The sequence below is a fragment of the Pseudonocardia sp. genome (genome assembly GCF_029263155.1).
GTDB lineage: Bacteria > Actinomycetota > Actinomycetes > Mycobacteriales > Pseudonocardiaceae > Pseudonocardia.
This window is the reverse complement of the sequence record NZ_JAJCYB010000119.1, coordinates 1-56,250: the sequence shown is the minus strand read 5'-3', so window position 1 is coordinate 56,250 and position 56,250 is coordinate 1. Positions and strand designations below refer to the sequence as shown.

The window sequence follows — 56,250 nt, the reverse complement described above, 5'->3', positions numbered from 1 at the left end:
CCGCTTCACCGGGGCCGTCGTGCTGGTGTCGCACGACCCGGGAGCGGTGGAGGCCCTGCACCCGGACAAGGTCATCGTGCTGCCCGACGGCACCGAGGACCTCTGGTCGGAGGACTACCTCGAGCTGGTGCAGTTGGCCTGATCGGGGTAGCTCCGGGGGGTTCCCGCCACCCGAACGGCCCGCGGCGGCGGTGTGACGCGCGTCTCCCCGTTCCTTGATCGTCCTTCGGGTGACGTGCGGGTGGCGACGGGGTGACATCCCGGGGCCGGATGAGCGCGGATGATCACCCGTGTGCGTGATCCGTTCGGACGAACCGCTCACCGATCACCGAGTGGATCTCCTGGTCCGGTGCCCCGTGCTGGACGATCATTGCCGCACCGGGGGGCCGGACGAGATCCTCCCGCGGTGGGTCCGCGGGTGGGAGACGAGGAGGCGTAACGGCATGGCGGACCTGAAGAAGGGTGCCCGTATCACCGGTGCCCAGCGCGACAAGCTCGCCGGCGACCTGAAGAAGAAGTACGAGAAGGGGGCGAGCATCCGCGCGCTCGCCGAGTCGACGGGCCGCTCGTACGGCTTCGTGCACCGCGTCCTCTCCGAGACCGGGGTCACGCTGCGCGGGCGCGGCGGGGCCACGCGCACCAAGAAGAAGTAGGGCCCGACCCCGGCGAGCCGGGGTCGGACGGGCCGACGGAGACGGCCCGGGGTGCGTCGGGACTAGCCTGCGGGCATGACCCTCGCGGAACCTGACCTGCTGCAGCGCGGCGGTCTCGCGCTCGACGTCGACGGCGACCGGGCCACGATCACGCTCTCGCGGCCCGACTCGCTGAACTCGCAGACGCCCGACACCTGGGCGGCGCTGACGGCGATCGGGGAGTCGCTGCCCGCCGAGGTGCGGGTGGTCGTCGTCCGCGGGGAGGGTCGCTCCTTCTCGGCGGGCCTGGACCGCAGCCTGTTCACCCCGCAGCCCGGCAACCCCGGGATCGCCGGCCTGGGCCGGCTGCCCGAGGCCGACGCCGACGCGACCATCGCCGGATACCAGGCCGGCTTCTCCTGGTTGCGCGATCCCGCCCGGGTCACCGTCGCCGCCGTGCAGGGCCACGCCATCGGTGGCGGCTTCCAGCTCGCGCTGGCCTGTGACATCCGCGTCGTCGCCGACGACGTGCAGTTCTGCATGGCCGAGACGACGCTGGGCATCGTGCCCGACCTGGGCGGCACCTACCCGCTCGTGCGCGCGGTCGGCTACGCCCGGGCCGTGGAGATCTGCCTGTCCGGGCGCCGGGTCGGGGCCGCCGAGGCGGTCGCCTGCGGCCTGGCCCTGCGCGCCGTCCCCGTCGCTGAGCTGGACGCGGCCGTCGACGAGCTCGTGACGGGTCTGGTCGCGGCGCCGCCGAAGGCGGCCGCGGAGACCCTCGCCCTGCTGGCCGGCGTGGCCGACGGCCTGGACCCCGCGTCGGCCCTGGCCGCGGAGCGGCAGGCCCAGATCCGCCGCCTGCGCTCCCTGGCGGCCGGCACCGGCTGATCCGCTCGTCGCACATCCTCCGGACGCTCGCACGGGCTGCACCCTGTGCGGCGGGCCGCGCGCTGTGCGAGGAGCGGGGCGCCGTGCGGGTCACGTATCACTGAGGTGTAGGGAGGTGGCGCCTGTGGAGCGGCCGATGGGGATGATGCGCCGGTTGGAGGCGGGCGTGGACGCGCCGCGGTCGGTCGCGCCGGGCACGGTGTCGCGGATCTGGCGGTTCGCGGCGGCCTACCGCGGCTGGTTGCTGGCGTTCCTGCTGCTCACGGTCGTGATGGCGACGATCGGCGTGGCCACGCCGGTGCTGGCGGGGCAGGTCGTCAACGCCATCGTCGCGGGCGGGGACGCCTCGGCGGCCGCGGCCACCGTGGTCGGGCTGGCGGGGGGAATCGCGGCGCTGGCGATCCTGGAGGCGGTCACCGGGCTGGTCTCGCGCTGGTTCTCCTCCCGCATCGGGGAGGGCCTGATCGTCGACCTGCGCAAGGCCGTGTTCACCCACGTGCAGCGGATGCCCGTGGCGTTCTTCACCCGCACCCGCACCGGCGCGCTGGTCAGCCGGCTCAACAACGACGTCATCGGTGCGCAGTCGGCGATCACCACGACGCTGGCCACCGTGCTGTCCAACTCCATCCAGCTGATCCTCGCGCTGGCCGTGATGATCACCCTGGCCTGGCAGGTGACGCTGCTGGCGCTGCTGCTGCTGCCGGTGTTCGTGCTCCCGGCACGCCGGATGGGCCGCACCATCGCGGCCCTGCGGCGCGAGTCGGCCGACCTGAACGCGGGCATGGGCACGCAGATGACCGAGCGGTTCTCCGCGCCCGGTGCCACGCTCGTGAAGCTGTTCGGCCGGCCCGAGGAGGAGGCCGTCGAGTTCGGTGAGCGCGCCGAGCGGGTCCGCGACATCGGGGTGCGGACCGCGATGGTGTCGCGGGTGTTCGTCACCGCCCTGTCGCTGGTGTCCGCGCTGGCCCAGGCGCTCGTCTACGGCCTGGGTGGCTATCTCGCCGTGACGGGGGCGATCGAGCCGGGCACGGTCGTCACCCTCGCCCTGCTGCTGACCCGCCTCTACACGCCGATGACGGCGCTGGCCAACGCCCGCGTCGACGTGATGACCGCGCTGGTGTCCTTCGAGCGCGTCTTCGAGGTCCTGGACCTGCATCCGATGATCACCGAGCGGGCGGACCCTACTCCGCTGCCCGCCGGGCCGGTCACCGTCGCGCTGCGGGACGTGCGGTTCGGGTACCCGGGGGCGGAGCGGGTCTCGCTCGCGTCGCTGGAGGACGTGGCGGTGCTCGACGCGCGGCCGAGCGAGGAGGTGCTGCACGGCGTCGACCTGGAGGTGGGCGGCGGGCAGCTGCTCGCGCTGGTCGGGTCGTCGGGTGCGGGCAAGTCGACGATCGCGTCGCTGATCCCGAGGCTCTACGACGTGGACTCCGGCCGCGTCGAGCTCTCCGGCGTCGACGTCCGCGACCTGAGTTTCGCCGACCTGCGCGGCACCGTCGGCGTCGTCACCCAGGACGGGCACCTGTTCCACGACACGATCGGCGCGAACCTGCGCTACGTGGCACCGGACGCCACCGACGACGAGATCGTCGACGCCCTGCGCCGGGCCCGGCTCGGCGAGCTCCTCGACGGCCTGCCCGACGGCCTGGGCACCGTGGTGGGGGAGCGCGGGTACCGGCTCTCCGGCGGCGAGCGCCAGCGGCTGACGATCGCGCGGCTGCTGCTCGCGAGGCCGCAGGTGGTGATCCTCGACGAGGCGACCGCGCACCTGGACTCCGAGTCCGAGGCCGCGGTGCAGGCGGCGCTGGTGGAGGCCCTGTCCGGGCGCACGGCGATCGTCATCGCCCACCGGCTCTCCACGGTCCGGGCCGCGGACGAGATCGCGGTCGTCGAGCGCGGGCGCATCGTCGAGCGCGGCACGCACGACGAGCTGCTGGCCGCGGGTGGCCGGTACGCCGAGCTCTACCGCACGCAGTTCGCGCAGGGCCCGGCCGGTGGGGCGGACGCCGTCGGGGCGGAGGCGGGCGCGGTGATGTGCGGCGTCGACGGCTGCACGGCGGGCGACCACCCGCGGGTCCCGCAGGCGAGCACGCCGTGAGGCCGGTCCGGGCCCGCAGCGAGCTGCCGCGTCGGGCCCGACCACCGATCGGGACGGGGAGGGATCGCGGGTGGCCCGCCCGCGGTCAGGGAGTGCGGACGGCGGTCTCCACGAGGTCGAGGACGCCGCACAGGTCGTCGGCGGGCAGGCCCATCGCCAGGTGCGACACCAGCCCCTCCAGCACCAGCTCCAGGTACTGGGCGAGCACGGCGACCGGCACGTCGTCGCGCACCGCGCCCGCGGCCGCCTGGCGGGTGAGCCGCTCGCGGGTGGCGACGGTGAGCGCGGCGGAGTGGGCGCGCCAGCGGAGCCGGAACTCCGGGTCGGTGCGCAGCCGCCGCGACACCTCCAGCCGCGTGCCCAGCCAGCTCAGGTCCGCGCCGTCGGCCACCTGCCCCGCGGCCAGCAGGTCCCGCATCACCTGCACGAGCCCCTGGGCGGCGACGACGTCGGCCATCCGCTCGGCGTCCTGCTCGGCCAGCGCCAGGAACAGGGCGTCCTTGTCGCGGAAGTAGTGGAAGATGGCGCCGCGGGACAGACCGGTGCTCTGCTCCAGGCGGCGCACCGTGGCGCCCTCGTAGCCGTGGCGGGCGAAGCAGGCGCGGGCCCCGTCGAGGATCTGCTGGCGCCGGGCCGCGAGCTGGTCGGTGCTGACGCGGGGCATGCGCCGAGCCTAGACCCGAGACGTACGTACGGCTTGAGAGACGTCACGATCTCGTTCGTCGACGACCCCTGCAATCCGCCCGAAGCGCGGGTAGCGTTTCCTCGCGTGGCTCCCGACGTGCAGGTCGCGCTGAACGCCGAGCCGGAGGCCCAGCCGGACCCCGGGCCCTCGGTCCTGCGGGACTGCGCCGATGCCGAGGCCTACGTCGCCTCGGTCTGCTTCAAGCACGGCCCACCGCGGCTCGTCGGCGTCGAGCTCGAATGGCTGCTGCACCGTCCAGCGGCCCCCGACGCCGCCGTCGACCTGGCCACGCTCGTCGCGGCCCTGGGGCCCCACGCCCCCACCACGCTCGATCCCGCCTCACCCGCGCGGCCGTTGCCCGCCGGCTCCACCGTCACCGTCGAACCCGGCGGCCAGGTCGAGCTCGCCAGCCCGCCGCTGCCGGATCTGGACCACCTGCTCTCCGCCGTCCGCGCCGACACCGCCGTGCTCCACGGCCGCCTCGCCGCCCGCGGCCTGCTGCCGCTCCCGCGCTCCGCCGATCCACACCGCCCCCCGCACCGGCTGCTCCAGGTGCAGCGCTACCGGGCGATGGAGCAGGCGTTCGACCGCGTCGGCCCGCACGGCCGCAGCGCGATGTGCTCCACCGCGGCCGTGCAGGTCTGTCTCGACGCGGGACAGGGAGCCGACGTCGCCCGTCGGTGGGCCGCCCTGCACGCGCTGGGGCCGGTGTTGCTGGCCGCGTTCGCCAACTCGCCCACGATGCACGGGCGGCGCACCGGCTGGAAGTCCTCGCGCTGGGCCACGTGGCTGGCCTGCGACCCGCCGCGCACCGCGCCGCCGCAGGCCGCCGACGCCGACCCGGACGTCGACCCGGCGCAGGGATGGGCGCGGCGGGTGCTGAACAGCAACCTGCTGTGCGTGCGCGGCGAGGACTCCTGGCAGGTGCCCCTGGGCGTGACCTTCGCCGACTGGGTGCGCGGCGCGTTCGCCACCCCGCCCACCACGGCCGACCTGGACTACCACGTCTCCACGCTGTTCCCGCCGGTGCGCCCGCACGGACACCTCGAGGTCCGCTACGTCGACGGGCAGCCCGGCGACGACTGGACGCTGCCCACCGCGGTGCTCGTCGCGCTGCTCGCCGAGCCGCGGACCGTGGACCGGGCGCTGGAGCTGTGCGAGCCCGCGCGGGGCCGCTGGGTGTCCGGTGCCCGGCACGGCCTGGCCGACCGGGTGCTCGCCCGCGCCGCGGCCGGCGTCTTCACCCTCGCCTGCGAGCGGCTCGGGGCCGGCCCGGTCCGGGACCGCCTCGCCGACCTCACCGAACACCGCGTGCGGCGCGGGCTGTGCCCCGCCGACCTGCCCGAACCCGACCCGGAGACCCCGGAAGGACGACCTGCATGACGGTCACCCACGACCACCCCCAGGACGGCGCCACCGACCCGGAGGCGCTGCGCACCCGTATCGCGGACCTGCTGGGCGCATCGCGCGCCCGCAGCACCGCGCTCACCGAGGCCGTCGACGAGGCCGACCTCGTGGCGCAGCACTCCCCGCTGATGTCCCCCCTGGTGTGGGACCTCGCGCACATCGGCAGCCAGGAGGAGCTCTGGCTGGTCCGCGACATCGGCGGTCGCGAGCCGCTGCGTCCCGAGATCGACGGCCTGTACGACGCGTTCCAGCACACCCGGGCGAGCCGCGTGGAGCTGCCGCTGCTGACCCCGCCCGAGACCCGCTCGTACGTGGCCCAGGTGCGCGACAAGGCCCTCGACGCCCTGGGGCGGAGCCCGCTGCGCGGGCGCAGGCTGGAGCACGCCGGCTTCGCGTTCGGCATGATCGTGCAGCACGAGCAGCAGCACGCCGAGACCATGCTCGCCACCCACCAGCTCCGCGCCGGCGCGCCCGTCCTGCACGCCGAGCCGCCCCCGGCGGGGTCGCCGCTGCCGGCCTCCGAGGTCCTCGTGCCCGCGGGCCCGTTCACGATGGGCACCTCCGCCGAGCCGTGGGCGCTGGACAACGAGCGCCCCGCCCACGTCGTCGACGTGCCGGCGTTCTGGATCGACACCGCGCCCGTGACCTGCGGGGCGTACGCCGAGTTCGTCGACGCGGGCGGCTACGACGACCCGCGATGGTGGAGCGCCGCGGGGTGGGCGCACCGCGTGGACGCCGGGCTGGTCGCCCCCCAGTTCTGGGAGCGCGACGGCTCCGGGCAGTGGTACCGGCGGCGCTTCGGCGTCGTCGCGCCGCTCGTCGCCGACGAGCCGGTGGTGCACGTCTGCTTCCACGAGGCGCAGGCCTACGCCCGCTGGGCCGGCAAACGCCTGCCCACCGAGGCCGAGTGGGAGAAGGCAGCCCGCCACGACCCGGACGCGGGCCGCTCCCGCCGCTACCCCTGGGGCGACGAGGACCCGACGGCCGAGCACGCCAACCTGGGTCAGCGCCACCTGCAGCCCGCGCCGGTCGGGGCGTACCCGCGCGGGGCGTCGCCGCTGGGGGTGCACCAGCTCGTCGGCGACGTCTGGGAGTGGCTGTCCTCGGGCTTCCACGCCTACCCGGGCTACGAGACCTTCCCGTACCCGGAGTACTCCGAGGTGTTCTTCGGCGGCGACTACCGGATGCTGCGCGGGGGCTCGTTCGGCACCGATCCGGCCGCGGTGCGCGGCACGTTCCGCAACTGGGACCACCCGATCCGGCGCCAGATCTTCGCCGGCTTCCGCTGTGCCCGCGACGCCGGGGCCCGCGATGCCGGGGCCCGCGACGCCGGGGCCCGTGACGCCGGTTCCGACGGGGTGGCGTAGCGCGGGTGTGCCGTCATCTGGCCTACGTCGGGCCGCCGGTGGTGCTCGCCGCGCCGGTGCTCGACGCGCCGCACTCGCTGCTGCACCAGGCCTACGCGCCCGCCGACATGCGGGGCGGGGGCACGGTCAACGCCGACGGCTTCGGAGCCGGCTGGTACCCGACCGCGGGCGGGGACGCCCTGCGCTACCGCGCCGCCACGCCGATCTGGTCGGATCCGTCCTTCGCCGCCCTGGCGCGCGCGACCACCACCACGGGGCTGCTCGGCGCGGTGCGCTCGGCCACCACCGGGATGCCGGTGACGACGGCGGCCAGCGCGCCCTTCGTCGACGGGCGGTGGCTGTTCAGCCACAACGGCCGGGTCGCCGGGTGGCCCGACACGGTGGCCGGGCTGGCCGCCGGGCTCCCGGTGACCGACCTGCTCACCCTCGACGCCCCCACCGACGCCGCCCTGCTGTGGGCGCTGGTGCGCAGGCGCCTGCGCGCGGGCGAGGACCCGGCGGCGGCGCTGGGGGCGGTCGTCACCGCGGTGGCCGCGGCGGCCCCGGGTTCGCGGCTGAACCTGCTGCTGACCGACGGCACCGCGATCTGGGCGACCGCGTGGGACCACGCGCTGTCACTGCGCGTCGACGACGGCCGCGCGCTCGTCGCCTCCGAACCGCTCGACCACGACCCCCACTGGACCGAGGTGCCCGACCGGCACCTGGTGGAGGCCCGCCCGGGCCACCGCTGTGTTCGCCCCCTGGCTGGCCCCAGCTTCTGACGACAACGGGAGTCCGATGAACGCCGTGCTCGACATCCATCTCACCGACGGCGATGCCGACCGCGCCCTGCGCGCCGACGCGCGGGAGGGCCTCACGAGCCGTCCCAAGCAGCTGCCGCCGAAGTGGTTCTACGACGCGCGGGGGAGCGCGCTGTTCGAGAAGATCACCGAGCTGCCCGAGTACTACCCGACGCGCACCGAGGCGGCGCTGCTGGAGCGCAGCGTCGACGAGATCGCGGTGGCGTCGGGCGCCGACACCCTCGTCGAGCTGGGATCGGGGTCGTCGTCGAAGACCCGGCTGCTGCTCGACGCGTTCGGTCGCACCGGGACGTTGCGCCGGTACGTGCCGCAGGACGTCAGCGAGTCGGCGTTGCGGCTGGCGATGGACGCGCTCGCGATCGAGTACCCGGACCTGGAGCTGCACGGCGTGGTCGGTGACTTCACCACGCACCTGGACCGGCTCCCGCGCGGCGACCGCCGGATGGTCGCGTTCCTCGGCGGCACCATCGGCAACCTCACCCGCGACGAGCGCTACGCCTTCCTCGCCCAGCTCCGGGCGGTGCTGGCGCCGGGGGAGCAGCTGCTTCTGGGCACCGGCCTGGTGATCGACGACGAGGTGATGGTGCGGGCCTACGACGACGCCGCCGGGGTCACCGCCGAGTTCAACCGCAACGTGCTGCACGTGCTCAACCGCGAGCTGCGCGCCGACTTCGACGTCGACTCCTTCGCCCACCGGGCGCTGTGGGACGCCGGGAACAGCTGGATCGAGATGCGGCTGGTGGCCCAGCGGGCGATGTCGGTGCACCTGGCCGAGCTGGACCTCACCGTCGGGTTCGCCGAGGGCGAGGAGATGCGCACCGAGATCTCCACGAAGTTCCGGCCCGACGGCGTGCAGGAGGCGCTGGAGGCCACCGGCTACCGGGTGGCGCACACCTGGACCGACGCCGAGGACCGCTTCGCCCTCACCCTCGCCACCGCCGGGTAGCGCCGGCCGATCCGGCGCCCGGCGGTGGCGGGGTCGTGGTGGTGCGGAGCGGCCCGGCTCCCGCCCGCGTGCCGGATCCGGCCGTCCGCGCGCCGGCCGCCGTTCGCGCGCGGTGAGTGTTTCGCGTGCGGCGGGGCGTTTCGCGTGCTGCGGGGCGTTTCGCGCGCCGCCGGCAGCGCGCGAGGCGCGATCCGGCGCGCGAGGCGCGATCCGGCGCGCGAAACGCGACCGGCGCGCTCGCTCGGGGGGCGGTCTACGATTCCGGGGTGAGTACCTGGCGCAGCGACGGCGTCCGCGTGATCCCCGGTGACGCGCTGGACGCGAACACGCCCCAGACGCCCGGGATGCACCGCGCTGCGGCGGTGACCCACGCCCGGGCGGGCGCGGAGAAGCTGTGGGCCGGCACCGTCACCATCCATCCCGGGGCCCGCACCGGCGCCCACCACCACGGCGAGCTGGAGAGCGTCATCTACGTCGTGCGCGGTCGGGCCCGCATGCGCTGGGGCGACCGGCTGGAGTTCGTGGCCGAGGCGGGTCCGGGCGGGTTCATCTTCGTCCCGCCGTACGTGCCGCACCAGGAGATCAACGCCCTCGACGACGAGCCGCTGGAGTGCGTGCTCACCCGCAGCGGCCAGGACCCCGTCGTGGTCAACCTCGACATCGAGGGTGTGGGCGATCCCGAACACGTGGTCTGGGTCGACCCCGGCCACCCCAGCACCGGCTGAGCGCAGCACCGGCTGGTCCGGCGCCAAGGCACCCGATCCGGTTGCAGGAAGGCCACCTTCATGCAACCGGATGGCGTGAAGGTGGCCTTCCTGCAATTCGCCGGCCCTCCGCCCCGAAGTCAACGAAACATTGACGCCTCGGATCGGCAATCTTTCGATGACGACCACACCGTCACGACGCCGACGGCGGGCGCCCCCAACCCGGGGCGCCCGCCGTCAGGGAGGAACCGGTCAGCTGCGCAGCATGCCGCGCAGCACGTACTGCAGGATCCCGCCGTTGCGGTAGTAGTCCGCCTCGCCGGGGGTGTCGATGCGGACGACCGCGTCGAACTCGACGGCCGAGCCGTCGGTCCTCGTCGCCGTGACCGCCACGGTGCGGGGGGTGGAGCCGTCGTTCAGGGCGGTGATGCCCGTGACGTCGTAGGTCTCCGTGCCGTCCAGGTGCAGCGAGGCGGCGGACTCGCCCGCCGGGAACTGCAGCGGGATGACGCCCATGCCGATCAGGTTGGAACGGTGGATGCGCTCGAAGGACTCCACGATGACGGCCCGTACACCCAGCAGCGCCGTGCCCTTGGCCGCCCAGTCGCGCGAGCTCCCCGAGCCGTACTCCTTGCCGCCCAGCACCACCAGCGGGGTGCCGGCCTCGGCGTAGTTCTGCGCCGCGTCGTAGATGAACGCCTGGGGGCCGCCGTCCTGGGTGAAGTCGCGGGTGTAGCCGCCGCTGACCCCGCCGTCGACGATGGCGTCCAGGAGCTGGTTGCGCAGCCGGATGTTCGCGAACGTGCCGCGGATCATGACCTCGTGGTTGCCGCGGCGCGAGCCGAAGGAGTTGAAGTCCTTCTTCTCCACGCCGTTCTCGGTGAGGTACTCCGCGGCCGGGGTGCCGGGCTTGATCGCCCCGGCGGGGGAGATGTGGTCGGTGGTGACCGAGTCGCCGAGCAGGGCGAGGACCCGCGCGCCCGAGATGTCCGACACCGGGGAAGGCTCGGGGGACATGCCCTCGAAGTACGGCGGCTTGCGCACGTAGGTCGACCGCGGGTCCCAGTCGAAGGTCTTTCCCTCCGGCGTGGGCAGCGACGTCCAGCGCTCGTCGCCCGCGAAGACGTCGGCGTAGTCCTTGGTGAACATCTCCTGGCTGATCGAGTTGTCGATCGTGTCCTGCACGTCCTTGGCCGACGGCCAGATGTCGCGCAGGTACACCTCGGTGCCGTCGGTGGCCGTGCCCAGCGGCTGGTTCTCGAAGTCGAAGTCCATCGTGCCCGCCAGGGCGTAGGCGATGACCAGCGGCGGCGAGGCCAGGTAGTTCATCTTGACGTCCGGGTTGATCCGGCCCTCGAAGTTGCGGTTGCCCGACAGCACCGAGACGACGGACAGGTCGGCCTCGTTCACCACGGCGGAGATCTCGTCGGACAGCGGGCCCGAGTTGCCGATGCAGGTGGTGCAGCCGTAGCCGACGAGGTGGTAGCCCAGCTTCTCCAGGTAGGGCCAGAGGCCGGCCTTCTCGTAGTAGTCGGTGACGACCTTGGAGCCCGGCGCCATCGACGTCTTGACCCACGGCTTGACCGCCAGGCCCTTCTCCACGGCGTTCTTCGCGAGCAGCGCCGCGCCGAGCATCACCGACGGGTTGGACGTGTTGGTGCAGCTGGTGATCGAGGCGATGACGACCGCGCCGTGGTCGAGGACGAACTCGCCGCGGCTCTCCGAGCGCACCGTGGTGGGCTTGGTCGGGCGGCCCTCGCAGCCCTCGGCCGCGGAGAAGACCACCGGCTGCTCCGCGTCGTCCTCGGCGAACGAGAGGCTGGGGGAGTCACTGGCCGGGAAGGACTCCTCGACCGACGCGTCGACCTTCGTCTCCGGCGTGGGGTCCTCACCGCCGACGTAGTCGTGGATCGACTTGCGGAACGCGCCCTTCGCGTCGGTCAGTTCGATGCGGTCCTGCGGGCGCTTCGGGCCGGCGATCGAGGGTACGACCGTGGACAGGTCGAGCTCGAGGGTCTCCGAGTACACCGGCTCGCGGTTCGGGTCGTGCCAGAGTCCCTGTTCCCGGGCGTAGGCCTCGGTCAGCTCGAGCTGCTCGGCCGGGCGGCCGGTGAGCTTCATGTAGCGGATGGTCTCGTCGTCGATCGGGAAGATCGCGGCGGTGGAGCCGAACTCCGGGCTCATGTTGCCGATCGTGGCGCGGTTGGCCAGCGGCACCGCCCCGACGCCCTCGCCGTAGAACTCCACGAACTTGCCGACGACGCCGTGGCGGCGCAGCATCTCGGTGATCGTCAGCACGACGTCGGTGGCGGTGGCGCCCGGGGGGATCTCCCCGGTGAGCTTGAAGCCCACGACCTTCGGGATGAGCATCGAGACGGGCTGGCCGAGCATGGCCGCCTCGGCCTCGATGCCGCCGACGCCCCAGCCCAGCACGCCGAGGCCGTTGACCATCGTGGTGTGCGAGTCGGTGCCGACGAGGGTGTCGGGGTAGGCCTGGCCGCCCCGGGTCATCACCACGCGCGCGAGGTGCTCGATGTTGACCTGGTGCACGATGCCGGTGCCGGGCGGGACGACCTTGAACTCGTCGAAAGCGCCCTGACCCCAGCGCAGGAACTGGTAGCGCTCCTTGTTGCGGCCGTACTCGAAGTCGACGTTGCGCTCGAAGGCGTCGGCCGTGCCGAACACGTCGATGATCACCGAGTGGTCGATCACGAGCTCGGCCGGGGCCAGCGGGTTGACCTTCGCCGGGTCGCCGCCCAGCTCGGTGACGGCCTCGCGCATGGTGGCGAGATCGACGACGCAGGGCACGCCGGTGAAGTCCTGCATGATCACCCGGGCGGGGGTGAACTGGATCTCGGTGTCCGGCTCGGCCGCCGGGTCCCAGCCGGCGAGCGCGCGGATGTGCTCGGCGGTGACGTTGGCGCCGTCCTCGGTGCGGAGCAGGTTCTCCAGCAGGACCTTCAGGCTGAACGGCAGGCGCTCGGCGCCCTCGACGGCGGAGAGCCGGAAGATCTCGTGCTCGGCGCCGCCCGCCTGGATGGTCCCTCTCGCTCCGAAGCTGTCGGTGCTGGCCACTGGTTGTCCTCCTGCGGTGGTGGGCGCGTCCTTCCGGAGTCTTCCACCGTGCCGCCGGGCACCGGGGCGACCCCTCACCTCCAAACAGTACGCTTGTCCGATAAAGTCGTCGACCGGGGACCTCCCGCGCACCCTGGTCAGCGCGCGGCGGCGAACAGGGCGGCGACGTCCTCCCGGTCGATCACCGCGAACAGGTCGCCGTAGAGGCCCACGACCGTGCGGACGGGGCTGACGTGGTGCAGGCCGTCGACCTCGGTCGTGACGACCTTCACCTCCAGCAGGACCTGCACGATGTCCGGGACGAGGTCGGCGACGGGGGCGAGCAGCGGATCGTCGATCGGCAGGCCACCGGCCTGGGCCAGGTCCGCGGCGCACAGCCGCTGCGGTGAGCCGGCCGCCTCCAGCGTGACGCAGTCCCCGTCGCGGACGATCGTGAGCCGTTCGCCCCCCGGGTCCTCCACCACCACGCGGGTGATGAACAGCGCGGGCCGCCCCCGGACCTGCACGTCATCGGTCTCCAGCTCGACGATCCGGGCCCCGCTGGGGGTTCCGCCCGCATCGGCGATCAGCGCCTCGCCGACGTCGTGCAGCACCGACAGCTCGCCGGGCGGGGCCAGCTCGACGATCCGCCGGGCGTCCTGGTCGAGCACCGCCTGGGCGGTCTCGCGCAGCGCGTCCTGCGGGGTCGCGGCCCCACGGGGGGCGACCGACTGCTGCGGCCAGGTCAGCCCCTCGTCGCGCAGCGCGTAGTCGGCGGCGGTGTAGAACAGGCTGACGTACCAGGAGCCGTCGACCTCCACGGCGGCCAGCCGGATCGGCTCGCCCTGCTCGGCCACGACCTGCGCGATGTCGACGGTCATCGGACCCTCGGCGGGCGGGAGGCCCTCGGGGAACGCCAGCGCCCGGAACGAGTCGGTGAACGGGATGTCCGCGGGGTCCCCGTCGGTGGTGATCGTGCCGCCGACCAGCTTGGTGATGACGACGTCCGGGCGCACCTGCTCGGCCGCCGCCTCGTCGAAGCGCAGGTCGGTGACGGTGGTGCCGCCCGCGGTGGAGCCCAGGTCGGCGTCGGGGCGCAGCACGTCCAGTCGCTGCAGCTCGCCGACGACCAGGTCGCCCACGTCGGTGAACAGCCCGGCCTCGGCCGGGTGCAGCCGGCCGAACGCGGACAGGTAGTCCTGCGAGCCCAGGTCCTGGGACAGCAGGGTGACGGCCTCGGCCGCGGACCCGGCACCACCGCGGTTGCCGAGCAGGGCGACCGCGCCGACCCCGCCGGCGACGAGCGCCGCCACCAGGACGATCGCCCCGATGATCAGGCCACCCCGGCGCCGCCGCGGACGGCCGGCTCCGGGTGGCGGCGGGCCGCCCGGAGCCGGCCCCCAGGCCGGTGGGGCCGGTGGCGGCCCCCACCCGGTGCCCGGTCCGCCCGGTCCCGGCGGTGGGCCCCAGCCGGTGCCCGGTCCGCCCGGTCCGCCCGGTCCGCCCGGCCCCCAGCCGGGTCCGGGCGGCGGCCCTCCCGGCCCGCCCCAGCTGGGCGTCTGCCCGCCCTGCCCGGGTCCGGGCGCCGGGCCGCCGGGTGGCCCCCACGCGGGCCCGGGGGGCGGTCCGCCCGGACCGGGCCGGTGGGGCGGCTGCGCGGGCCCGTGGCCGTAGGTCGGCTCGGCTGGTGCCCCCGGGGTCCAGCGCTGCGGCGGGCCGTCCGGCCGGCCCGGCTCGTTGTTCGTCACCACGACCTCCCACGCGTCCGCCCGCCCGTGGGGCGCCGTGCGGGCAGTGTGGTGCACCCGGTCCGGCGGCGGAACCGGGCAACCACGCACTCTTTCGCCCGTGTGGACGAAGTTCGGCCCCGACACGGGTGTGGCAACCGCGCTGCGGGCCCGCGTGGTGGCATCCTCCGGCGGTCAACGGTGGATCTTGGAGAGGGGACGCTCACGTGCGCGGGTGGGCCGTGGTGCTCCTGGTGGCGGTCACGCTGCTGGGCGGGCTGTCGCCCGCGCTGGCCCAGGAACCTCCGCCGCCGCCGAACCCCAGCGACGACGAGCTGCGCAACAGCCAGCAGGCGGTGCAGGAACGAGCCGGGGAGGTCGGGCGGCTCACGACGCGGCTGGCCGAGCTCGACGCGCAGGCCGACGACCTCGCCGCCGTGCTGGCCGTGGAGCGCGAGGACGCCGAGGCCGCGCTCGTCGACCTCGGGATCGCCGAGGACGCCGCCGCGCAGGCACGGGGGCGGGCCGAGGACGCGCGCATCGAGACCGAGGCCGCCACGGCGGCCATCGACGAGGCCCGCGCGCGGCTCGACGACTTCGTCACCGCCACCTACCAGCAGGGCCTCGACACCGGCCCGCTCGGCCTGCTGACCTCGTCGCAGACCCCCGAGGAACTCGTCTCCCGGGCGGAGTTCACCGACCTGCTCGCCCGCGCGCAGCTCGCGGCGCAGGACGGGCTGGAGCGCGCCCGCGTCGACAAGGCCAACGCCGACTCGACGGCCCGCGCCCTGTTGCAGGAGGCGGAGGACCGGGAGGCCGAGGCCGCCGCGGCCAAGGTGGCGGCCGACGAGGCGTACGCGGTCGCCGACGCCGCCGCCCGCGCCCAGGCCGAGCAGCTCGCCGCCGTCCAGGCCGAGCGCGAGCAGGTACAGGCCCAGCTCGACGCCGCGGAGTCGGCCGACTCGGGGCTGCGCGAGCAGCGTGCCCGCTACGACGAGTGGCAGCGCGTCCTCGCCGAGCGGGAGGCCGCCCGCCAGCGCGCCGAGCGGGAGGCCGCACAGGCGCGGGAGGCGGCCGCGGGCCCGGCCCCGCGTGCGGGCAGCGGCTCGGTCCAGCGGGTGATCGACCGGGCGATGTCGCAGATCGGCGTGCAGTACGTGTGGGGCGGGGGCAACGGCCGCGGGCCCAGCACCGGCATCCCCGGACCGGCGGGCGACCCCGGCAACCGGGTCGGCTTCGACTGCTCGGGGCTCATGCTCTATGCGTTCAACGGCGCGGGCGTCGCGCTGCCGCGGGTGAGTCGCAACCAGTACAACTCCGGGCGCAAGGTCCCGCTCTCGGACCTGCAACCCGGCGACATGGTCTTCTACAAGCGCGGCGGGAACGCGATCCACCACGTGGCCATGTACATCGGCGACGGCCGGATGATCGAGGCGCCCTACACCGGCGCCGACGTCCGGGTGGTGCCCCTGCGGCGCCAGAACCTCCTGCCGCAGGCCACCCGGGTTCTGTAGCGCCCGTGCGGCGCCTCCGCCGGGGAGGGGTTCACCGTGCGCTCACGGGGCGTGCGGTGTGATGGCACGGTGAGTGCTCCCGAGACCCCGGCCCAGGACGGCGAGCGCCTGGAGCGCGTCGTCTTCGAGATCAAGCGCGTGATCGTGGGGCAGGACCGGCTCGTGGAGCGGATGCTCGTGGGTCTGCTCGCCAAGGGGCACCTGCTGATCGAGGGTGTGCCCGGCGTCGCGAAGACCCTCGCCGTCGAGACGGTCGCGAAGGTCGTCGGCGGCACGTTCGCCCGCCTGCAGTTCACCCCCGACCTGGTGCCCGCCGACATCCTCGGCACCCGGATCTACCGCCAGGGCCGCGAGGAGTTCGACGTCGAGCTCGGCCCGGTGGTCGCGAACTTCGTGCTCGCCGACGAGATCAACCGCGCGCCGGCGAAGGTGCAGTCGGCGATGCTGGAGGTGATGGCCGAGCGCCACCTGTCCATCGGCGGGAAGACCTTCCCGATGCCCGATCCGTTCCTGGTGCTCGCCACGCAGAACCCGATCGAGAACGAGGGCGTGTACCCGCTGCCCGAGGCCCAGCGCGACCGCTTCCTGTTCAAGATCATCGTGGAGTACCCGGACGTCGAGGAGGAACGCGAGATCGTCTACCGGATGGGCAGCGAACCCCCGGTGGCGCAGCAGATCATCGACCCCGCGGAGCTGGTGCGGCTGCAGAAGCTGACCGCGCAGGTGTTCGTGCACCATGCGCTCGTCGACTACGTGGTGCGCCTCGTCGTCGCCACCCGCACCCCGGCCGAGCACGGCCTGGCCGACATCGCCGGCTGGGTGTCCTACGGCGCCTCCCCGCGCGCCACGCTCGGGATCGTGGCCGCCGCCCGCGCGCTGGCCCTGGTGCGCGGGCGCGACTACGTGCTCCCGCAGGACGTGCTCGACGTCGCCCCCGACGTGCTGCGGCACCGCCTGGTGCTGTCCTACGACGCGGTGGCCGACGGCGTGCCGATGGACCACATCATCTCCCGCGTGCTGGCCACCGTGCCGCTGCCGCAGGTGACGGCCCGCCCGCAGCAGGCCCCCTCGTACACGCCGTCGAGCACCGGCCCGTGACGGGCCCCGAACTGCAGCACGGCCACCTTCACGCCATCTCGTCGCCTGAAGGTGGCCGTGCTGCAACGGGGTCGGCGGCCACCGGGCGACGCGTGCCCACCGCGCCCCCGTCGTTCCGCGACGGGCGCATGGAGGTGGCCCTGCGCACCCTGGAGATCGCCGTGCGCGGGCGCCTCGACGGGCTGCTGCAGGGCAACCACCTCGGCCTGGTCCCGGGGCCGGGCAGCGAGCCGGGGGAGGCGCGGGCGTACCAGCCCGGTGACGACGTGCGCCGCATGGACTGGGCCGTCACCGCCCGGACCACCGAGCCGCACGTCCGCCAGACCGTGGCCGACCGCGAGCTCGAGACCTGGGTGGTGCTCGACCTCTCCCCGAGCCTGGACTTCGGCACGGCGTCGTGCGAGAAGCGCGACCTCGCCATCGCCGCACTCGCCGCGGTCACCCACCTCACCCGCGGGGGCGGCAACCGGATCGGGGTGCTCGCCGCCACCGGGGAGTCGGTCGTGCGGATCCCGGCCCGCGGTGGGCTGGTACACGCCCGCGGCCTGCTGCGGACGGTGGCGCGGATCCCGCGTGCGCCCGAGGGCACCCGGGGCGACCTGGCCGCGGCGGTGGAGCAGCTGCGGCGCCCGCCGCGGCGGCGCGGGCTCGCCGTCGTCATCTCCGACTTCCTCGGCGAACCCACCTGGGAGCGCGCGCTGCGGGCCCTGTCGATGCGCCACGACCTGCTCGCGGTGGAGGTGCTCGACCCGCGCGAGCTGGAGTTGCCCGACGTCGGCACGGTGGTGCTCGCCGACCCGGAGACCGGGCGCCAGCGCGAGGTCACCACCACCCCGCTGCTGTGCCGGGAGTTCGCCGCCGCGGCGTCCGCGCACCGCGACACCGTCGCCGCGACGCTGCGGCGCTGCGGCGCCGCGCAGCTGACGCTGCGCACCGACTCGGACTGGATCGCCGACGTCGTGCGCTTCGCGCTGGCACGCAAGCGGGCCTGGTCGGGCGGGGGGCGCTAGGTGTTCTCCGCGCCGTGGTGGCTGCTGCTGTTCGTCGTGGTGGCGGCGCTGGCCGTCGGGTACGTGCTGCTGCTGCGCCGCCGCCGCCGCGACACGATCCGGTTCACCAACCTGGAGCTGCTCGACCGGGTCGCCCCGCGCCGCCCGGGCTGGTACCGGCACCTGCCGGCGGTCGCGCTGATCACCTCCCTGGCGATCCTCACGATCGCGCTGGCCGGCCCGCAGGCCGAGGCGCGGGTGCCGCGCAACCGGGCCACGGTCGTCCTCGTGATCGACGTGTCGCTGTCGATGATGGCCACCGACGTCGAGCCGAGCAGGCTCGCGGCCGCGCAGGTGGCGGCCAAGGACTTCGCCGACCAGCTCACGCCCGGCGTCAACCTCGGACTGGTCGCCTTCGCCGGGACCGCCGCCGTGCTGGTGTCGCCCACCGTGGAGCGCGAGCCGGTGAAGCGCGCCGTCGACGGGTTGCGGCTCTCGGAGTCCACCGCCACCGGTGAGGCGATCTTCGCGGCGGTGCAGTCGGTCGAGACGTTCTCCCAGGCCCTGTCCGGCGTCTCGGAGGAGGGTCCGCCGCCCGCCCGGGTGGTGCTGATGAGCGACGGGAAGCAGACCGTGCCCAACTCCGGTGACGGCGCGCCGGAGGAGGAACCCCGGGGCTCGTACACCGCCGCGCGGGAGGCCCAGGCGGCCGGCGTCCCGGTGTCGACCATCTCCTTCGGCACCCGCTACGGGACCATCGAGCTCGAACCGGGTCAGGCCCCCACGTCGGTCGCGGTCGACGACGAGTCGCTGCGCACCATCGCCGAGCTGTCGGGCGGCCAGTTCTTCACCGCCGCCACCGAGGCGGAGCTGCGGCAGGTCTACGCCGAGCTGGGCGAGCAGATCGGGTACGAGACGCGGCGGGTCGATGTCAGCCGTCCGTGGCTGGCGGGCGGGGCGCTGCTGCTGATGGTCGGTGTCGGCGCCGGACTGGCGCTGGGGCGCAGGCTGCCCTAGGTAGGGTGACGCTCCGTGGCAGCCACAGCAGACGCACGGACCGTGCTGGTGACCGGAGGGAACCGCGGGATCGGGTTGGCGATCGCCACCGCGTTCCTCGCGCAGGGCGACCGGGTGGCGGTGACGTACCGCAGTTCGGTCGACGGCCTGCCGGAGGGCTTGTTCCCCGTGCAGTGCGACGTCACCGACGCCGCCGCCGTGGACGCCGCGTTCACGGCCGTCGAGCAGGAGCTGGGGCCGGTGCAGGTGCTCGTCTCCAACGCCGGGATCACCGACGACGGCCTGCTGATGCGGATGAGCGAGGAGTCGTTCACCTCGGTCGTCGACGCCAACCTCACCGCGGCCTACCGGGTGGCCAAGCGCGCGTCGCGGGCGATGCTCAAGGCGCGCGGCGGCCGGATGATCTTCGTGTCCAGCGTGGTCGGTCTGACCGGGTCGGCCGGGCAGGTGAACTACGCGGCGTCGAAGTCGGGGCTGGTCGGGCTGGCCCGCTCGGTGGCGCGCGAGCTCGGCTCGCGCGGCATCACGGCGAACGTCGTGGCGCCGGGGTTCGTCGACACCGACATGACCCGCGCCCTGCCCGACGCCCGCCGCGCGGAGATCCTCGGGCAGGTGCCGCTGGGCCGCTACGCGGGCGTGGAGGAGATCGCGGCCGCGGTCACCTGGCTCGGCTCGGACGGGGCCGGGTACGTCACCGGTGCGGTGATCCCGGTCGACGGCGGTCTGGGCATGGGGCACTGAGTTTCCCCAGCTGTCTCCGATCGGCCCGCAACCGCGATACTGCGCCTGCGGATCGCTCAACCCACCACGGAAGGGCCATTGATGGGACTGCTCGAGGGCAAGCGCCTGCTCGTCACCGGCGTGATCACCGACGCGTCGCTGGCGTTCCACGCGGCGAAGGTCGCGCAGGAGCAGGGCGCGCAGGTCGTGCTCACCGGGTACGGCCGGATGCGGCTCGTGGAACGGATCGCGCAGCGGCTCCCGCAGCCCGCGCCCGTCGTCGAGCTGGACGTCTCCGACCAGGCCCAGCTCGACTCGCTGGCGGAGCGGGTCTCCCCCCATCTGCGTGAACTGTCCGGCGGCGACGACCCGCACCTCGACGGGGTGCTGCACTCGATCGGCTTCGCGCCGCCGTCATGCCTGGGGGAGGGGGCGTTCCTGAACGCGCCGTGGGAGGACGTCGCCACGACCATCCAGGTGGGGGCCTACTCGTTCAAGTCGTTGGCCACGGCGTGCCTGCCGCTGATGGGGCCGGGCGGGTCGATCGTCGGCATGGACTTCGACAACCGCCAGGCCTGGCCCGCCTACGACTGGATGGGTGTGGCGAAGTCCACGCTGGAGTCGGTCAGTCGCTACCTCGCCCGCGACCTGGGGCCCCAGGGCATCCGCGTCAACCTCGTCGCCGCGGGCCCGGTGAAGACGATGGCGGCCAAGTCCATCCCCGGCTTCGCCGCGTTCGAGGACGCCTGGGACGGCCGCGCCCCGCTGGGCTGGGACGTCACCGACCCGGTGCCGGTCGCGAGGACCGTGTGCGCGGTCCTCTCGGACTGGCTGCCGGTCACCACCGGCTCGATGGTGATGGCCGACGGCGGTTTCCACGCGATCGGAGTCTGACGCGCGGCGCCGTCGGTGCCGGTGTTGAATCGACCAGGTGGTGAACCGTGCCGTGCCCGAGCCCGTCGACGCCCTGCTCGTCCTGTCCTTCGGCGGCCCCGAGGGGCCCGACGAGGTCCGCCCGTTCCTGGAGAACGTCACCCGCGGCCGCGGGGTCCCGCCGGAGCGTCTCGACGCGGTCGAGGAGCACTACCGGCACTTCGGCGGCGTCTCCCCGATCAACGCCCGCAACCGGGAGCTGATCGCCGCGATCCGGGAGCGGACCGACCTGCCGGTGTACTTCGGCAACCGCAACTGGCACCCGATGGTCGAGGACACCGTCGCGGAGATGGCCCGCGACGGGGTGCGGCGCGCGCTGGTGTTCGCCACCAGCGCCTACGGCGGCTACTCCGCGTGCCGGCAGTACCACGAGGACATCGCCCGGGCGCGTACGGCGGTCGGCGACGGCGCACCCGAGCTGGTGAAGCTGCGGCACTTCTTCGACCATCCGCTGTTCGTGGCCGCCAACGCCGACGCCGTGCGCGCGGCCGGGCTGCCCGCCGCGGCCCGGCTGGTGTTCACCGCGCACTCGGTGCCGTCCGCAGCCGACGCGGCCGCCGGGCCGCCCGCCGAGGGCGGGCACCGGTACTCGCGGCAGGTGGCCGAGGCCGCCCGGCTCGTGGCCGCCGAGCTGGGCGTCGCCGAGCACGACGTGGTGTGGCAGTCGCGCTCGGGTCCGCCGCAGGTGCCGTGGCTGGGCCCCGACGTCGTCGACCACATCGACGCGTTGCACGCGGCCGGCGTGCCGGCCGTGACGCTCGTGCCGGTCGGGTTCGTCTCCGATCACGTCGAGGTGATCTGGGACCTCGACACCGAGGCCCGCGAGCGCGCCGAGAAGCACGGCATGGGTTTCGCCCGCGCCGCCACCGCCGGTGCGGACCCGCGCTTCGCCGACATGGTGCTGGAGCTGGTCGCCGAGCACGTCCACGACGCGGCACCGCAGGGCCTGGGGGAGGTCCCGCGCGCGGGATGCGGCGCGAACGGGACGCTGTGCGCGGTCGACTGCTGCACCCCGGCCCGCCGCCCCGGCTGACCGGCCCGCCCGGCGACCGCGCCGCGCTGTCGCGGGTGCGCGGTGTCAGGCGGGGGTCGCGGAGTAGAAGGTGATCGTGCGGTCGGCCGCGGCGCGGGCGCCGGCCTCGTCCGTACCGGACACCACGTCCGCGGCGAACCAGGCCGCGCCGGAGGCCGCCACGAACCTCCGGCCCTCCTCCGAAGCGGCCCAGGTCTCCTCGTCGAAGCGACCGGCGGGGTCCCCGAGGTGCAGGCCCAGCCCGAGCAGGGCCAGGTCCCACCCGACCCCGGCGGCCCCGGGGCCGAACTCGGCCCATCGCTCGTCGTCGACGTGGGCCACGTGTTCGAGCGTGAACCGGGTGTGCACGGCGTCCACGGGAGCGAGGCGCAACTCGATCCAGCTGACCTCGCCGCCGAACTCCCACGTGGCGGAGAACCCGTGCGGCGGGTCGCAGTGCTCGACCGTGCCCTCGGCGTTCCCCTCCAGCCGGTAGCGGCCACCGGGTCGCAGGTCGCCGTCGACCGGGCCGAGCCAGCGGGCGATCCGACCGGCGGTGGTGCAGGCGTCCCAGAGATCGTCGAGGTCGGTGGGGTAGGTCCGGGTGATCGTCACGACGCGGGCCTCGCCCGCCGCGAGGGTGCGGGACCCGACGGTGCGGGTGCCGGCGCTGATCTCGTGGGTGACGTCGATCATTGTGGATCCCTCCTGCCGCGGTCCCGCCTGCCGCGGGCGATCTCGGTGTCCAGCGCGTCCAGGCGCGGGGTCCAGAAGCGCCGGAAATGGTCGAGCCAGGCGTCGACCTGCTGCAGCGGCTCGGGTGCCACGGCGTAGAGCCGGCGCGTCCCCTCGGCCCGGACCGTGGCGAACCCGTTGTCCCGCAACACCTTCAGGTGCTGCGACACGGCGGGCTGCGAGATGCCGAACTCGCTGCGGACCGTGGCGGTGACCGCACCGGAGGTCTGCTCGCCGTCGGCGAGCAGTTCGAGGATGCGTCGCCGTACGGGGTCGCCGAGGACGTCGAACGCGTGCACGACCCGAATTATACCATGCATTACTTATATAAACAAAGGGCGGTAGTTAGGGTCGCACCACCGGGGCCTTCGTCGTGGGCCGTAGTCGGATGGGTACGCTCCGCGCAACCGAGAACACTGGAGCGGCCGATGCCGGACCTCCCTCTCGACGGGACGATCGAGCACGTCACGACCTCGGACCCCGACACGTTCGTGCGGGCGGTCGAGGAGCTGCCCTCCGGCGTCATCGTCTACGACGGCCCCGAGCACGTGGTGGTCGGCGCCAACCGGTCCGCCCGCACCTTCCTCGCCGACCGGCCGGGGATCCTCGGCCGCCCGCTGCGCGAGATGTGGTCGGAGGGTGTCGGGCAGAACGTCATCCGCCGCCACGACGAGGTCTACCGCACCGGGAACCCGTTCACCGGCGTGGAGTGGCGGATCCAGGTCGACGGCCACGCCGACGGGGACGAGCGGTTCGTCGACCTCGTGCTCATCGCGCTGCACCGGCCTGACGGCACGATCGGCGGGGTCGCGTGCGAGTTCACCGACGTGACGGCGAAGGTGCGGAGCCGGCGGGCACTGGAGGTCGACACCGCCGCGCTGCGCGAGCGCTACGAGGCTGCGCACGACGTCGTCCTCACCCTGCAGCGCAGCCTGCTCCCCGACGGCCTGCCGGTACTGCCGGGCATGCGGATCGCGGCGCACCACCTCGTGGCGGGCGGCGAGCAGGCGGCCGGGGGCGACTGGTTCGAGGCCGTCGCCCTGGACGGCACCGTCGCCGCCGTCGTCGGGGACGTCGTCGGCCACGGGGCCGCGGCGTCGGCGATCATGGCGCAGCTCCGCGCGGTGCTCGTAGAGTTCCTGCTCGACGGCGACGACCTCGACACCGTGCTGGCCCGGCTGGACGGCTTCGCGGGCCGCGTCCCCGGGGCGCGCGGGGCCACCGTCTGCGTCGTCCTCGTCGACCCGGGCGGGTCGCTGCGCTACGTGTGTGCGGGGCATCCGCCCCCGCTGGTGGTCTCCGTCGGCGGCGGCGCGCGCTTCCTGCCCGCCCCCGGTGGGGGCCCGCTCGGTGTGGCGGGACCGGCCGTCACCGTCGGCACGGCCACCCTCGCGCCCGGTGACCTGCTGCTCTGCTACTCCGACGGCCTCGTGGAGCGCCCCGGGCAGGACCTCACCGTCGGTCTCACCGAGCTGGCCGACGTCGCCTCGTCGGCGATGCGCACGGGACCCGGTGCCCTCATGTCGGCCGACGCCACCGACCGGGTCGCGGAGCTGACCGTCGAGCGGATGACCCGCCACGGCTACCACGACGACGTCACCGTGCTGGCCGTGCGTCGCACCGACGCGGCGGTGCCCGACTTCGCCACGGAGATCCCGGCCGTGCCCGCGCGGCTCTCCACGCTGCGTCGCGCCCTGGAGGTCTGGCTCACCGATCTGGGTGCCGGCGAGTCCGACATCGCGTCGATCGAGATCGCCGTGCTGGAGGCGGTCACCAACAGCGTCGAGCACGCCTACGCGGGCGCCACGGGCACCGTGCGCGTCGAGGGCACCCTCGACGGCCAGGGCCGCGTCTGCATGAGCGTGATCGATCACGGGGAGTGGCGCCCCGCCCCGGCCGACCCGGGTCGTCGCGGGCGCGGGCTGATGATGATGCGCGGCTGCATGGACACCGTCGAGATCGACGACACCGCCGAGGGCACGGTCCTGCTGCTCGACCGCGGTCTGCGCCGCGAGCCCGTGGTCAGCCCGGCCACGGCGGGCGCGGCCCACGGTGCGCCCCGCCCGTCGAGGATGAGCGTCACCCTCACCCCGACGGCCGAGCCGTGGGTCGCGCTCGGCGGGCCGCTCGACCTGAGCACCGCGGCGGACCTGCGCCGCGAGCTGTGGTCGGCCAGCCGGGGCGGCGCGTTGCCGCTGGTCGTCGACCTGGGGCAGGTCACGCACCTGGCCAGCGCGGGGATCCAGGTGCTCTACGACTTCGTCGAGGACATGGCCGCCGACGGCCGCGCGCTGCGGTTCGTCGTGCCCCACGGCTCGCCCGCCCGGCACGCCATCGTGCTCAGCGACCTCGACCGCATCGTCACGGTGTCGGAGTCCTGACCGTCCGGCGGGCCGCCCCGGGGGAGGTCCCGGTCACCCGCTTGAAGGCGCGGCTGAACGCGGCCTCCGACCGGTACCCCAGCCGTCCGGCCACCTCGCTCAGCGGGTCGTCGGCGCGCAGCCGGTCCAGGGCGAGGTGCATCCGCCAGCGGGTGACGTAGGCCAGGGCGGGCTCGCCGACCAGGGCGGTGAACCGGGCCGCGAACGCCGAGCGCGACATCGGCACCTCGGCGGCCAGCGCGGCCACCGTCCAGGCGCGGGCCGGGTCGCGGTGCACGGCGGCGACCGCCCGGCCGATCTGCGGGTCGTGCAGCGCGCCGAGCCAGCCGGTGCGCGCGACGGGATCGGTCTCCAGCCACGACCGCACCGCCTGCACGACCAGCACGTCGGACAGCCGGGTCAGGATCGCCTCACCGCCCGGACGCAGGTCGCGGGCCTCGGCCGCGATCAACCCCATCGTGGCCTGCATGGCCTCGGTCCGGGGGGATGCGGTGAGGTGCAGCGTCGGGGGCAGCTGGGCCACCACCGCGCGGGCGGCCGGGCTGTCGAACTGCACCGCGCCGCACAGCATCGAGGTGAGTGCGCCGCCCGATCCGTGGCGCAGCACCGCGTAGCGGTCGCCCGTGAACTGGTGGGGCAGGTCCAGCACGTTCGGGGTGATCGCTCCCGGCTCGCTGAGCCCGCGGTGGCCCCCGCCGTGCGGGACCACCGCGACGTCGCCCGCCCGCAGCACCAGCGGCTCGGTGCCGTCGAACTCCAGCAGGCACTCGCCGGCCGTGACGGCGTGGAACCACAGGCAGCCCGGCATCGCCGGCATGGTCAGGCCCCACGGGGCCGTGAGCTCGGAGTGGCAGTAGAACACCCCGCTCATGCGGAGGTGGTGCAGCGCCTCGGCGAGGGGATCGGGCGGGGCGGCGAGCCACGGTGCGTCCACGGTCCCAGTGTCGGCGACGGGGGTACCGATCGTCCACGGTGCTGGACGATCGAGCACGGATCCGCGATCGGCGGGCATGGATCGTCCGCAGGTGGGCCGCCAACCTGGACGCATCAACTCCCGACGAGAGGAACCGACATGATCACCGTGATGGGCGCGACCGGCCACATCGGACACCGGGTCGTCCGGCTGCTCCGCGAGCAGGGCCACGACGTCCGCGGCGTCGGACGCAGCGCGAACCGGATCGCGGCGACCGGCGCCGACCCCTGCGCGGGCGACGCCGCCGACGCCGCGTTCCTGACCGACGCGTTCCGCGGCGCCGACGCCGTGTTCACCATGCTGCCCGACGACGCCGCCGAGCCCGACCACCGCGCCGCCCAGGACGCCAAGGGCGAGGCGATCGCCGCGGCCGTCCGCGCGTCCGGTGTCGGGTACGTCGTCGCGCTCAGCGCCGTGGGCGCCGATCGCCCGGCCGGCACCGGGTTCATCGAGGCCCTGCACGCGCAGGAGCAGCGGCTGCGGGCGACCGGCGTCCCCCTGCTGGTGCTGCGGCCGACCTGGTTCCAGGACAACGCCGCCGCGGCGCTGCCGGTGGTCGCCGAGCACGGCGTCGTCGCGGACGCGCTGGCCCCCGACATCGCCGTCCCGATGGTCGCCACCCGCGACGTGGCCGCCGCCGCCGCATCGGCGCTCGCCGCCCGAGACCGTACCGGGATCGTGGAGCTGCTCGGCCCGCGCGACCTCACCCCGGTCGAGATGGCCGCGATCCTCGGTGCCCGGCTGGGACGCCCGGACCTGCCCTACGTCCGGCTGCCCGCGGACGAGATGATCGGTGCACTGACGGGCGCGGGCTTCTCCGCCGACGCCGCCGGGCTGCACGTGGCGATGTGCGAGGCGATCAACGACGGGCGGGTCGCCCCGATGGCGGGACGGACGCCGGAGAACACGACGCCCACCCGGTTCGAGGACCTGGTCGGCGAGCTGGTGGGACAGGTGGTCTGAGTGCCCCTGCTGCAGGCACTCGCCGCGGTCGGCAGCGGCCTGGTGGCCGGGCTGTTCCTCGCGTTCTCGGTGTCGGTGATGCCGGGGCTGCGGGGACTCCCGGCCGGGCAGGGCGCCGCCGCGATGCGCGCGTTCAACGACGCGATCCTGAACCCGGTGTTCCTCGCCCTGTTCGCCGGGACGGCGCTGGTGTCCGCGGCGCTCGTGGTGGCGGTCGGCGTGACGGGCGGGTCAGCGGGTGCCGCGGTCGGCGCCGCGCTGTACCTCGGGGGCGCCATCGGGGTGACGGCGGCGGTCAACGTGCCGATGAACATCGCCCTGGCCGCGGACGAGCCGGCCTGGGAACGCTACCTGGTCCGTTGGACCCGCTGGAACCACGTGCGGGCGCTCGTCACGGCGGTGGCGACCGCGTTCCTGGTGGCGAGCTGACCTGCGTAACGGTTTGTCACGATCGGAATCACCTGTTGCCGAAACGCCGATTTTCCGGTCTGCTCCTGACTCATGTCACTCACAGGGGCGATGCCCGGGGCCACCAGCCCGCCGGAACACCTTCTCGCAGCAGGCGGCGGAACCCTCGCCGACATCGAGAACGCCATCAACTCGGTCTTCGACCCGATCTCCGACGGCGTGTCGGCCTTCGTGTTCGCCGAGATCACCGTCTTCGGGGCCACCTTCCCCTGGATCGTCGGCTGGCTGGTGCTCGCCGCGGCGGTGTTCACCGTCTACTTCGGTTTCGTGCAGTTCCGCAGCTTCGGGCTGGCGCTGCGGATCGTCCGCGGTCGCTACACCACCGACGACGAGCCCGGCGAGATCAACCACTTCCAGGCGCTGAGCTCGGCGGTCTCGGGCACGGTCGGGCTCGGCAACATCGCCGGTGTCGGCGTCGCGATGACGATCGGCGGGCCCGGCGCCACGTTCTGGATGATCGTCGCCGGGCTGCTGGGGATGTGCACGAAGTTCGTCGAGTGCACCCTGGGCGTGAAGTACCGCGAGGTGCACGCCGACGGCACGGTGTCCGGCGGTCCCATGCACTACCTGCGCAAGGGGGTCGCCGAGCGGCTCCCGGGCGCGGTCGGAGCGGTGCTCGGGCGGGTGCTCGCCGCGCTGGCCGCGCTGTTCATCCTGTTCTTCGGGATCGCCGGCGGGAACATGTTCCAGGCCAACCAGACCTTCGCGCAGCTGCGCAACGTCACCGGCGGCGAGACCGGCCCGCTCGGCGGCGACGGCCCGGCCCTGATCTTCGGCATCGTGCTGGCCCTGATCGTCGGCGCGGTGATCTTCGGCGGCATCACCTCGATCGGCAAGGTCACGAGCCGGCTGGTGCCGACCATGGCCGTCGTCTACGTCACGGCGTGCATCATCGTGATCGCGGTCAACCTGCCGCAGGTCCCCGCCGCCTTCGGCGCCATCTTCGCCGGGGCGTTCACCGGTGCGGGCGTGGCCGGTGGCGTGATCGGGGCCCTGATCGTCGGGTTCCAGCGCGCCGCGTTCTCCAACGAGGCGGGCCTGGGCTCGGCACCGATCGCACACTCGGCGGTGAAGACCAAGCACCCGGTCACCGAGGGCTACGTCGCGCTGCTGGAGCCGTTCATCGACACGGTGGTCATCTGCACCATGACCGCGCTGACCATCATCATCGCGGGCACCGCGTTCTACCAGGAGGCGCAGACGCTCGCCTTCGCCGCGGGTGGCGTGACCGACACCGACGGCGTCGTCGTCACCTCCGACGCGTTCGCCACCGTGCTCCCGTGGTTCCCCCTCATCCTGACGGTGGCCGTGGCGCTCTTCGCCATCTCCACGATCATCACCTGGGGCTACTACGGGCAGAAGGCGTGGACCTACCTGTTCGGCAAGAGCATGCTCACCGAGCGCATCTACCAGGTCATGTTCTCGCTGTTCGTGGTCGTCGGGTCGGTCCTCACGCTGGGCAGCGTGCTCAGCTTCGCCGACGCCGTGCTGTTCCTGCTCGCCCTGGTCAACATCATCGGGCTCTACCTGCTGGCCCCGGTGGTGAAGCGCGAGGTGCGCGAGTACCGGGCGAAGCTGCGCACCGGGGAGGTGCGGGACCTGCAGAAGACGCTCGACTAGCGTCCGGTGGCCGCGGCGATCGCCGCGGCCACCAGGTCGGCCGCGGTGGTGTCGCGGGTGCGGCGGCCGCGGTCGTAGTGCTGGGTGGTGGCGATCGAGGCGTGCCCCACGTCGGCCTGGACGTGCTGGATCCGGGCGTCCTGTTCCAGGGCGATGGTGACGTAGGCGTGGCGCAGCGCGTGCGGGTGCACCCGGTCGGCCACCCCGTCGAGCGCGGGCCCGGCACCGGCGGCGACGCGCCGCAGCAGCGAGTAGAGATCGACGCGGGAGCAGCGACCCCCCGCGCGGGTGGCGATGAGCGGGGAGCGCGGCCCGCCGTGGCCGCGGCGGGCCGGGACGGTGGCGCCCGACAGGCGGTCCCGCTCGGCGAGGTACTCGGTCAGCGCCGCCCGCACCGGCGCGGGGACGTACACCTCGCGGTGCAGCCCGCCCTTGCCCCGCACCCGCAGCACCTCGTCGCCGCCGGTGCGGTACAGGTCGTCGCGGTCGAGCCCGACGAGTTCGGAGATGCGCAGGCCCAGGGTCAGCAGGGCCACGTAGGCCACCGCCCGCAGGGCGTAGAGCCGGGCGGTGCGCGGGTCGCGCGTGTAGTGCAGCTCCGCCGCGGCCAGCAGCAGGGCGCGGAGCTGCTCGGCGGTGAGCCGGACGGTGGGGGAGGCGTCGCGGGCCCCGGTCGACAGCCCGAGCCGGGCCCGGTTGAGCGCCGCCGGGTTCGCCGCGACGGCCCCGGTCTCGGCCAGGTGGCCGTAGAGGGCCGACAGGGTGGAGAGCATCCGCTGCCGGGTCCGCCGCTGCGCGCCCGCGCCGTGCAGGGCGTGCAGCCAGGTCTTGACGTCGGCGGCGGTGGCGACGCGGGGGTCCAGCTCGCGGCGGGCGCACCAGCGGAACCACGCCAGGTCGTGCAGCGGGCCGGGCGCGGCGGCGGGCGGCCGGGCCCCGGCGCGGGGCGGGGGGCCGGGATCGACCCAGGCCACCGGCAGGCCCAGCGCGTAGGCGTAGGTGCGGCGGGTGCCGGCGTTGGCGTACTGGCTCAGCCAGTCGGCCAGCAGGGCGCGCAGCGCGTCGGGATCGGCGACGCCGGGCCAGCCGGTCCCGATCCCCGGGTCCGTCCGTGACCGCGGATCGGACTCGTACACGGCGAGGGCGTCGGTCACCCGGACCATGGTGCCAGACGACCAACGAAACACCAGTTTCGTTGGTGGCTGGTTCGGTTGTGTAAACCGATCAACTGAGTACATGTTGTCTGATACTGTTCCGAAATGGTCGACGAGGTCGCACGCTGCGGCTACAGCCGGTGTCGTGCCGAGTTGCCCGCGCCGGGGCCCCGGGGCGGGCGGCCGCGCACGTTCTGCCGCGACACCCGCTGGGACGACGACCGCACGTGTGCCCAGATGGCCCGCGCGGAGCGGGACGCGCTCGACGCGCTGGGCCTCGACTCCGGCCGCACCGCCTACCACCTCGACGCCGACCGGCTCCGCGAGCACGTCGACGCGATCCGGTCCCCGGTCGCCGCGCTGCTGGCCGCACTCGACGGCGTCACCGCCCGGCTCGACGAGGTGGCGGCGGAGGCGGTCGCCGCGGTCGAGGTGGCGCACCGGCAGGTCGCCGCCGCCGAGGCGGCGCGGCTGGCGGCGCAGCGGGACCGCGAGAAGGCCGAGACCCTCACCCGCGAGGCCCGTGACGTGGCCCGCCGCGCCACCGCCGAGCGGGCCGAGGCCGTGGAACGTGCGGCGGCTGCCGCGCGCCAGGCGCTGGACGCGACCGAGGCGCTGGGCGCGGCGCGGCAGGCGGCCGACCGGGCCGTGACCGACCACGCCGCCGCCGAGCAGCGGGCCGCCCGGATGGAGCAGGAACGCGACGCCGCCGCCACCACGACCCGGGAGGCGGCGGTGCGGGCGGAACGGGCCACGGCCGATGCGGAGGCGGCCCGGGTCAGGGCGCGCGAGGCGGAGGAGTCGGCGGGCCGGCTGCGGGCCGAACGAGACGCCGCGGTGGAGCAGCGCCTGCGGGCCGAGGACCGGGGGAGCGCCGCGGCCGCCGCGCGTGAGGAGGCGCAGGGGCGCGCGGCCGCGGCGGACCGGACCGCGGCCGCGGAGCGTACGGCGCGGGAGCGGGCCGAGCGGGAGCTGCGGGTCGCCGTCGAGCGGGCCGAGGGGGAGCGCGCCCTGCGCCTGCGCGCCGACGCCGATCTGGAGCGCGTGCGGGCCGAGCTGGCCGAGGCCCGCAGCGACACCGCCGCCGAGCTGCGTGCGCTGGTGGCGGCCGCGACCAGCGCCCGACCGGCCGCCGAGCCGTAGGGCCCGGCCGCAGTCTCGTCGGTCGGTTCCGCGTGCGGTCACCGCATCCGCAGCGCCACCTCGGTCTCCCACCGGTTCGGGTCGGGCTGTCGCGCGGGGTCCACGCGGGGCTTATCCCCGGTCCGGCAGGCCGAGCGAACCGGACATCGCCGGCCCGGAGGCGCTGACCGCGGCGAGGACGCCGCTGTCGAGGAACACCGTGGCGGGCCGGGCTGCCCGCCGGCCGGTGTGGGCGGGCTGCACGCCCGGCGGCCCGGGAACTCATCGATGGAGCCGGAGCGGCCGGGGAGACCTGCGACGGACGGTTGTCGCACAGCGCACAGCCTGTCGCAGAGGCTGGAGCATCTGCGACGGCCCGAGGGGTGTGCGAGGGCCGCGACCCCCCCGGTGGGGGTGCGGGTCAGACCAGGGGGCTGGCCGCCAGCACCCGGACCGCCTCGGCCACCGCCGCACGCCGGGCGATGCGTACGGCGGTCTCGATGGGGCGCAGCGCCTCGCGGCGGGCCGCGGCCGCCGAGGCGGACAGCGCGCCGCCGGGCTCGTCGACCGACGCGGCGGCGAGGATGGCCTCCACCTCGTCGGCGTGTTGCAGCACGCGCAGCGCCTGCCCGGGCATGCCGGCGGGCCACAGGGACTCCGGGCGCGCCCGCAGCGCGGCCGCGATCTCCTCGCGGACCCCGGGCCGGTGCCGGGCCACGCCGAGCGAGGTGAGCACCGACGCCGACTGCCGCACCTGTTCGCGCAGCTCCCGCTCGGCCTGGCCCAGCGCCACGAACTCGACGGGCGGGCCCGGGTCGGGCACCGGGAACACGGTCCACCGCAGCACGTTCTCCGCGACCGTGGTGGGCACGATGCCCAGGCCCGCATCGGCGAACAGCACCCCCTCACCCGCCGCGGTGGCCTCGCGGCTGAAGGCGCCGGGCCCGGGCAGTCCGCGCACGTCACCGGGCACCGGGAGCACGAGGCGGGCGGGGCCGCGCGGCGTGGTGCGGCGCAGCAGGGCCAGGAGGAACGCCAGCGAGCTCACCGGGGAGCCGGGCGGGGGCAGCGTGGTGGTGTCGGCGGTGGCCTCGTCGGCGGCCTGCACGTCGTGCGCCAGGGCCCACGGCCCGAGCGCGTCGAGCACGTCGTCGGGCGCAGCGGCGCCGGCCAGCCAGGCCGACGCCCACACGGTGAAGGTCGCGGAGGGCCGGGGCACGGGGGCCAGGCTAGCGATGAACCCGCCCGTGTCGCACTTCTGCCGGGCGGGTGACCCCGGACACGCTGCGTCACCGCAGGTCACCGTCGTCCGGTGTGTCGGTGCCGCCGGGCGCGGCGCGGCGCGGGTAGAAAACGGGCATGACGCGAGCCCACGACTACCGCGGCGCCTTCGGCTCCGACGGCACCCGGCGCGTGGTGCGGCGGGAGATCCCGGAGGTCCCCGCCGACACCGGGCTCGTCGTCGAGGACCCCGCGGGATTCTGCGGCGCGGTCGTCACGGTGAACGTGCGCGAGGTGACTCTGGAGGACCGGCACGGGAGGCGCCGCGTGTTCCCGCTGCGCCCGGCCGCGTTCCTCGTCGAGGGCGTGCCGTCGACGCTGGTCGTCCCCCGACGGGCGCCCGCGGGGCCGGCCCGGTCGGCGTCCGGGTCGGTGGCGGTCCCGAACCACCGGGCGCGCACGGCCCGCGCGGCGCGGATCTGGGTCGAGGGCATCCACGACGCGGCGCTCGTCGAGACGGTCTGGGGGCACGACCTGCGCGTCGAGGGGGTGGTGGTCGAGCCGATGCACGGCATGGACGACCTCGCGGCCGCCGTCGCCGACTTCGGCCCGGGGCCGCACCGGCGCCTGGGGATCCTGGTCGACCACCTCGTCGCCGGCTCGAAGGAGACCCGCGCGGCGCACGCCGTCGCGGGGCCGCACGTGCTCGTCACCGGACACCCGTACGTCGACGTGTGGGAGGCGGTCAAGCCCTCGGTCGTCGGCATCCGGGCGTGGCCCCGGGTGCCGCGCGGCACCGACTGGAAGACCGGCGTCTGCGCCGCCCTGCGCTGGGGCGAGCCCGCCGACGGCGCCCGGCGGGTGCTCGGGTCCGTGCGGAACTTCCGGGATCTGGAGACGCCGCTCATCGGGGCCGTGGAGCAACTCATCGATTTCGTGACGGGCTGATCACCCACCGCGGACTTCTGGCAGGATCGGGGCATGACCCCGGCTGTGATCTGGCTCATCGTGGGCCTGGCGCTGATCGCCGCCGAAGTGCTGTCCGGGGAGTTCGTGCTCCTGATGCTGGGCGGCGGGGCCCTCGCCGCGGCAGGCGTCACGTTCCTGGTCGGCGGACCGGTGGCCGGCGTGATCGCCTTCGTGATCGTGGCGCCGCTGCTGGTGTTCGCGGTCCGACCGGCCCTGCGCCGCAGGATGGAGCACCAGATCGAGGACGGCCGGATGCACCACCGGGCGCTGGAGGGCCGACAGGCCGTCGTGATCGCCCGGGTGGACGGCGGCGGCGGCCGGGTCAAGATCGGCGGCGAGCTGTGGTCGGCGCGGCCGGTGCACGAGGACGACGTGATCGAGGCGGGGCGCACCGTGCTGGTCGTGGAGATCACCGGTGCCACCGCCGTGGTGGTCGCGCAGGACTCGCAGGACTAACGGCCCCTCACGGGGCACGGAGAGGTGGAGATGGATCCGCTGTTGATCGTCGGACTGCTGTTCCTGGCACTCGTCGTGGTGTCGGTCGTCAAGGCCGTGCAGATCATCCCGCAGGCCACGGCCGCGGTGATCGAGCGCCTGGGCCGGTTCAAGGGCACGGCCGACCCCGGGCTGGTGTTCCTGGTGCCCTTCATCGACAAGGTGCGCGAGCGCATCGACCTGCGCGAGCAGGTGGTCTCCTTCCCGCCGCAACCGGTGATCACGCAGGACAACCTGACGGTCAACATCGACACCGTCGTCTACTACACCGTCACCGACCCCAAGGCCGCGGTGTACGAGATCTCCGACTACATCCTCGGCGTCGAGCAGATCACCACCACCACGCTGCGCAACGTCGTCGGCGGCATGAGCCTGGAGGGCACGCTCACCTCCCGCGACGAGATCAACACCGTGCTGCGCGGCGAGCTCGACGACGCCACCGGCCGCTGGGGGATAAGGGTCGGCCGCGTGGAGATCAAGGCGATCGACCCGCCCGCGTCCATCCAGGAGTCGATGGAGCGCCAGATGAAGGCCGACCGCGAGAAGCGCGCCATGATCCTGACGGCCGAGGGCCAGCGGGAGTCGGCGATCCGCAGCGCGGAGGGCCAGAAGCAGAGCCAGATCCTGCAGGCCGAGGGGGCCAAGCAGGCCGCGATCATGGAGGCCGAGGCCGAGCGGCAGTCGTCGATCCTGCGGGCCCAGGGTGAGCGGGCCGCGAAGTACCTCGAGGCCCAGGGCGAGGCCGCGGCGATCGAGAAGGTGTTCGCCGCGATCAAGGCGGGCCGGCCCACGCCGGAGCTGTTGGCCTACAAGTACCTGGAGACGCTGCCCGAGATGGCGCAGGGCGAGGCGAACAAGGTCTGGATGGTGCCCTCGGACTTCGGCAAGGCGCTGGAGGGCTTCACGCGCATGCTCGGCGCGCCCGGCGAGGACGGCGTCTTCCGCTTCACCCCGTCCGAGGTGGACGAGGCGGCCGACCGGGCGCGCCCGCAGGACGACGAGGACTCGATGGCGCACTGGTTCGACACCTCGACCGACCCGGAGATCGCGAAGGTCGTGGCCGACGCCGAGGCGGAGGCGCGCAAGGAGGTGCCCGCCCTGGGTGCCTCGCCCGTCCCGGTGCCGCAGCCGTCGTCCCAGGCGTCGTCCCGGCAGGCTCCCGAGTCCGCGCCCGTCTCGCCGCACCTCCCGCCGCCCGCGCAGCTGTCGCAGCGCGCGAACGGTCCGGCGCCCGCCGCGGACCCGGAGCCCGAGAGCTCGCAGCCCACCCCGCCACGGGGTGTGCCGACCGTCACCGAGGACCCCCCTCCGCGGCCCGGCTACCCGTCCCCGCCGCCGCAGTAGCCGGTGCCGGCCCGATCGCCGGTGCCGCCCCGGTAGCCGGTCCCGCCCCGGTGACCAGGTGCTCTCCGGTGGCTGGTGCCCCCGCCGCGACCCGGTCCCGCCCCGCTGTTCGGTGGTGCCCCGGCGGCCGGGGCCGGGCCGCGTGCAGCGGGTGGTGGTGTGTCGTGTCCTGTTCGCGTGGGTGATCGTCGGCTTGGCACCGGGAGGGGGCGGGGGCACGCCTCCCGGTTCCGGATCGCCGATCATGCAACCGGGAGCGGCCGCCGGGGCCGACGGGATCGCCACGGCGAGCAGCAGCTGCAGGCCTTCGACGGGGGGCGACCACGCAGGGGGCGGAACCCCGCGGTCGGTCCGGTGGCGCCGGGCTCTCCGGACGGTGATCCCGGGCGGCGGGTCAGGCCAGGTGGAAGCCGAACGGGAGCTCCAGGCGGTGGCGGCGCAGCAGCTCCGGATCGGCCAGCAGCTCGCGCGTGGGGCCGTCGGCCACCACCTCGCCGTCGTCGAGCACGATGCTGCGCGGGCACAGCTGCAGCGCGTAGGGCAGGTCGTGGGTGACCATCAGCATCGTCGCGTCCAGCCCGAGGAGCACCTCGGCCAGCTCGCGGCGGGCCACCGGGTCGAGGTTGGACGACGGCTCGTCGAGCACCAGGATCTCCGGCTCGCAGGCCAGCACGGTGGCCAGCGAGACGCGGCGGCGCTGCCCGCCGGACAGGTGCAGCGGCGAGCGGTCGGCGTGTTCGGCCATCCCCACCCGGTCCAGGGCGGTGCGGACGCGGGCCGCGAGCGCGTCGCCGGTGACGCCGAAGTTGGCCGGCCCGAACGCGACGTCCTCGGCGACGGTCGGCATGAACAGCTGGTCGTCGGGGTCCTGGAAGACGATGCCGACGCGGCGGCGGATCTCGCGCAGGTTCTCCCTGGCCACCGGCAACCCGCCGACGGCGACCGACCCGTGCCCGGCCGTCAGGATGCCGTTGAGGTGCAGCACCAGCGTGGTCTTGCCGGCGCCGTTGGGGCCCAGCAGCGCCACCCGCTCGCCCCGCTCGATGCGCAGGTCCACCCCGTACAGGGCCTGGTGCCCGTCCGGGTAGGCGAACGCGAGACCCGAGACCGCCAGCGACGGGGCGAGCGTTCGATCCACCGGCACGGCGCAGGGTCTCATGCGGTCACCAGGCCGGTGGTGGCCAGGGCGGCGGCGACGACGACCGGAGCCAGCCCGAGCACCCAGTGCCGCCGGGTCGTGACGGCGTCGGAGAGCCGTGGCATGTCACCGGTCCAGCCGCGCGACAGCATCGCCAGGTGGACGCGCTCGCCGCGCTCGTAGGAGCGGACGAACAGGGCACCGACCCCGCGTGCGGTGGCCCCGGCCTGCCACAGGAACCGCGGGTCGTGGCCACGGGAGATGCGCGCGAGGCGCATCCGGCGGGCCTCCCCGGTGATGACGTCGACGTAGCGCAGCATCAGGGTGGCGATCGTGACCACCATCGACGGAGCGCGCAGCCGCTGCAGGCCCACCAGCAGGTCGCGCAGGGGAGTGGTGGCGGCCAGGGTCAGTGACGTCAGCACGCCGAGGGTGCCCTTGACCAGGATGTTCCACGCCCCGAGCAGCCCGGGCTCGGACAGCGTGACCCCGAGGAACTCGACGAACGGGCCCGTGCCGGTGAACGGCAGCAGGACCGCGAGCACCACGAACGGCGCCTCGATCAGTGACCGCACCGCGATCCAGCCCGGCGGGATCCGTGCGATCGCCCAGACGGCGGCGAGCAGCAGCAGGTAGCCGCCGAACACGGCGAACGCCTCGCGGGGCGTCACCACCACGCACACGACGCCCAGGAACGCCGAGACGATCTTGACCTCGGCCGGCAGCCGGTGCACCGGCGAGGAGCCGGGCAGGTAGAGCGGGTGGGAGTGCCCGGCGCCCACTAGCGGGGGTCGCGGCGGCGCAGAACCCAGAACAGCCCGCCGGCGACCACGAGCGTGACCAGCACGCCGATGATCCCCGCCGCGCCCACGGTGCCCTCGCCGCCACCGATGGCGTAGTCGGCCAGCGGGCTGTCGCCCAGCGCGTGTTCGTCGGCGTTCTGCGCGATGCAGGTGCCGCCTGCGGGCTCGCCGTCCTCGCTCAGCGTGCATCCGGAGAGGGTGACCGAGTCCAGCCCGTCGGGGTCGCCGCTGGCGAAGTAGGACAGGCCCCCGGCGATCAGCAGCGCCACGACGAGAAAGCCGAGGAAGAACCCGGTGGCCCGCCGGCCGGTGGTGGGCGAGGTCATGACGTGGTCCTCTCGGCGGCCCGGCCGCGGACGTCGAGCGGTGGGGCCGGGCGTCGCAGCAGGTAGACCAGGTCCGGACGGGACGCGGCGACCGCACCCACGGTGGCGGCCGTGATGACGCCCTCGCCGATGCCGATCAGCGTGTGGAACCCGACCATCAGGGCGAACACGGTGCCCAGGTCCGCGCCGCCCGCTCCGCCGATCGCGTACTGCAGGACGAAGCCCAGCGAGGCCACCACGACGTTGACCAGGCCGGCCAGGAAGGCCGTGGCGAGCAGGCCGCCCCGTCCGCGCCGGGCCAGCCCGCGCAGCAGGTACGCCACGGCATAGCCGACGAAGACCCCGACCAGCGCCATGTTGAAGATGCTCGTGCCCAGTGCCGTGAGCCCGCCGTCGGCGAACAGCAGGGCCTGGACGACCAGCACGATCGCGATGCAGATCGCACCCACCCACGGCCCGACGAGTATCGCGACGATCGCGCCACCGAGCAGGTGGCCCGACGCGCCGGGCAGGATCGGGAAGTTGATCATCTGGACGGCGAACACGAACGCGGTGACGAGCCCGGCCATCGGCGCGGTGCGGTCGTCGAGGTCACGACGCGCGCGGCTCGCCGCGATCGCCAGGCCGATCACCGAGATCAGGCCGAACACCGCGGCCGTCGGCGGGTTCACCAGCCCGTCGCTCATGTGCATGGCGTGGACCACGCGGCGCCTCCTCACGTCCGGCCACCCCGGCGGGTGAACGGGCCCAGGCTAGACGCGAGGGCGCAGCAGTCGCAATCACTGTGCAACTAATGGCCAGGTGCGGTAGCGCGCGGTTCCGGTGGCGCCGGCGCGCCTCACGTGGCCCGTCTCGCCGTTTCGCGCGCCGAACTGTGTCTCGCGCGCTGCCGACAGCGCGCAAAACGCAACCCGGCGCGCGGAACGCGGCCCGGCGCGCGGAACGCGAGCGGCGGCAGCGCACGTCGGCGCGCCGGTGACTACTTCCCGTCGTAGCCGATCGCGACGTACTTGGTCTCGAGGAACTCGTCGATGCCGACGCTGCCGCCCTCGCGGCCCAGGCCGGACTGCTTGACGCCGCCGAACGGTGCCGCCGGGTTGGACACGAGCCCGGTGTTGAGCCCGATCATCCCGGCCTCCAGGCGCTCGCTCACCCGCAGCGCGCGCGTGAGGTTCTCCGTGAACAGGTAGCTGACCAGCCCGAACTCGGTGTCGTTGGCCGCGGCGACAGCCTCGTCCTCGTCGTCGAAGACGGTGATGGCGGCGACCGGGCCGAAGATCTCCTCGTGGCTCAAGCGGGCGGCCAGCGGCACGTCGGTGAGCACGGTCGGCGGGTAGAAGTACCCGGGCCCGTCGCCGGGTTGCGCCCCGACCTTCACGGCCGCGCCCTTGTCGACGGCGTCGCGCACCAGGTCCACCACCTTGTCGCGGCCCTTCGCGTCCACCAGCGGCCCGACGTGGACGCCGTCCTCGGTGCCGCGGCCGACCACGAGCGCGCCCATCCGCTCGGCGATGCGGTCGGCGAACGCCGGGGCGACGGACCGGTGCACCAGGAACCGGTTGGCCGCGGTGCAGGCCTCGCCCATGTTGCGCATCTTGGCCTGCATCGCGCCGTCGACGGCCTTGTCGAGGTCGGCGTCGTCGAACACCAGGAACGGCGCGTTGCCACCCAGTTCCATCGACGTCTTGAGCACCTTCTCCGAGGCCTGCTCCAGCAGCAGCTTGCCGACCCCGGTGGAGCCGGTGAACGACAGCTTGCGGGCGCGGCCGTCGCGGATCAGCGGCTCCATCACGCCTCCCGCGTCGGAGGTGGTGACGACGTTGAGCACCCCGTCGGGCAGCCCGGCCTCGACCAGGATCGCGGCCAGCGCGTGCATCGACAGCGGGGTCTGCGCGGCCGGCTTGATCACCATGGCGCAGCCGGCCGCGATCGCCGGGCCGATCTTGCGGGTGCCCATGGCCATCGGGAAGTTCCAGGGCGTGATCAGCAGGCAGACACCGACGGGCTGCTTGAGCACCATGAACCGGCTCGTGCCGGCCGGCGCGATCGCGTAGCCGCCGTCGATCCGCACGGCCTCCTCGCCGAACCAGCGGAAGAACTCCGCGGCGTAGGCGATCTCGCCCTTGGACTCGGCGAGCGGTTTGCCCATCTCCAGGGTCATCAGCAGCGCGAGGTCGTCGACCCGCGACATGATCAGCTCGTACGCGCGACGCAGGATCTCCCCGCGCTCGCGGGGGGCCATGGCGGCGAACGAGGCCTGTGCGGCGCACGCGGCCGCCAGGGCGTCCATGCCGTCCTCGGGGCGCGCGTCGGCCACCTCGACCAGCGTCTTTCCGGTGGCCGGGTCGTCGACGGCGAGGGTGGCGCCGCCCGCGGCCGGGCGCCAGGTGCCGCCGATGAACAGGCCGGTGGGTACGGCGTCGAGGACCCGGGCTTCGTCGCTGGGAGTCATGGCCGTGATGCTGCCACCCGGACCCGGCCGACGCAGCCCCCGTGCCTCCGCTCGCACACAGGTTGCGGGGCCGGCACACAGGGCCGGACCTGTGTGCCGCCGCCGGCAGGTGTGTGCGGGCTGCCCGCCGTGCCCGCATGGCGCAGGATGGGGCGGTGACCTCCACCCTGAGCCGGCTGCCCGCGCTGGTGCCGCCGCCGACCGAACTGCCGCCGCGGGCCGCGGCCCTGCGCGCCGAGGTGCGCGCGTTCCTCGACCAGGAGCGCGCCGCCGGGCTCTGGCGCCCACGCGCCGACGTGTGGCTCTCGGGCTGGGACGAGCGGTTCACCCGCGAGCTGGGCCGTCGCGGCTGGCTCGGGATGACCGTCCCCGTCGCCTACGGCGGGCACGGCGGCTCGGCGCTGGACCGCTACGTCGTCACCGAGGAGCTGCTCGCCGCGGGGGCGCCGGTGGCCGCGCACTGGGTGGCCGACCGGCAGATCGGGCCGACGCTGATGCGGTTCGGCACCGAGGCGCAGCGGCAGCGCTACCTGCCCCGGATCGCGGCGGGCGAGTGCTACTTCGGGATCGGGATGAGCGAGCCCGACGCGGGCTCCGATCTGGCGGCGGTGCGCACGAAGGCCGTGCAGGTCGACGGCGGGTGGGAGCTGACCGGCACCAAGGTGTGGACCTCGGGCGCGCACCACGCGCACGCGTTCTTCGCGCTCGCCCGGTCCGCGCCCCGGGACGAGCAGAACCGGCACGCGGGGCTGAGCCAGTTCATCGTCGAACTCGACTCGCCCGGCGTGACGATCCGCCCCATCCCGCTGCTGACCGGGGCGCACCACTTCAACGAGGTCGTGTTCGACGCCGTGTTCGTCCCCGACGACCAGGTCCTCGGGGAGCTGGGCGGCGGCTGGGCCCAGGTCACCGGGGAGCTGGCGTTCGAGCGCAGCGGCCCCGAGCGCTTCCTGTCGACGTTCCCGCTGCTCACGTCGATGCTCGGCGAGCTGAGCGCGCAGCCGGGCGTCGAGCGCGAGGTGGGGCGGATCGTGTCGCGGCTGTGGACGCTGCGGCGGATGTCGCTGGCCGTGGCCGGGTCGCTGGAGTCCGGGGAGGCGCCCGAGCTGGCCGCGGCCGTGGTCAAGGACCTGGGCACGCGGTTCGAGAACGAGATCGTCGACGCCGCCCGCACGCTGGTGGCGATCCCGCCGGATCCCGGCGCGGAGGCCGGGTTCGCCCGGCTGCTCGCCGACGCCGTGCTGCACGCCCCGGGGTTCACCCTGCGCGGCGGGACCAACGAGGTGCTGCGCGGCATCGTCGCGCGCGGGATGGGGCTGCGCTGATGGGTGACCAGGATCTCCTGGATCTCGCGGAGTCGATCTTCGCGGACTCCGCCGCGTCCGGCACCGGTCTCGACGCCGGGCTGTGGACGACGCTCGAGCAGACCGGACTCGCCCGGATGACCCTGCCCGAGGCGGCCGGGGGCAGCGGCGGCACGCTCACCGACGCCGCCGCGGTGTGGCAGGCCGCCGGCGCCCATGCCGCGCGGGTGCCGCTGGTGGAGACCGAGCTGGCCGCGTGGCTGCTGAACGTGCACCGGATGGAGATCCCGGCGGGACCGTTGACGGTCGTGTCGGGGGAGCTGTCGGTCCGCGACGCCGGACAGGTGCGGCTGGGGGTCGGCGGCACCGTCACGGGCGTCCCGTGGGCCCGCGACGCGGCCGGGATCGTGCTGCTCACGCGGGCGGAGGTCGTGCTGCTCAGGCCCGCGCAGGTGACCGTCACCGAGGGGGCGAACCTCGCCGAGGAGCCCCGCGACACCGTGGCCGTGGACGCGACGGTCCCGATCGACGCCTGGTCGTCCTCGCTCGCCTCCTGCCACGCGGAGCTGCGGCTGCGCGCCGCACTGGGCCGTTCGCAGCTGCTCGCCGGGGCCGCGCGCGGGGCACTGGCGCGCACCGTGCGGTACGCGGGGGAGCGGGTGCAGTTCGGGCGCCCGATCGGGCGGTTCCAGGCGGTGCAGCAGCAGCTCGCGCTCGCGGCCGCGGAGGTGGCGGCGGCCGGGGCCGCGGCGTCGGCCGCCGCGTCCACCGCCGAGCGGGAGGGTTTCGGGGCCCCGGCCACGGCGTTCGCGGTCGCAGCGGCCAAGGCACGCACCGGCGAGGCGGCCGGTGAGGTGGCCCGCATCGCCCACCAGGTGCACGGCGCGATCGGCTTCACCCGCGAGCACGACCTGCGGCTGCTCACCACGCGACTCTGGGCCTGGCGCGACGAGGACGGCAGCGACGCCCACTGGCAGGCCGAGCTGGGCACCACCGTGCTGGCGGCCGGCCCGGACGCCCTGTGGCCGATGGTCACCGGCTCGCCCTGACGCGTACCCGGGTGCGTACGCATGCACCCGCTTGAGGGTGGCGGCCAGGCCGGCAGGAGCCGGGTTCCGGGCCGGTGTTCGTGGGCGCGCACCGCAGGCCCGAGGCCGTCGCCATGTCGGTGGAGCACCACCGGAGCCTGGGCGAGGCCGTGCAGCGTCGCGAGGCCGTCGACGATGCGCTGGCGTCGGTGCGGGCCTTCGCCTGATGTCCGCGACCGGCTCGGACTGACCGACCGCGACGCACTTGCGCGGGCCGCGTTCCACCGGCACATCTTCGCCGCACGACCTGCGCAGCCGGGGCGATCTCCTGTTCGCCCAGCTCGCCCGGGACGGCCACCTCCGCGGCCTCGACCGCGCCACCGTCGTCGACGCGCCGGCCTGGCTCCTCGCCGAGGTCAACGCGCGCTGCACCCGTTCCGGGAGCGCGACGGCCGCACCCAGCGCGCCTTCCTCGGCCGGCTCGGCCGCGCGGCCGGCTACCGCCGCCTGCGCTGGGCGGCGATGGACCCGGCGGAGAACGTCGCGGCGTCGCGGGCGGCGCACACCGGCAGCGACCGCACCCGGCTGCGCCGGCTCCTCGACGGCGTCGTCACCGGCGCGGCCTGACCGGTCCGGCGCGGGCTGGCCGTCCGGCGCGGTCAGGTGCCGAGCTTGCGGAAGTCCCAGCTCGTGATCTTCTCCGGCACCAGCTTCAGCCACGCGTGCCGGCCGTCGTGGTGCACGGTGCCGCCCGTGTAGCGGTCGGCGAAGGCCTGCTCGGGGGCGTCGAGCTCCGGCACCGGTTCCCCGGTGCGTGGCACCTCGCCCACCACCTCGACCGTCCCCCGCAGCTCCACACCGCGCAGCTCGGCGTAGTCCTCCCCGGCGTCGACGACGGCGGCGATCCGCGGGTCGGCGGCCAGGTCGGCCCAGCGCTGGCTACGTGAGAGCGAGGTCAGCCACAGTGCCCCGCCGTGCCAGACGTACCACAGCGGCGTGGCGTGCGGCCCGTGCGTGCCGTTGGTGGCCACGCGGACCGTGCGCTCCTCGGCGAGGAACGTGTCCACCTCGGCGGGGCTCATGGCGATGGCGCGGGCGCGGCGTTGCTCCTTCATACCGGCCATCCTCACACCCGCGGGAGGGGACCGGTCGGCGGCGGCCCCGGTCAGCTCCAGAGCCGCTCGCTCGCCATCCGGGCCCCCGCGGACAGCGCCCGGAACTTCTCCCAGACGACGCTGGGGTGCACCTCCGGGGCGAAGCTCGCCCGCGAGGAGAACCCGCAGTCGGCCCCGGCGATGACGTTCTCCCGCCCGACGATCCCGGCGTAGAGCTCGATCTGGTCGGCGATCAGCTCCGGGTGCTCGACGTAGTTGGTGGCGTGCCCGAGCAGCCCGGGGATCAGGATCGTGCCGGGTTCCAGCGGGATGTCGCGCCAGATCTTCCACTCGTGCTGGTGGCGCGGGTTGGCCACCTCGAACGAGTACGCCCCGGCCGGGATCTTCAGCATGAGCGGGGCGATGTCGCGCAGGTCGAGGTCGTGCACGCGCGGCCCGTGGTTGAGGCCGTAGCAGGTGTGCAGGCGGACCTTCTCGCGCGGGATGCCGCGCAGCGCGTGGGTGAGGATCTCCACGTGCTGCTCGGCGTCGGCCCGGCGCTGCTCGGGTGTGGTCGCCGGGTTCTCCGAGAGGTACTCGATCAGCCACGGGTCGTCGACCTGCAGCAGGAACCCGGCGTCGACGATCGCCAGGTACTCCTCGCGCAGCGCCTCGGCCACGGCCTCCAGGTACTCGCCGGACGAGCCGTAGTGCTCGTTGCGGCCGAACCCGCTGGGGCTGGTGGAGGGCAGGAAGGCCTCCGTGACGCCCCGGCCGTCCAGCGCGGCACGCAGGTTGGCGATGTCGGTCGCGAGCTGCTCCTGGCCGACGTAGGTGACCGGGCCGGTGCACACCATGGTCGTCATCGGGGAGACCTGCTCGGTGTACTTGCCCAGGTAGCCGGCGTAGTACTCGGGGAACGCGTCGATCTCGACCTGCCACGACGGCGGCATCAGCTTCTCGCCGGACGCGGTGTCGAACCCGGAGAGCCGGTCCTTGACGTAGGTCAGGAAGCTGACCTTGCCCATCTCCCCGTCGGTGACGACGTCGATCCCGGCGTCGACCTGCTGCGACACCACGTCCGCGACCGCGGTCGTGACGCGCTTGACGTAGCCGTCGTGGTCGTAGGGGCGGCCGTGCTCCTTCTCCCGCATGACCTCCAGCAGGTCACGGGGCCGGGCGAGGCTGCCGACGTGGGTGGTGAGGATCCGCTCGCTGCTGCGCTGCATGGTTCCCGGACGGTAGGAGCGTGCGGCCCGGGCCGACAGGTCCACGTTCCGCGCAGGGGAACGGGTCCCCGGCCCGGCGGGTGTGCGGATGCGCCCGATGCCGCAGTATCCCCGACACCGGGTGATCGTTTGACGGGCGTGACCCGCATGACCCCGGCCCGCATGGCGTCCCTGTTCGTCCCGGCAACCGTCATGGCCCTGGGGCTGGTGCTGGCCACCCCGGCCGGTGCCGCGCCGGCCGAGGCGCAGCTGGGCAGCTACGTCGCGCTCGGCGACTCCTACGCGGCCGGCCCCTTGATCCCGCTGCAGACCGGCCTGCCGCCGGGCTGCCTGCGGTCGACCCGCAACTACCCCGCGCTGGTCGCCGGCAACGCGGGTGCCACCCGCTTCGACGACGTCAGTTGCAGCGGCGCCACCACCGACGACCTCTTCGCGCCCCAGGCGACCGGCGCGGGCACCAACCCGCCCCAGCTCGACGCGCTCGACGAGGACGTCGACGCCGTGACGCTGTCCATCGGCGGCAACGACATCGGCTTCGCGGGGATCGTCGCCGAGTGCGCGGCCCGCTCCCCGAGGAAGCCGCTCGGCGCCGCCTGCCGTGAGTTCTTCACCGCCGGCGGCGAGGACGAGCTCGCGGCGCGCATCGAGGGGACGGCCCCGAAGATCGCGGCCGCGCTCGGGGCGATCGAGGACCGGGCCCCGGAGGCGGACGTCCTGCTCGTCGGCTACCCGGCGATCCTGCCCGAGGGACGTGGCTGCTTCCCGGTGGTGCCGTTCAGCTCGGGTGACGTCGCCTACCTGCGCGACACCGAGAAGGCGCTCAACGCGATGCTCGCCGAGGAGGCCGAGGCGGCCGGCGTCGAGTACGTCGACACCTACACCCCGTTCATCGGGCACGACATCTGCCGGCTGCCGGGTACGAAGTGGATCGAGGGACTGGTGCCGACGGCACCCGCCGCCCCCGTACACCCGAACGCGTTGGGCATGCGCGCCATGGCGCAGGCGGTGCTGGGCGAGCTCGGCTGAGATCCGAGCTGCCCCGCACCGGCCGGTCGTCTCGGCCCCCGCTGCCGGACTCGGCGATCCTGGGCAACCTCAACGGCGACGAGTTCACCCGCGTCGCGTCCGAAGCGGCCCGTACCGGAGCTCTCTGGGCGACGGCCTGTTCGCCGAGCGGGGTCGCGTCTCGGGACGGTGGGGTGCGCCGGTCACCCGGCGTGTTGCCCCGGGGTCACGGAGACCGCCGACTGCCCCGATACCCGACCGATGGCGTCGCCGAGCGTCGAACCGGTTCGCGGTGTGTGGCCCCGGGTGGCTCCGGCCGCACGACCAGCACTCGTCTGGTCGACTCAGAACGGCGGATCGTCGGGGAGGACCCGCTTCGCCGGGGGTGGGCGGGGACGCTCCACGGGTCGACACGGCCGCAGGATCGGCCCGTCGAGCGTGCGGGTGGGCTGGTCGAAGTGGGGGCCGAGGTCGACGGGGTGCGGGTCGGGCAGCTGTGGGAGCAGGAACTCGCCGCGGGTGGCGTACTCGCCGCCGAGCGGGCTGCGCCAGACGAACCGGCCCGGTTCGGGTTGGGTGAGCCGCCAGCCGCCGCGGTGCTTGACGTCGTGGTCGTGCGCACACACCGGTCCGGTGTTCGCGGTGGTGGTGGGGCCGCCGTCGACGTGGTCGCGCGTGTGGTCGATGTCGGAGATGTGCGCGCGGTGCCGGCAGCCGGGGAAGGAACAGGTGCGGTCGCGTATCTCGGTGTGGCGGCGCAGCGCCGCGCCCGGGAACCGGGCGCCGGGACGGGCGTCGAGATCGGCGAGGTGGTCGAGGCGGCGAGCGTGCTGCGCGGCGATGTCGGCGACCACCCCGGCCCAGTGCGTGGGGGACGCCGGGCCCCGGGCCACCAGCTCGTGCAGCAGCGCGACCGGGAGGTGCAGCTCGACGATCCCGCCCGGCGGGCCGTCGCGCCGGACGGCGAGGCCCCCGACCGCGGCGGGGCGGTGGCGGGTGACGCCCTCGGTCAGCAGCCGACCGTCGGGGTCGGTGACCGCGAACCGCCACTGCGCCCGCCGCTGCAGTGCCACCCGGGCCCGGGTGTCCGGTGCCGGGAGCAGCCCGAGCCCGGGGATCTCGCCGGGGTGTTCGTCGTGTCCCAGCAGGGTGGACAACGCGACCCGGATCTCGATCCCGCACTGCGCCCCGCCCGCCCCGGCCCCACCTCCCTCCTCGGTCCGACTCTCGCTGGGCTGTGCGGCGCTGGGCTGTGCGGCGTCTGGCTGTGCGGCGCTCGGCGGCGCGATGCCGAGCGATGCCGCAGCGGGTCCCGCCGTGCCGGGCTGCACCGGACCGGGCCGGGCCGCATCCGTCGCCACCGTTTCGGTGCTGTCGTCGGGCACGTCGCTGGGGCCGGTCCGGTCGGGCCGGTACTGCGCGATCAGAGTGGCGATCACGCGGGCGGAGTCCATCGCGTGGAAGCGACCGTCGAGCAGGCCCAGGAACAGGTCGGACCGGATCTGCCCGATCAGCCCCGGGTGCCCGGCCCGTTTCGCGGCCGCCGCCAGTTCCTGCACCCGCAGGCACGCGGCCTCGGCCTCGTCGGCGGGCAGGCCGTTGCCGCTGATGGTGACGGTGCCGTCGGGGCCCATCACCGCGACCACGTTGCGTTCCCGCACCCCCTTCCGATACCAGCGGGCCGCAGCCTCGGGGTCCACGGCGAGGACCATGCGGCGCAGCAGCACCGCCAACTGGCCGGTGGTCAGCGTCGCCGCGCGGGGCAGCGCCGCCCGGCAGATCGCCGAGACCTGGGCGGGATCCAGGCCCATCAGGTAGCGGTCGAACACCAGCACCCGTGGCCGGTCGACCAGCCCGGCCGACCAGGCGGCGTGCAGGGCGGGCATGCCGTGCACGACGGTCTCGGCCAGCTCGTGTTCGCGGTCGGCGGCGGCGCGGGTCCAGCGCAGGGCGGCGCGGGTCTCGTCGGGGGCGTAGCGGTCGGGTGCATCCAGACGCCGCACCGTGCCGGGACCGGGGTAGCCCTCGCAGCGCCCGATCTCGGCGATCACCGCCGCCATCCGGGCCTGCTCGTGGCACAGCTGCCGGTACTGCGCGCCCAGCAGCTCCGGCATCCGGTCGTTGGGCACAACGGACAGGTCCAGTTCATCGAGGGCAGCGGCGAGCCCCGGACCGGGCGGGAGATCCGCCAGGCCGTCGGGAAGAGTCGCCACTGCCTGCATGGATCGATCATACGTTCGACTCCTGACAGAATCGCCAGTTCGACGGCCTACGGTCGGCGACATGCGACGAACGGGGTTCGGGCGTCGTGGGCTCGCGCAGCTCCGGAAGAACGGGTCTCCACCGGCGCCGCGGCTGCGGGCACCGTGGCTTCGCCGACCCACCTGCTCGCGCGTCCGAGCGACGTGGAGGTCGGCCGCCGCCCGCGCCGGCCAAGGTGGAGGCGCGAATCGTCGACAGCGAGCTGAAGATCGAGGGTGGTCGCTTCCCGGTCGATTCCGGCTCGCCCGCTGCACCACATCGGGACCGGCCCCGGCCGTGCGGCTCGTAGGCCGACCCGACGGTAGCCGTCGCGCCGCTCACCCGAGGCCGGACTTCTCCAGCAGGTCGAGCCACAGGTCCCAGCCCTCACGCAGCAGGTCGTACTCGGACGGTTCGGCGGCCGGCCCGGTCCAGGTGTCGACCAGCGTGACCTCGGTCCGGCCCGGACCGGACTCCCGGAACGTGACGGTGACGACCTCGTCGCTGATCCGCCTCTCCGGCATCTGGGAGTGGTGGGTGAAGGTGAACGACACCCGCTGGCCGGGCACCAGCGCCAGGTACTCGCCGGTGAAGCCGTTGACGGTGCCGTCGTCCTCGTGCATCTCGATCGCGAACCGGCCGCCGACCCGCACGTCGGCGTCGACGACGGTGGCGTACCAGCGGCGCATCAGCTCGGGCTCGGTCCACACCGCGTAGAGCGCGTCCGGGGTGGTGGGCAGGGGTCCGGGTCACCACGACCCGGTGGGCGACGGTGGCGGTGACCGGCTCGGTCATCGTCGGCTCCTCCGCGGGAGTGCGTGCGTCGTCGGTCATGTCTCCTCCGATACGAAGCGTTCGAGGGCGTCGAGGCGGTCGGTCCAGAACGTCTCGTCGCGGCGCAGGTGGTCGGTCGCGGCGGCGAGCGGGGGCGGCGTCGCGGCGGCACACGTGCCGGCGCCCCTGCACCGTGCGCTGCCCGATCCCGGCCCGCTCCAGCACCGTGACGTGCCTGGACGCCGCGGCCGACGAGATCGGGTGCGGGGCGGCGAGCTCGCACCTCGGCGGACAGGCTGTGCGCCATCGCCCGCCGGGTCGGGTCGCATCCACCTCGTGGAGCGCACAGCGACTGTCAGCCGTCCGGTCGAGGGGTGGCGCGGCCCGCCCAGAACCGGGCCAGGTCGAAGTCGGCGGGCGGGGTGAACCGGTGCCGGGTGAGCCGCAGGCCCAGCAGGTCGTCCACGCACAGCGCTTCGGCCGGGCCGTCCCGGCCGGTCACGACGAGCCACCACGACCCGGCCTTGAGCACCAGGCCCAGCGGCTCGACGGCGACGGTCGGGCGCCCGGCGAGGGAGATCTCGACCCTGCGGTGCTGCTGGACGCCGCGCGCGAGCCGGCGCAGCTCGCCGTGCGGGACGCGGTGGCCCGTCCAGGGGTCGGGGTCGTGCACGAACCACGTTCCGAGCTGCTCGACCTGCCGCGCCAGCGCCGGAGACAGCGCGCCGAGTAGCTTGTGCCGGGCGTTGCGGGTCGCGACGCCGAGCCCGAGCCGGTGGGCCAGCTGCGGCTGGCCGATGAGGAACAGGGCCGTCGCCTCCTCGGCGGTGAACCCGGTCAGGTGTGTCCGGAACCCGTCGAGCAGCGCGATGCCACCGCCCGATCCGCGCGTCGTGTAGATCGGGACGCCGGCCTCGCTCAGCGCCTCCACGTCGCGCAGCACCGTCCGCTCGGTGACCTCCAGCGTCCGCGCCAGCTCTCGGGCGGTCATCCGGCCGTGTCGCTGCAGCAGGATCAGCATCTCCAGCGCCCTGGCCGCCCGCACCCGCGACACGCTACCGGCCGAACCTGACACAAGATGTCCGGTTGAGCCTGGCATGGTCCCGCTCGTGACCACTGATGACGTCGACGGCAGCGGCACCCCTGCCGACCCCTGGAAGCTGACGACCCCGCCCGGGAGCAGCGCCTTCGAGGCCTACCGGGACCCGGACGCCGAGCCGCCCGCCCTGGTCGTCCAGGTCGGGAAGACCCAGCTGCGCTACCACCTGTCGGCCGTCGAGGACCTGCACGCGATGCTCACCGCCCACGGCGACTGGATGCCCCTGGGCAACGCCGACGAGCAGAAGCCGGCCGCCGAGGGCACGGTCGAGGCGTGGGGACGTTCGGCCGACAACCCGGTCGGTGGCTGGTACGGGTTCAAGAAGGGCCTGCGCGGGCGCTTCGGCAACTACCTGCCCCCGGTGCTCGAGGCGCTCGGGCTCGCCGAGGTGGAGCACAACGCGCGCAACAACCGGATGCGGGCCATCTGATGGTCGCCAGGCGCTACAGCGTGTCCCGGACGATCGACGCGCCCCCCGACGCGGTCTGGGACCTGCTCACCGACGCCGCGACCTACCGCGACTGGAACCCGGCGGTGATCGACATCCAGGGCCCGATCGCGCTCGGCTCGACCGTCCGGCTGGTGTCGGTGGCGGCGCCGAAGCGCACGTTCTCGGTCACCGTCGCGGAGATGACGGCCCCGAACCGGATGGTGTGGTCCGACGGCATGCCGCTGGGGCTGTTCCGCGGCAACCGCACCTATCTGCTGGAGCCCGACGGCGACGCGACCCGGTTCACGATGACCGAGGAGTTCAGCGGCGCCCTCTCCGGCCTGATCTGCCGCAGCATCCCCGACCTGACGCCGTCGTTCGTGCAGTTCGCCGACGGGCTCAAGACCGCCGCGGAGGCCCGCGCTCAGCGCTCGTCGTAGCCGTCGACGACCCGGGCCTGCAGCGGGAAGCGCACCGGCGTGTCGCCGAACAGCCGACGGCCCGCGGTGTCGGCGGCGGCCGACACCGCCTCGGCCACCGCCGGCGCCAGCGCGGCCGGGGCGTGCAGCAGCACCTCGTCGTGCTGGAAGAACACCAGCTCGGCCGGGCCGTCGCGGAGCAGGAGCCGCAGCTCGGCGAGCAGGACCAGCGCCCACTCCGCCGCGGTGGCCTGCACCACGAAGTTGCGGGTGAACCGGCCGCGGGCCCGCGCCGCGGCCGGCTCCTCGTCGCCGGGGCGGGCCGGTGGGCAGGTGCGGCCCAGGTGCGAGCGCACCAGCCGGCCCTGCTCGCCCGCGCGCGCCGCGCCGTCGACATAGGCCATCGCCCACGGGAAGCGCTGCCGCAGGCGCACCACCAGCTCGCCCGCCTGCCCGCCGCTCGCGCCGTACATCGCGGAGAGCAGCGCCAGCTTGGCCCGGCCCCGGTCGCCGCCGAACTCGCGGGCGGCGAGCGCGGTGTAGAGGTCGTACTCGCCCGGGGCCAGCGCGTGGTCACCGGACAGGGCGGCGAGCACGCGCGGTTCGAGCTGCGCCGCGTCCGCGACGACGAGGGCCCACCCCGGGTCGGCCCGCACGGCGGCCCGCACCGGCCGGGGGATCTGCAGCGCGCCGCCGCCGCGGGTGGCCCAGCGCCCCGACACCACCCCGCCGACCACGTACTCCGGGTGGAACCGGCCGTCCCGGACCCAGGTGTCCAGCCAGGCCCAACCGTGCGCGGCGTGCAGGCGCGCCAGCTCCTTGTAGGCCAGCAGCGGTGCGACGGCCGGATGGTCGACACCGCGCAGCTCCCAGGCCCGGGTCGTGGTCAGCTCGTGGCCGGCGCGGGCGAAGGCGCGCAGCACCTCGGCGGGGGAGTCGGGGTTGACCTCCCGCCCGAACGCGGACCCGACCTGCGCGGCGAGCGCGGCGAGCTTCGGCGGGCGCCCGCCGAGCACCGGGCGGGGGCCGAGGAGCTCGGTGAGCAGGGCGTCGTGGACGTCGGCGCGCCACGGCAGCCCGTGGGCGCGCATCTCCTCGGCCACCAGCCCGCCCGCGGACTCCGCGGCGGCGAGCAGGCGGAGCCGCGGGTCGGTGAGGCGGGGCAGCTGGGCGGCGTGCACGGCCACGACGTCGGCGAGCTCGTCGCGTTCCGGGCCGGTGGTGAACAGGGCCGGTGGGCCGTCGTCGTCCAGCGGGGGATCGGGGTCGGGCACACGCCCGGCGAGGCGCGCGGCGGCGGCGGCGAGGCCGTGCGGCTCGCCGGAGCGGCCGTCCGCACCGACGAGGATGCCCTCCACCAGCTCGACGTCGTGGGCGCGGCCCACCCGGACCCCGGCGTCGAGCAGCGCCCGGTAGGTGCGCGGGCGCGCGAGCACCCAGCGCGGGGCGTGCTCGCGCTCCAGGTCGGCCACGGCACGCAGGTGCGGCAGCGGCTCCGGGGCCCCGGCGGGCGTGCCGTCGTCGCACAGGCGCTGGACCCGGGCCGGGGCGTCGCGACCGCCCGGGTCGAGCGCGATCCTCACCGGGGCGGGGCGGGTTCCGGTGCGGCCCGGCGCCGCCACCGCATCCCGGCGAGCAGGCCACGCTGCGGGACGCCCCGGATCTCCTCCGGCGCGGCGCCGACCTCGTCGAGGATGTCGTTGGCGGCCAGCACCCCGGTGACGGCGGCGCGTTCCATGAGGCCGGTGAGGTAGGGCGTCTCGACGTGGTCGCCCGCGATGCGCACGCCGCGCGCGTCGCCGGTGACGGCGGGCCGCGTGCCCGCGCTCCCCGGCGGGAACGCGGGCGCGGTGGCCTGCATGCGCTGCTGCAGGTGCACGACCTGCGCGTCCGCGGTCTCCGGCCAGAGCGCGGCGAGCTCGGCCCGCATCCGCGCGGTCGCGGCGTCGACGTCGGGTGCGTCGCAGGCGTAGGAGTGCAGCTCCACCACCGAGCCGCCGGTGCGCGCCGCCCATTCCGCCGACGGGGCCTCCAGGCGCGAGTACACGGTGACCGAGTCGAGCGTGGGCTCGCGGCTGACAGCGTTGAACGTCGCGCGGTCCGGGGCGACATCGCGGTCGAGCCAGAGCCGGGTGACCGCGAACGGTGGCGCGATCTCGATCCCCGCGGCCTTGCGCGCGAGCCGCGGGGCGGCGTCGCGGGCGTCCGGCGAGGCGGCGACCAGGTCGCGCAGTGCGCCCGGGTCGGTGGCGAGCACCAGGTGGCGGGTGCGCAGCGTGGGGGCCGCGTCGATCTCGACCTGCCAGAAGTGCCCGTCGACCGGCGTGATCGCGCTGACCCGGTGGTGGGTGAGGAGCTCGGCGCCGTGGCGTTGCAGGTGCGCCGCGAACGGTGCCCAGATGCAGGTGAGGTGGTCGGTGTCGGGGGCGTCGAAGCCGATGCCCTCGGGGTTGCCGAGGAAGTAGAAGTGGAACATCGCGATCAGCTCGGCCGCCGACAGCGCCCCCGGGCGCGCGAAGAACGAGCGGGCGAACGCCTCGAACAGCATCGCCTGGGCGCGGTCGGACATCCGCAGGTCGCGCAGGAAGTCCGCAGCGGGCGTGGTGTCGAACGCCGCGGTGGTGGCGTCGCGGTCGTAGGCGAGCAGCTGCGCGGCCATTCCCTGGTCGGACCCGAGCAGGTCGCCCAGGCCCAGGCTGGGGGAGCGGGCGAACAGGCGGATCAGGTTCAGCGGCGGGGCGCCGGGCAGGCCGGTGAGGTCCTCCGGCGGCCACTCCCGCGATATCACCGGGTAGCCCCCGACCGGCCGCAGGAACGACAGCTCGGGATCGACGCGGCGCAGCAGCGCGCGCCAGGTGTAGTAGTGCCGGAAGAACGCGTGGAAACCGTGCTCGACGACCTGCTCGGTGCCGTCGGGCAGCGTGTGCGGCCACGCACCGAGCCGCCCGCCCAGGGTGGGCGCGGCCTCCACGAGCGTGACGCGGACGCCGCGCTCGGCGAGGACGGTGGCCGCGCCGACGCCGGCGATCCCCCCGCCGACGACCACGGCCTCGGTGCCGGCGGGCGCCTCCCGCGGACGGCGCGGGTCGGAGGGGACCAGCACGCGGGGGCGCATGCGGCCGGGGGCGGCGCGGGCGAGCAGTTCGTTCACGCCAGCGACCCTATGCGGGCCCACGGACGGCCGCCCGGGACGGCCGGTGCCCGCGGGACGGAGATCCCTGCCCTCCCATGATCGGCGCCGGCGGGACACGGCGTGCACATGCGCAGCTCATGTCCCGATCCGGGCGATCATCGCGGAATGCCGCGGCCACCGGGCCGGTTCGTAGCGAACATGACGGTCGCACTGGGCACGTTCGGGATCTGGCAGCGGCAGGACCAGAGCTCGCCGGAGCTCGCGGCGCGGATCGAGGAGCTCGGCTACGGCGCGATCTGGATCGGCGGGTCCCCGCCGGGGGACCTGGCGCAGATCGAGGCGCTGCTCGACGCCACGAGCCACATCGCCGTGGCCACCGGCATCGTCAACATGTGGTCGACACCCGCCGCGGAGGTGGCGGCGGCCTACCACCGCATCGAGGTGAAGCATCCCGGACGCCTCCTGCTCGGTGTCGGGATCGGGCACCCGGAGGCGATCAGCGACTACCGCCGCCCCTACGCCACCGTCGTCGCCTACCTCGACGCGCTCGACGCCGCGCAGGTGCCGGTGGATCGCCGGGTGCTCGCGGCGCTGGGCCCGAAGATGCTCGCCCTGGCCGCGGAGCGCACCGCGGGTGCGCACCCCTACCTGACCACGCCCGAGCACACCCGCGAGGCCCGCGCCGTGCTCGGCGACGGGGTCCTGCTCGCTCCCGAGCACAAGGTCGTCGTCGACACCGACCCGGAACGCGCCCGCGCGATCGGGCGTCCGGTGGTGGCCCGGCCCTATCTCGGCCTGCGCAACTACACGTCCAACCTGCTGCGCCTGGGCTGGACCGAGGACGACATCGCCGACGGCGGCAGCGACCGCCTCGTCGACGCCCTCGTCGCCCATGGTGACGCGGGCGCGGTGGCCGCGCGCCTGGCCGAGCACGTGTCCGCCGGGGCCGACCACGTCTGCGCGCAGGTACTGGGTCCCGAACCGCTGCCCGCACTGGGCGCGCTCTCGGAGGCGCTGGAGCTGCGGTGACGTCGCGGCTCCGGTGCCGGACGGCACCGCGGACACCCCGGAGGTGCCGTGCACGCATCGGACCGCAGCACGCGGTGATGGGGCCGGGGCGTGGTCAGCGCTCGTGCGCCGGATGGAACTGCGGCCCGCCCACGCCGCAGTGCAGGCACTCCTCGATCCGTACGCGCGCGGGCGCGGGCTCCGCGGCGAGCGGCGTGCGGATCAGCGCGAACGCGGTGACCGAGGCCGCGGCGAGCAGGCCCGCGCCGATCACCATCGCCGTGCGGAACCCGGCGTCGAACGCCGCGGGGTCGGTGTAGTCGGCCCCACCGATGCCCGCGACGCCCGGGATCACGGCGACCGCGAGCAGCCCGGCCGCGCGGGCCACGGCGTTGTTGACACCCGAGGCCGAGCCCGCGTAGCGGTCTGGGGCGGCGTCGAGCACGGTGGCCGTCAGCGGGGCGACCGTGAGGGCGAGCCCGGCACCGAAGACCAGCACCGCGGGTGCCACCTCGGTGACCCACGACGTGGTGGCGTCGACGCGCAGCAGCAGGAGCAGCCCGGCCGCGCTGATCAGCGGGCCGATCGTCAGCGGCAACCGGGGCCCGATCCGCCCGGCCAGCGCCCCCGCCCGGGCCGAGAACACCAGCATGATCGCGGTGATGGGCAGCAGCGACGTGCCTGCGGCGAGCGGGCTGAACCCGGCCACGATCTGCATCTGCAGCACGAGCAGGAGGAACACCACGCCGAGCGCACCGTAGATCAGCAGGGTGACGCCGTTGGCGGCGCTGAACGTGCGGTTGCCGAACAGCACGGGCGGCACCAGCGGGTGCGGGGAGCGGCGCTCGACCAGCACGAACACCGCCAGCGCCACGATCCCGACGGCGAGCCCGACCAGCAGCGACGGCGTGGGTCCGGACTCACCGAGTCCGGTCAGCGAGTACGTCAGCGCGCCGAGCCCCACCACGGCGAGCGCGGTGCCGCTGACGTCCAGACCCGGTGCGGAGTCGGGGTCGCGGCTCTCCGGCACGTGCTTGAGCGCGACGGCGACGATCAGCGCGGCGAGCGGGAGGTTGATCAGGAACACCGCCCGCCACGACCACTCGACCAGCCACCCGCCGAGGAACGGGCCGACCGCGCCCGCGATGCCGCCCAGGCCCGACCAGGCCCCGACGGCCCTGGCGCGGTCCGGGCCGTGGAAGGACGCGGAGATCAGCGCGAGGCTGCCGGGGGTCAGCAGCGCCCCGCCTACTCCCTGCAGTGCCCGCGCCGCGATCAGCGTCTCGATGTTCGGTGCGAGGCCGCACAGCAGCGACGCCAGCGCGAACCACACCACGCCGACGAGGAACACCCGCCGCCGCCCGAACCGGTCGCCCAGCGAGCCGCCCAGCAGGATCAGCGAGGCCAGGGTCAATACGTAGGCGTTCACCGTCCACTGCAGCCCGGCGAAGTCCGTGCCGAACTCGGCGCCGATCGCCTCCAGCGCCACGTTGACGACCGTGCCGTCGATCATCACCAGGCCCGAGCCGAGGACGGTGGTGAACAGCACCCACCGCCCGGCCGGGGTGCCCATCCGCAGCTCACCGGGGCTCGTCATTGGTAGTCAGGGGCGCAGGGACCGCGTAGCGGTCCTGTTTCCCCATCCCCCTTTCAATCCGTACGTGCGGTTTTCCCGCATACGGCTTACCGACGATCTTCTGGACATGGTTACGCCGCCCTCGGGTATCGGAT

The 56,250-nt window shown here is 74.5% G+C and carries 52 protein-coding genes (1 of these 52 only partly in view); 31 read left to right on the top strand and 21 right to left on the bottom strand.

The features are described 5' to 3' along the window. From Q1K26_RS24970 to Q1K26_RS24955, 4 genes are all read left to right on the top strand, one after another. Positions 1–142 carry the 3' portion of an ABC-F family ATP-binding cassette domain-containing protein gene (locus Q1K26_RS24970; protein ID WP_300017932.1) on the top strand. The gene continues 1,481 nt to the left of window position 1, outside the view, so 142 of the gene's 1,623 nt are visible here — the last part of the coding sequence; its start codon lies off the left edge, out of view; its stop codon occupies positions 140–142. Between the two features lie 301 nt (positions 143–443). Continuing rightward, complete coding sequence (locus Q1K26_RS24965) at positions 444–653, top strand: helix-turn-helix domain-containing protein (protein ID WP_300017929.1); 210 nt, start codon at positions 444–446, stop codon at positions 651–653. A 75-nt stretch (positions 654–728) separates the two neighbouring features. Further along, complete coding sequence (locus Q1K26_RS24960) at positions 729–1,520, top strand: enoyl-CoA hydratase/isomerase family protein (RefSeq protein WP_300017926.1); 792 nt, start codon at positions 729–731, stop codon at positions 1,518–1,520. Positions 1,521–1,665: 145 nt separating this feature from the next. Next, complete coding sequence (locus Q1K26_RS24955) at positions 1,666–3,618, top strand: ABC transporter ATP-binding protein (protein WP_300017950.1); 1,953 nt, start codon at positions 1,666–1,668, stop codon at positions 3,616–3,618. An 85-nt stretch (positions 3,619–3,703) separates the two neighbouring features. Here Q1K26_RS24955 and Q1K26_RS24950 read toward each other — a convergent pair whose 3' ends face one another. Then, the gene (locus Q1K26_RS24950; RefSeq protein ID WP_300017923.1) at positions 3,704–4,282 is read right to left on the bottom strand and encodes a TetR/AcrR family transcriptional regulator; all 579 of its coding nucleotides are present in this window, start codon (positions 4,280–4,282) and stop codon (positions 3,704–3,706) included. A 105-nt stretch (positions 4,283–4,387) separates the two neighbouring features. Here Q1K26_RS24950 and egtA point away from each other — a divergent pair, with 105 nt between their 5' ends. The 5 genes from egtA (at position 4,388) to Q1K26_RS24925 (ending at position 9,548) form a co-directional block, all read left to right on the top strand. Next, a complete protein-coding gene (gene egtA / locus Q1K26_RS24945) occupies positions 4,388–5,686 on the top strand; it encodes an ergothioneine biosynthesis glutamate--cysteine ligase EgtA (protein ID WP_300017920.1) in 1,299 nt (432 codons plus the stop codon). Then, positions 5,683–7,077, top strand: coding sequence for an ergothioneine biosynthesis protein EgtB (gene egtB / locus Q1K26_RS24940; RefSeq protein WP_300017917.1), 1,395 nt, complete (start codon positions 5,683–5,685; stop codon positions 7,075–7,077). Before egtA ends, egtB begins: the two co-directional genes overlap by 4 nt. A 5-nt stretch (positions 7,078–7,082) precedes the next feature. After that, positions 7,083–7,838, top strand: coding sequence for an ergothioneine biosynthesis protein EgtC (gene egtC / locus Q1K26_RS24935; protein WP_300017914.1), 756 nt, complete (start codon positions 7,083–7,085; stop codon positions 7,836–7,838). Between the two features lie 16 nt (positions 7,839–7,854). Then, positions 7,855–8,823, top strand: coding sequence for an L-histidine N(alpha)-methyltransferase (egtD, locus tag Q1K26_RS24930; protein ID WP_300017911.1), 969 nt, complete (start codon positions 7,855–7,857; stop codon positions 8,821–8,823). Between the two features lie 266 nt (positions 8,824–9,089). Beyond that, complete coding sequence (locus tag Q1K26_RS24925) at positions 9,090–9,548, top strand: cupin domain-containing protein (protein ID WP_300017908.1); 459 nt, start codon at positions 9,090–9,092, stop codon at positions 9,546–9,548. Positions 9,549–9,779: 231 nt separating this feature from the next. On the opposite strand, the gene Q1K26_RS24920 is transcribed toward Q1K26_RS24925, so the two are convergent. Then, a complete protein-coding gene (locus tag Q1K26_RS24920) occupies positions 9,780–12,602 on the bottom strand; it encodes an aconitate hydratase (protein WP_300017905.1) in 2,823 nt (940 codons plus the stop codon). Between the two features lie 137 nt (positions 12,603–12,739). Next, complete coding sequence (locus Q1K26_RS24915) at positions 12,740–13,894, bottom strand: flagellar basal body protein FliL (RefSeq protein ID WP_300017902.1); 1,155 nt, start codon at positions 13,892–13,894, stop codon at positions 12,740–12,742. 641 nt (positions 13,895–14,535) lie between these two features. Here Q1K26_RS24915 and Q1K26_RS24910 point away from each other — a divergent pair. The 7 genes from Q1K26_RS24910 to Q1K26_RS24880 all read left to right on the top strand — a co-directional run bounded on the left by Q1K26_RS24910 (position 14,536) and on the right by Q1K26_RS24880 (position 21,612). Continuing rightward, on the top strand, positions 14,536–15,822 hold the full coding sequence (locus tag Q1K26_RS24910) for an NlpC/P60 family protein (RefSeq protein ID WP_300017898.1): 1,287 nt from the start codon (positions 14,536–14,538) through the stop codon (positions 15,820–15,822). A 69-nt stretch (positions 15,823–15,891) separates the two neighbouring features. Further along, positions 15,892–16,920, top strand: a complete 1,029-nt coding sequence (locus Q1K26_RS24905) for a MoxR family ATPase (RefSeq protein ID WP_300017895.1) — start codon at positions 15,892–15,894, stop codon at positions 16,918–16,920. Positions 16,921–17,048: 128 nt separating this feature from the next. Continuing rightward, positions 17,049–17,930 carry a DUF58 domain-containing protein gene (locus Q1K26_RS24900; RefSeq protein WP_300017947.1) on the top strand — a complete coding sequence of 294 codons (882 nt, stop codon included), beginning with the start codon at positions 17,049–17,051 and terminating at the stop codon, positions 17,928–17,930. Then, on the top strand, positions 17,931–18,926 hold the full coding sequence (locus Q1K26_RS24895; RefSeq protein ID WP_300017892.1) for a VWA domain-containing protein: 996 nt from the start codon (positions 17,931–17,933) through the stop codon (positions 18,924–18,926). It abuts the gene before it with no gap. A gap of 15 nt (positions 18,927–18,941) precedes the next feature. Then, positions 18,942–19,667, top strand: a complete 726-nt coding sequence (fabG, locus tag Q1K26_RS24890; protein ID WP_300017889.1) for a 3-oxoacyl-ACP reductase FabG — start codon at positions 18,942–18,944, stop codon at positions 19,665–19,667. A gap of 81 nt (positions 19,668–19,748) precedes the next feature. Further along, positions 19,749–20,540, top strand: a complete 792-nt coding sequence (gene fabI / locus Q1K26_RS24885; RefSeq protein ID WP_300017886.1) for an enoyl-ACP reductase FabI — start codon at positions 19,749–19,751, stop codon at positions 20,538–20,540. A gap of 52 nt (positions 20,541–20,592) precedes the next feature. Further along, positions 20,593–21,612 carry a ferrochelatase gene (locus Q1K26_RS24880; protein ID WP_300017883.1) on the top strand — a complete coding sequence of 340 codons (1,020 nt, stop codon included), beginning with the start codon at positions 20,593–20,595 and terminating at the stop codon, positions 21,610–21,612. Positions 21,613–21,657: 45 nt separating this feature from the next. Here Q1K26_RS24880 and Q1K26_RS24875 read toward each other — a convergent pair whose 3' ends face one another. Then, positions 21,658–22,287 (bottom strand): SRPBCC domain-containing protein, encoded by a 630-nt coding sequence (locus Q1K26_RS24875; RefSeq protein ID WP_300017880.1) that lies wholly within the window; start codon positions 22,285–22,287, stop codon positions 21,658–21,660. Further along, on the bottom strand, positions 22,284–22,625 hold the full coding sequence (locus Q1K26_RS24870; RefSeq protein ID WP_300017877.1) for a metalloregulator ArsR/SmtB family transcription factor: 342 nt from the start codon (positions 22,623–22,625) through the stop codon (positions 22,284–22,286). Before Q1K26_RS24870 ends, Q1K26_RS24875 begins: the two co-directional genes overlap by 4 nt. A 129-nt stretch (positions 22,626–22,754) precedes the next feature. Between Q1K26_RS24870 and Q1K26_RS24865 the strand changes: the two genes are divergently transcribed. After that, positions 22,755–24,707, top strand: coding sequence for a SpoIIE family protein phosphatase (locus tag Q1K26_RS24865; RefSeq protein WP_300017874.1), 1,953 nt, complete (start codon positions 22,755–22,757; stop codon positions 24,705–24,707). Here the strand turns inward: Q1K26_RS24865 and Q1K26_RS24860 are convergent. After that, on the bottom strand, positions 24,688–25,641 hold the full coding sequence (locus Q1K26_RS24860; protein ID WP_300017871.1) for an AraC family transcriptional regulator: 954 nt from the start codon (positions 25,639–25,641) through the stop codon (positions 24,688–24,690). The two genes, Q1K26_RS24865 and Q1K26_RS24860, sit on opposite strands and share 20 nt — an antisense overlap. Positions 25,642–25,779: 138 nt before the next feature. On the opposite strand from Q1K26_RS24860, the gene Q1K26_RS24855 reads away from it, so the two are divergent. From Q1K26_RS24855 to Q1K26_RS24845, 3 genes are all read left to right on the top strand, one after another. After that, positions 25,780–26,643: an NAD(P)H-binding protein gene (locus Q1K26_RS24855; RefSeq protein ID WP_300017869.1), complete on the top strand. Its 864-nt coding sequence runs from the start codon at positions 25,780–25,782 to the stop codon at positions 26,641–26,643. Continuing rightward, positions 26,644–27,072: an anthrone oxygenase family protein gene (locus Q1K26_RS24850; protein WP_300017866.1), complete on the top strand. Its 429-nt coding sequence runs from the start codon at positions 26,644–26,646 to the stop codon at positions 27,070–27,072. A 72-nt stretch (positions 27,073–27,144) separates the two neighbouring features. Further along, positions 27,145–28,731 (top strand): alanine/glycine:cation symporter family protein, encoded by a 1,587-nt coding sequence (locus Q1K26_RS24845; protein ID WP_300017863.1) that lies wholly within the window; start codon positions 27,145–27,147, stop codon positions 28,729–28,731. Here Q1K26_RS24845 and Q1K26_RS24840 read toward each other — a convergent pair. Then, complete coding sequence (locus tag Q1K26_RS24840; RefSeq protein ID WP_300017860.1) at positions 28,728–29,885, bottom strand: tyrosine-type recombinase/integrase; 1,158 nt, start codon at positions 29,883–29,885, stop codon at positions 28,728–28,730. The two genes, Q1K26_RS24845 and Q1K26_RS24840, sit on opposite strands and share 4 nt — an antisense overlap. A gap of 105 nt (positions 29,886–29,990) precedes the next feature. Here Q1K26_RS24840 and Q1K26_RS24835 point away from each other — a divergent pair, with 105 nt between their 5' ends. After that, the gene (locus Q1K26_RS24835; RefSeq protein WP_300017857.1) at positions 29,991–31,028 is read left to right on the top strand and encodes a response regulator receiver protein; all 1,038 of its coding nucleotides are present in this window, start codon (positions 29,991–29,993) and stop codon (positions 31,026–31,028) included. Between the two features lie 400 nt (positions 31,029–31,428). Here Q1K26_RS24835 and Q1K26_RS24830 read toward each other — a convergent pair whose 3' ends face one another. Continuing rightward, a complete protein-coding gene (locus Q1K26_RS24830; RefSeq protein ID WP_300017854.1) occupies positions 31,429–32,226 on the bottom strand; it encodes a hypothetical protein in 798 nt (265 codons plus the stop codon). Between the two features lie 140 nt (positions 32,227–32,366). On the opposite strand from Q1K26_RS24830, the gene Q1K26_RS24825 reads away from it, so the two are divergent. Genes Q1K26_RS24825 through Q1K26_RS24815 form a run of 3 tightly spaced genes read left to right on the top strand, consistent with a single transcriptional unit; the run spans position 32,367 to position 35,036 of the window. Further along, positions 32,367–33,176 (top strand): DUF3097 domain-containing protein, encoded by an 810-nt coding sequence (locus Q1K26_RS24825; protein ID WP_300017851.1) that lies wholly within the window; start codon positions 32,367–32,369, stop codon positions 33,174–33,176. Positions 33,177–33,209: 33 nt separating this feature from the next. Beyond that, the gene (locus Q1K26_RS24820; protein ID WP_300017848.1) at positions 33,210–33,653 is read left to right on the top strand and encodes an NfeD family protein; all 444 of its coding nucleotides are present in this window, start codon (positions 33,210–33,212) and stop codon (positions 33,651–33,653) included. A gap of 30 nt (positions 33,654–33,683) precedes the next feature. Beyond that, positions 33,684–35,036, top strand: coding sequence for an SPFH domain-containing protein (locus tag Q1K26_RS24815; RefSeq protein WP_300017845.1), 1,353 nt, complete (start codon positions 33,684–33,686; stop codon positions 35,034–35,036). A 394-nt stretch (positions 35,037–35,430) separates the two neighbouring features. Here the strand turns inward: Q1K26_RS24815 and Q1K26_RS24810 are convergent, their stop codons facing one another. The 5 genes from Q1K26_RS24810 to Q1K26_RS24790 all read right to left on the bottom strand — a co-directional run bounded on the left by Q1K26_RS24810 (position 35,431) and on the right by Q1K26_RS24790 (position 39,755). Beyond that, positions 35,431–36,195, bottom strand: coding sequence for an ABC transporter ATP-binding protein (locus tag Q1K26_RS24810; RefSeq protein ID WP_300017842.1), 765 nt, complete (start codon positions 36,193–36,195; stop codon positions 35,431–35,433). After that, positions 36,192–36,956, bottom strand: a complete 765-nt coding sequence (gene cbiQ, locus Q1K26_RS24805; RefSeq protein WP_300017839.1) for a cobalt ECF transporter T component CbiQ — start codon at positions 36,954–36,956, stop codon at positions 36,192–36,194. Before cbiQ ends, Q1K26_RS24810 begins: the two co-directional genes overlap by 4 nt. After that, a complete protein-coding gene (locus tag Q1K26_RS24800) occupies positions 36,956–37,303 on the bottom strand; it encodes a PDGLE domain-containing protein (protein ID WP_300017836.1) in 348 nt (115 codons plus the stop codon). Before Q1K26_RS24800 ends, cbiQ begins: the two co-directional genes overlap by 1 nt. Beyond that, the gene (locus Q1K26_RS24795; RefSeq protein ID WP_300017944.1) at positions 37,300–37,995 is read right to left on the bottom strand and encodes an energy-coupling factor ABC transporter permease; all 696 of its coding nucleotides are present in this window, start codon (positions 37,993–37,995) and stop codon (positions 37,300–37,302) included. The genes Q1K26_RS24800 and Q1K26_RS24795 overlap by 4 nt, the downstream gene beginning before the upstream one ends. A gap of 287 nt (positions 37,996–38,282) precedes the next feature. Next, complete coding sequence (locus Q1K26_RS24790) at positions 38,283–39,755, bottom strand: NAD-dependent succinate-semialdehyde dehydrogenase (protein WP_300017833.1); 1,473 nt, start codon at positions 39,753–39,755, stop codon at positions 38,283–38,285. Positions 39,756–39,910: 155 nt separating this feature from the next. Between Q1K26_RS24790 and Q1K26_RS24785 the strand changes: the two genes are divergently transcribed. The 3 genes from Q1K26_RS24785 to Q1K26_RS24775 all read left to right on the top strand — a co-directional run bounded on the left by Q1K26_RS24785 (position 39,911) and on the right by Q1K26_RS24775 (position 42,314). Beyond that, entirely contained in the window at positions 39,911–41,080 is a 1,170-nt protein-coding gene (locus Q1K26_RS24785) for an acyl-CoA dehydrogenase family protein (protein ID WP_300017830.1), read from the top strand. Beyond that, positions 41,080–42,108 carry an acyl-CoA dehydrogenase family protein gene (locus tag Q1K26_RS24780; protein WP_300017827.1) on the top strand — a complete coding sequence of 343 codons (1,029 nt, stop codon included), beginning with the start codon at positions 41,080–41,082 and terminating at the stop codon, positions 42,106–42,108. Before Q1K26_RS24785 ends, Q1K26_RS24780 begins: the two co-directional genes overlap by 1 nt. A gap of 74 nt (positions 42,109–42,182) precedes the next feature. Beyond that, positions 42,183–42,314: a hypothetical protein gene (locus Q1K26_RS24775; RefSeq protein ID WP_300017824.1), complete on the top strand. Its 132-nt coding sequence runs from the start codon at positions 42,183–42,185 to the stop codon at positions 42,312–42,314. Positions 42,315–42,746: 432 nt separating this feature from the next. Here the strand turns inward: Q1K26_RS24775 and Q1K26_RS24770 are convergent, their stop codons facing one another. Further along, the gene (locus Q1K26_RS24770) at positions 42,747–43,202 is read right to left on the bottom strand and encodes a pyridoxamine 5'-phosphate oxidase family protein (RefSeq protein WP_300017821.1); all 456 of its coding nucleotides are present in this window, start codon (positions 43,200–43,202) and stop codon (positions 42,747–42,749) included. Between the two features lie 50 nt (positions 43,203–43,252). Next, positions 43,253–44,410 (bottom strand): cobalamin-independent methionine synthase II family protein, encoded by a 1,158-nt coding sequence (locus Q1K26_RS24765; protein ID WP_300017818.1) that lies wholly within the window; start codon positions 44,408–44,410, stop codon positions 43,253–43,255. Positions 44,411–44,557: 147 nt separating this feature from the next. Between Q1K26_RS24765 and Q1K26_RS24760 the strand changes: the two genes are divergently transcribed. Beyond that, on the top strand, positions 44,558–45,436 hold the full coding sequence (locus Q1K26_RS24760; protein ID WP_300017815.1) for an SGNH/GDSL hydrolase family protein: 879 nt from the start codon (positions 44,558–44,560) through the stop codon (positions 45,434–45,436). A 323-nt stretch (positions 45,437–45,759) separates the two neighbouring features. Here the strand turns inward: Q1K26_RS24760 and Q1K26_RS24755 are convergent, their stop codons facing one another. From Q1K26_RS24755 to Q1K26_RS24745, 3 genes are all read right to left on the bottom strand, one after another. Next, the gene (locus Q1K26_RS24755; protein WP_300017812.1) at positions 45,760–47,637 is read right to left on the bottom strand and encodes an HNH endonuclease signature motif containing protein; all 1,878 of its coding nucleotides are present in this window, start codon (positions 47,635–47,637) and stop codon (positions 45,760–45,762) included. 357 nt (positions 47,638–47,994) lie between these two features. Further along, positions 47,995–48,396, bottom strand: a complete 402-nt coding sequence (locus Q1K26_RS24750; protein ID WP_300017941.1) for an SRPBCC domain-containing protein — start codon at positions 48,394–48,396, stop codon at positions 47,995–47,997. A gap of 389 nt (positions 48,397–48,785) precedes the next feature. Beyond that, positions 48,786–49,475 carry an HTH domain-containing protein gene (locus Q1K26_RS24745; RefSeq protein ID WP_300017810.1) on the bottom strand — a complete coding sequence of 230 codons (690 nt, stop codon included), beginning with the start codon at positions 49,473–49,475 and terminating at the stop codon, positions 48,786–48,788. 64 nt (positions 49,476–49,539) lie between these two features. Between Q1K26_RS24745 and Q1K26_RS24740 the strand changes: the two genes are divergently transcribed. Beyond that, positions 49,540–49,959, top strand: coding sequence for a DUF6855 family protein (locus Q1K26_RS24740; protein ID WP_300017807.1), 420 nt, complete (start codon positions 49,540–49,542; stop codon positions 49,957–49,959). 20 nt (positions 49,960–49,979) lie between these two features. Further along, complete coding sequence (locus Q1K26_RS24735) at positions 49,980–50,399, top strand: SRPBCC domain-containing protein (protein ID WP_300017805.1); 420 nt, start codon at positions 49,980–49,982, stop codon at positions 50,397–50,399. On the opposite strand, the gene Q1K26_RS24730 is transcribed toward Q1K26_RS24735, so the two are convergent. Both Q1K26_RS24730 and Q1K26_RS24725 read right to left on the bottom strand, forming a co-directional pair. Continuing rightward, a complete protein-coding gene (locus tag Q1K26_RS24730; protein WP_300017802.1) occupies positions 50,384–51,961 on the bottom strand; it encodes a bifunctional 3'-5' exonuclease/DNA polymerase in 1,578 nt (525 codons plus the stop codon). The two genes, Q1K26_RS24735 and Q1K26_RS24730, sit on opposite strands and share 16 nt — an antisense overlap. Next, complete coding sequence (locus Q1K26_RS24725) at positions 51,958–53,529, bottom strand: FAD-dependent oxidoreductase (protein ID WP_300017799.1); 1,572 nt, start codon at positions 53,527–53,529, stop codon at positions 51,958–51,960. Before Q1K26_RS24725 ends, Q1K26_RS24730 begins: the two co-directional genes overlap by 4 nt. Positions 53,530–53,709: 180 nt before the next feature. On the opposite strand from Q1K26_RS24725, the gene Q1K26_RS24720 reads away from it, so the two are divergent. Further along, positions 53,710–54,540, top strand: coding sequence for an LLM class F420-dependent oxidoreductase (locus Q1K26_RS24720; protein ID WP_300017796.1), 831 nt, complete (start codon positions 53,710–53,712; stop codon positions 54,538–54,540). Positions 54,541–54,634: 94 nt separating this feature from the next. Here the strand turns inward: Q1K26_RS24720 and Q1K26_RS24715 are convergent, their stop codons facing one another. Continuing rightward, positions 54,635–56,116: an MFS transporter gene (locus Q1K26_RS24715; protein ID WP_300017793.1), complete on the bottom strand. Its 1,482-nt coding sequence runs from the start codon at positions 56,114–56,116 to the stop codon at positions 54,635–54,637. Positions 56,117–56,250: the final 134 nt, after the last annotated feature.

What these genes read in the sequence shown, in the direction of transcription:
- Q1K26_RS24965 (WP_300017929.1), top strand. Translation starts at nt 444, where the DNA reads ATGGCGGACCTGAAGAAGGGTGCCCGTATCACCGGTGCCCAGCGCGAC.
- Q1K26_RS24795 (WP_300017944.1), bottom strand. Translation starts at nt 37,995, where the DNA reads ATGCACATGAGCGACGGGCTGGTGAACCCGCCGACGGCCGCGGTGTTC.
- Q1K26_RS24790 (WP_300017833.1), bottom strand. Translation starts at nt 39,755, where the DNA reads ATGACTCCCAGCGACGAAGCCCGGGTCCTCGACGCCGTACCCACCGGC.
- Q1K26_RS24875 (WP_300017880.1), bottom strand. Translation starts at nt 22,287, where the DNA reads ATGATCGACGTCACCCACGAGATCAGCGCCGGCACCCGCACCGTCGGG.
- Q1K26_RS24815 (WP_300017845.1), top strand. Translation starts at nt 33,684, where the DNA reads ATGGATCCGCTGTTGATCGTCGGACTGCTGTTCCTGGCACTCGTCGTG.
- fabI (WP_300017886.1), top strand. Translation starts at nt 19,749, where the DNA reads ATGGGACTGCTCGAGGGCAAGCGCCTGCTCGTCACCGGCGTGATCACC.
- Q1K26_RS24720 (WP_300017796.1), top strand. Translation starts at nt 53,710, where the DNA reads ATGACGGTCGCACTGGGCACGTTCGGGATCTGGCAGCGGCAGGACCAG.
- Q1K26_RS24950 (WP_300017923.1), bottom strand. Translation starts at nt 4,282, where the DNA reads ATGCCCCGCGTCAGCACCGACCAGCTCGCGGCCCGGCGCCAGCAGATC.
- egtD (WP_300017911.1), top strand. Translation starts at nt 7,855, where the DNA reads ATGAACGCCGTGCTCGACATCCATCTCACCGACGGCGATGCCGACCGC.
- Q1K26_RS24800 (WP_300017836.1), bottom strand. Translation starts at nt 37,303, where the DNA reads ATGACCTCGCCCACCACCGGCCGGCGGGCCACCGGGTTCTTCCTCGGC.
- Q1K26_RS24760 (WP_300017815.1), top strand. Translation starts at nt 44,558, where the DNA reads ATGACCCCGGCCCGCATGGCGTCCCTGTTCGTCCCGGCAACCGTCATG.
- Q1K26_RS24865 (WP_300017874.1), top strand. Translation starts at nt 22,755, where the DNA reads ATGCCGGACCTCCCTCTCGACGGGACGATCGAGCACGTCACGACCTCG.
- Q1K26_RS24780 (WP_300017827.1), top strand. Translation starts at nt 41,080, where the DNA reads ATGGGTGACCAGGATCTCCTGGATCTCGCGGAGTCGATCTTCGCGGAC.
- Q1K26_RS24770 (WP_300017821.1), bottom strand. Translation starts at nt 43,202, where the DNA reads ATGAAGGAGCAACGCCGCGCCCGCGCCATCGCCATGAGCCCCGCCGAG.
- Q1K26_RS24715 (WP_300017793.1), bottom strand. Translation starts at nt 56,116, where the DNA reads ATGACGAGCCCCGGTGAGCTGCGGATGGGCACCCCGGCCGGGCGGTGG.
- Q1K26_RS24820 (WP_300017848.1), top strand. Translation starts at nt 33,210, where the DNA reads ATGACCCCGGCTGTGATCTGGCTCATCGTGGGCCTGGCGCTGATCGCC.
- Q1K26_RS24955 (WP_300017950.1), top strand. Translation starts at nt 1,666, where the DNA reads ATGCGCCGGTTGGAGGCGGGCGTGGACGCGCCGCGGTCGGTCGCGCCG.
- Q1K26_RS24855 (WP_300017869.1), top strand. Translation starts at nt 25,780, where the DNA reads ATGATCACCGTGATGGGCGCGACCGGCCACATCGGACACCGGGTCGTC.
- Q1K26_RS24835 (WP_300017857.1), top strand. Translation starts at nt 29,991, where the DNA reads ATGGTCGACGAGGTCGCACGCTGCGGCTACAGCCGGTGTCGTGCCGAG.
- Q1K26_RS24960 (WP_300017926.1), top strand. Translation starts at nt 729, where the DNA reads ATGACCCTCGCGGAACCTGACCTGCTGCAGCGCGGCGGTCTCGCGCTC.
- egtB (WP_300017917.1), top strand. Translation starts at nt 5,683, where the DNA reads ATGACGGTCACCCACGACCACCCCCAGGACGGCGCCACCGACCCGGAG.
- Q1K26_RS24825 (WP_300017851.1), top strand. Translation starts at nt 32,367, where the DNA reads ATGACGCGAGCCCACGACTACCGCGGCGCCTTCGGCTCCGACGGCACC.
- Q1K26_RS24755 (WP_300017812.1), bottom strand. Translation starts at nt 47,637, where the DNA reads ATGCAGGCAGTGGCGACTCTTCCCGACGGCCTGGCGGATCTCCCGCCC.
- Q1K26_RS24810 (WP_300017842.1), bottom strand. Translation starts at nt 36,195, where the DNA reads ATGAGACCCTGCGCCGTGCCGGTGGATCGAACGCTCGCCCCGTCGCTG.
- Q1K26_RS24900 (WP_300017947.1), top strand. Translation starts at nt 17,049, where the DNA reads ATGGAGGTGGCCCTGCGCACCCTGGAGATCGCCGTGCGCGGGCGCCTC.
- Q1K26_RS24765 (WP_300017818.1), bottom strand. Translation starts at nt 44,410, where the DNA reads ATGCAGCGCAGCAGCGAGCGGATCCTCACCACCCACGTCGGCAGCCTC.
- Q1K26_RS24845 (WP_300017863.1), top strand. Translation starts at nt 27,145, where the DNA reads ATGTCACTCACAGGGGCGATGCCCGGGGCCACCAGCCCGCCGGAACAC.